The following is a 45,951-nucleotide window of genomic DNA, read 5'->3' as shown; positions in this document are numbered from 1 at the left end:
AGCCAGCCCATCGGCGACTGGACCCTGGGCGCCAACCTCGGCTACTTCATCGGCAAGGAAGACGGCAGCGCCCTGGCCGGCGACCTGGACAACAAAACCGCGTTCGCCATGCTCTCGGCCAAGTACGGCGGCAACACCTTCTACGTCGGCCTGCAGAAAGTCGGCGGTGACGACGCCTGGATGCGCGTCAACGGCACTAGCGGCGGTACCCTGGCCAACGACAGCTACAACTCCAGCTACGACAACGCCAAGGAAAAATCCTGGCAACTGCGCCACGACTTCAACTTCGCCGCGGTCGGCGTGCCGGGCCTGACCCTGATGAACCGCTACATCAGCGGTGACAACGTGCACACCGCCACGGTCGACGATGGCAAGGAATGGGGTCGGGAAAGTGAGCTGGCCTACACCGTGCAGAGCGGTGCGTTGAAAAGCCTCAACGTGAAGTGGCGTAACTCGACGATGCGCCGGGATTACAGCACCAACGAATTCGATGAGAACCGTATTTTCATCAGTTACCCCATCTCGCTGCTATAAAACATCATTTGTTCTCCCCCTCATGAGTAGCGGCGTTCCGGGACGCCGCTATTTTTCCTTTGGTTGCAGTAACTTCCGCGCCAGCGCCAAGGCTTCATCTTCAGTGGTTGCGATGAGCATGGGATAACCCCAGAATTTTTCATACATGATTGCGAACGCTTTGCCTGCCAGCCGTTTGGCGAGATTTGATTCGATATGAATCGAGGCTTTGACATAACGCTTGAGTTCGCTTTTGTGGCGCTTCATCCATAGGGCTATTTGTTTCAGTTCCTCTGGTGAATGTTCCGGTTGCTCCTTGTCCAGACCTTCATTGCTTATCAATACGAAGGACTCATTGCGAGCAAGCAAGGCTTCAAACTCGGCAAGTGACTCTTCCTGGCTATGGCCCAGTGTGGTTTTTTGCAACCAAACGAACGGAAAATGTGTGGCGTCTATACGCATTTCTCTAGTCCTTCGACACGTTGCCAAACCGCTGTGATGTCCTGCGGTTTCAGGATACTCTGCAAGCGATCCGGCTTAATTGCACAGGCTGGCCACAATGTTGTTCAAACCAGCCATTTTTTTGTTTGAGGGCTTAGCGTGGGACGCACACCTGGTATGGCGAACACTGCTAAAAAAGACAGGATTGCCGTATTGGACGTCGATAGCATTTCGCGGCCCGTCGTTGCCCTCAGCGCTTCGATGGTGAGCAAGGATTGGGAGCAAGCCAGCCATCAACATCGTAAAGCACAACTGCTTTATTCCGTGCGCGGCATCCTCAATTGTGAAATAGAAGAGGGCGTCTGGATCGTTCCACCACAATGTGCCGTATGGATACCCGGTGGTTTGTCACATGCGACACGTGGTTCAGGAGAGACAGAATGTTATTGCCTGTTTGTTGAACCTGATGCCGCTCCGGATCTTCCGCGACGCTGCTGTACGATTGGCGTATCACCGCTGTTGCGTGAGTTGCTGCTGAAGGCGGCGGGGTTCTCGGGAGACGCTGTCAATGTCCCGCGCGAAGACCGCCTGATCGCAACGTTATTGGACGAATTGTCGGCAGCCCCCGTGGAGGACCTGCATTTGCCGATGCCTCGCGACACGCGTCTGCGCAGGCTCGCTGAAATGCTCTTGGCCGACCCCGCGGTTAAGGTTTCGGTGCGCGAGTGGTCTTCTCGCATCGGCATGAGTGAGCGCAGCATGAGTCGGCTTTTGCTGCAGGAAATAGGGATGAGTTTTGGACGTTGGCGTCGGCAATTGCATGTGATTGTGTCACTGCAACGCATGACCAAGGGCGAGAGCGTCCAATCGGTTGCGTTGGAACTCGGTTATGAGGGACCCAGCGGCTTCATCACGATGTTCCGCAAAACCGTAGGCAAACCGCCTGTGCAATATCTCTCCGCCCGCTCAGCCAGCGCTCTTATCGCGGGTGAATCATCGCCCGTGCCGTCAATCCTGTTTCCTGACGAGCTGTAAGGGCTCGTAGGCGATCTATCCGAACCTGGCCAATCCTCGTGACGGATGGAAAACGGCCAATCGCTGACATTGGCTGAACTGGAAAATAATCTGGCCATCCTTCGATATCTGGCAACGGCGGCTTATTGCTAGATTGCGCGACAACGAATGCAAATCAATTTCACTTGAGATGATTTGTCACTTCTGTTCTCCGGCCTGGTGCCGGTTGAGTTGTCGGCCCATTCTCAAACCCGTCTCTCGACGGTCGGCCGCTGTCTGTTTTTTTCTTGATAAGGAATGGCTGATGTGGAGTTCGTTGACTTACTGCGGTGAGTGGCGCCCTTGCGTGCCTGAGCGTTTGCTGACAAAGCCAGTGACTGCAGCGCTGTTGGTGTTTTTAGGCAGTTCGAGTTGTGTAATGGCGCAGGACCCTGTCGAAGCCGATGAGAACGCTCAGTCTCAAGGCGCGATGATTCTTCCAGCGGTGACGATAAGCGGAACGAGGACACCCGATACCACCACGACAGAAGGGACGGGGCTTTACACCATCGGCCAGACCACGGCCGCGACTCGCTTGCCGCTGACGTTGCGGGAGACGCCGCAATCCATTTCCGTGGTAACGCGTCAACGCATGGATGATCAAAAGCTGGATTCAGTTCAGGGGATACTGGAGAGCACGACTGGCATCTCGTCTTACCAATCGGATAGCCAACGCACGAGTTTCTATTCCCGAGGCTTTCTGATCGACAACATCCAGTATGACGGCATACCCGCCGTCATTGGCGACGTCATAAACGGCAGCGGCATCAGCGACCTGGAAACGGCATTTTACGACCGTGTCGAAATTGTGCGCGGGGCTAACGGGCTGCTTACCGGCACGGGCAATCCGTCGGCTGCGGTCAACCTGGTGCGCAAAAGACCAACGCCAGAGTTCTCGGCTTCCACCTCTATCAGTGCGGGTTCCTGGGACAGTTTCCGAGAGATGGGAGATGTTTCCGTACCGTTGACAACCGACGGTCGTATCCGTGCACGCATGGTCGGGGTCAATAACGATGGTCACTCCTACATCGATGGTTACCAAACACAAAAGCAAGCGTTCTATGGGGTCATTGAGGCAGATCTCACCGAAGACACCACTTTGGATATTGGGTATGACTATCAGAACAGTTCCCCTGAGCGACCGACATGGGGCGGTGTTCCTCTATGGTTCAGCAACGGCTCAGAGGCAGAATGGTCACGCTCCAAATCCCTGGCCGCGGACTGGAATCGCTGGGACAGCACCCGACAGACTGCTTTTGCCGAACTTGAACACCGGTTCGATAACGGTTGGAAAGTCCGCGGTGTGGTGAACCAGTACCGCACTGAGTATGACTCCCAGTTATTGGGCGGGTTTGGTACACCCGACCAGGATACCGGCTTAGGCGTTTTTCCTAATGGTGCTTATCCGGTTGCGTTGGCCGGCAAAGGGAAAAGCCGGCAAAACACCTTTGATGTGATGGCGAGCGGTCCCTTCGATTTAATGGGGCGCCAACATGACCTGGTAGTGGGCGCTATGAGTTCTCGGTATACCTCGAACAAAGACGATATCAGTCCCTTTTTTGTAGGGTTCACGCCCGGCAATATCTACAATTGGAATAATCATTTCCCCAAGCCCGACTTTGATGCAATGGCGTCTATGCCGACCGATACCGAGGTTAAACAGCGCGGCTTCTACAGCACAGCGAGATTCTCATTGGCCGACCCTTTGAAATTGATTGTCGGAGGGCGGTTCAGTCGGTACGAGATTGATGAGACCGCAGGTGGGACGCCGTTCAATTATAAAAAAAGTAATGAGTTCACGCCTTACGCAGGTCTGATATACGACATTGATAGCACGTATTCTGTCTATATCAGTTATACCGGCATATTTAACCCGCAAACATCGTTCCGAGACAGCAATGGCAATGTCCTCACACCGACGGAAGGCAAGACGAAAGAGATCGGCCTCAAGGCTGAATACCTGGAAGGGCGACTGAGTGCGTCTGTCGCGTTGTTTGACACCGAACTGGACAACGCTGCACAACCGGATGGCAGTCTTCTTACGCCAGGCGGTGCGCAAGCTTACAAAGGGGTTGATGGCACTAAATCCCGCGGGATCGAGTTCGACCTGCAGGGTGAAGTGGCTCCCAATTGGAACTTCTATGCTGGCGTCGCCGCTTTCACAGCCAAGGACGGCAACGACGCCAGGCTGAACCCACAGGTACCGCGCACAACCGCTCAGATGTTCACTACGTACAAGTTACCCGGCCTGTTGGAAAAGTTGACTTTGGGTGGCGGCGTCAGATGGCAAAGCCGCTTCTTGAGCAGTAGTACGAGCACCAGGGTAGCGGAACAAGCCCCCTATGCGCTGACATCACTGATGGCGCGTTATGAGTTGTCAAGGAACGTGGACCTATCAATCAATGTTAATAATGTGTTCGATAAAAAATATGCAACCCAGAAAGGTGATTTCGATACTGTCAGTTATGGAGCGCCGCGTAATGCACTGATGACGTTGAACTATAAATTCTAGTTTGCGCGGCTAACCGAATCACTCCATCACCTTAAACTCCGCGGCTTCGTCAAACTTCGACCGGGCCGCTTCAACCTCGGGCAGTTTGTCGAGCGTCCATTTATGCAATTCGCGAAATGGCTGCTGCAGTGTTCGACCCAGTGGGGTGATCTCGTACTGCACTGCCACGGGCGAGAACGAAATGATCTGGCGCGAGACGAGACCATTGCGTTCCAGCCGCCGCAGACACTGGGTAAGTGCCTTCTGGGTGACGCCCTCCAGGCGACGTTTAATAGCGTTAAAGCGATGCGGCCCGTCATCGAGCACCGCCAGAACCATCATTGACCACTTATCAGCGATTTGGTCGAACAGCGCCCGGCTTGGGCACTCCGACGAAAAACATTGCGGCTTTAATTCCAGCATCGAAGTTTCCTCGCGTATACCTAGGCGATTTTAAGTGCCTAATTGACATCAGGTTTACAAAATATACTTTATGGCCTCCGAAAACAAATGGAGCCCATCCGATGTCGATCCTTGATACCAGCATCTTATTCCGTCCTTTTTCCATCCGGTCGCTTGAACTGAAAAACCGGATTGTCATGGCGCCGATGACGCGTCTGTTCTCACCCGAAGGTATCCCGGGTGAAGCAAGCATGGCCTATTACCGGCGGCGGGCCGAGGGAGGTGTGGGCCTGATTCTGTCGGAAGGCACCGTGATTGATCGCCCGGCATCGCGCAATGATGCCGGCATACCTTTTTTTCACGGCGAAGCGGCGCTGGCTGGATGGAAGAACGTGATCGATGCTGTCCACACGGCTGGCGGGCGCATGGCGCCGCAGATCTGGCACACCGGCTCCACGCGTTACATCAACGACTGGGAGCCGGATGCTCCCGTTGAAAGCCCGTCGGGCCTTGTTTCACCAGGTGACCTGCGTGGCGTGGCGATGAGTGAAGAGGATATTGCCGACACGGTAGCAGCGTTCGCCAAGGCTGCAGCAGATGCCAAGCGACTGGGCTTCGATACCGTCGAAATCCATGGAGCCCATGGTTACTTGATCGATCAGTTTTTCTGGTCTGGTACCAATCTGCGCACCGACCGTTATGGCGGCCCGACAATCAAGGAACGCTCGCGCTTTGCCAGTGAGGTCGTCTCTGCCGTTCGCCAGGCTGTTGGCCCGCAATTCCCGATCATCATGCGCGTCAGCCAGTGGAAGCAACAGGACTACGGGGTGCGCGTCGCTGAAACGCCGACGGTGATGGAGGACTGGTTGTTGCCACTGGTCGAGGCCGGTGTCGACGTCCTGCACTGCTCGCAGCGCCGCTTCTGGGAACCTGAGTTTCCCGAAATTGACGGGGAGAACGGCTTGAACTGCGCAGGCTGGGCGAAGAAAGTCACTGGAGCCACAACCATCAGCGTCGGTTCGGTTGGGCTGGAGAATGATGTCACCAACGCCTTCGCCGGCAAGGGATCGGTCCCTGCGAGCCTGGACCGGCTCATCGAGCGTATGGAGCGCGGAGAGTTCGATCTGATCGCAGTAGGGCGTGTGTTACTGAGTGACAAGGATTGGGTCGCCAAGGTGGAAAGAGGCGATTACGCGGATCTGAAGGGCTTCAATCCGGCATCTTTGGCTGAATTGGTTTGAATTGCAGTGTGGCCCGGGCATTACGCGCAGGCCACACTTTGTAATGAGAATGGATGCCCAGCTTGAACTCAGTACCTCTCGATCATGTCGGCCGCCTGCTGGGTGGCCTGGCTGGTACGGGTGGCCAGCTTGCGGACCTCGTCGGCGACCACTGCGAAACCCCTTCCGGCTTCACCGGCTCTGGCTGCTTCTATCGCCGCGTTCAAGGCCAGCAGATTGGTCTGTTTGGCGATGCTTTGGATGGCGGCGACTATCTGCGTCAGCTTGGCGAGGTTTTCCTGCATCGCTTGATGCTGACGTTCCTGAGTCTGGCGCAACTGGCTTTCTTCGCGATGGGAGTGCACGTCTGTGATCGCTCCCACTGTACGTAAGGGCGTGCCGTCGTTGCTTCGCTGGGTCTGACCTCTGCCTCTGAACCAACGGTACTCGTCGTTGCGGTGCTTGAGGCGGTAGGTCACATCGAAGGGCGTTCGGCCGGAGCGGTCGGCGACATGGTCGACAAACGCTTGCACGGCACGCTGGCTGTCTTCGGGATGCAGGCGGGACAGCCAGCTTTCGAACACATTGGGAAACTCTTCGATGGTTTCGTAGCCGAGCAGGCGACGCATCTGTGACGAGAACCAGATGACGTTATGGGGATTGGCTGGATCGCCTGCGACGATATTGATATCCCAGAGTGCGTCCTGGATGCATTCGCGGGAAATATCGAAGCGGGCCGAGAGCATTGCGAATTCTTCGTCCCGCAAGCGCTGCGTGTGGATGTCGCGCAGCAGACCGACGCTGATCTGTGGCAGCCCCCGTTCGTCACGGAGCGTTTCACCGCGGATCCGGACCCAGCGGTATTCTCCCGAGGGGCTCACGAGGCGCACCTCCACCTGATAGGGAGTGTGCCCGCTGCGATCGGCAAGGTGATGAGCCAAGGCATCCAGGTTGGCCTGGCGGTCGTCAGGGTGAAGGCAATCGTTCCAGGGCCCTAGACAGGCGGGGAGATCCGCTTGGGTGGGCAGGTTGCCGAACCACTGCAGTACTGCATCGCGTGTGGGCTGTTGGCGGCCATCGAGCTGCAATTTCCAGAGCAGATCACCCGACCCGCATGCCGCCAATTGCCAACGTTGTTCTTGATCATGCAACCGCGTTTCGTATTCACCCAGCTGAAGCTTGAGGCGTTGCAGTTCAGCATTAAGCTCGACCACGCTGGCCCGGAGCGCCGTGCGATCGGCGAGCAGGCACTCGATGCCCGCCAATACCCGTCGCAGTGACGGATCCTTCGCCGCTATCGATACTCCCTCGCCGTCGGGCTGTTCCAGCCGGTCGCCGAGCCGCTTCAATTCCTTGCGGGTGCTATTTCTGAAAAACATCAAACACCTCTGGTTCGCTCACGAGGTTTCGGGGCGGTTCTGGCTCTTGATGCCCCCGAGCATCACGGTCTTCGAATGCCCGGGGACAGTCTGGCCTGGACTGGAGTCTGTCGACTCAGGCGGCCTGGTACAGACGGCGCTCGACCAGCGTGCTACCACGCAGGCGATGTGTTGCCTTGGCACCGGCCAGCACGGCCAGATCCAACAGCGGTTCGAGGATGACGACGGTCATGTAGGCACTACCGAAGGTCAGAATTGACAGGGCGTTGTCTGCTGTGAAGCCTCGTCCGTAGAAGGCCCAGAAGGCAACCCAGGCGACAATGCCCCCCTGGAAGGCGGTCGACAGCCCCAGCGCTTGTCTATAGCTCAATTCCACATACGGCGTGTTTGGCGCGATGACGCGTTTCGCCAGGGCGGTCACTGCGAACAGCGGTACCAGGAGGGTGGTGACGTTCATGCCGTATTGCGGCAGGTCGAATGGCGCGAAGAACAGACCCTGGATCAGCAGCCCCAGGGCCAGGCCCACTGCCGCAGGTGCGGCGCCGAACAGCAGAAACAGGGTTGACCCGAGGATGAGATGGACCTCGGAGACGCCGACTGGATGGTGCGGCAGCAGCTCGAAGAAGCTGAATACCAGGGCCGTGGCAGTGACAGTGCGAGCCAGCAGCGAGAAGACACCACGCTCGCCCAAGGCCTGGGCGGCGAGTTTGAGGGTGTAGGCGCCGGCACCTGCGGCAGTGACGTAGCTCAGCCAGAGTTTTCCAGCTTCCACCAGGTTAGGTTCGATATGCATGACGATTGCCCCTTGGCCGCTACGCGACCTCGAAAGTAAAAAAACAGGACGACTCCGGCCTCAACTTATGGCCCGGCTGATTGCCACCGGCTCGTGCCGCGGCAGGTGTTCGTGGCCGTTTCCATGGGCCGGTGGGCAACTCGCATTGAGCAGCGTCACCGGTTGTCCATGGGGAGTATTCAAGTAAGCTTGCTGCCATTGCTCGGTGCGGCGGGTGATGTCTTCCATACCCGTTAAACCGAGTGTGGTGACCATTCTTTCCAACGCTGTGAGCCACTGCCGGTAGTAAGTGTCGTTGACGCTTTCTCCGGGTTGCGCCGGGGCAGCCTTGATCTCGTCGCTGAATACCTGCACCCAGTCCTCCCAGGGGAACAGACCGATCTGGTGCAGGTGTACCAGCAGGGAAAAGGCCTCGGCCTGCCAAGGTTTGTCGAATACCGGGCCTTCATCGTCGAGAGACAGGCCGGCTATTGGGGGGATGTGACGCATGCTGGCGCTCATACGGCCTCCAGATAGTTGTCCCACAGATCAATGCAAACACTGTCCGGTCGCGCCACTCCCCACAGTTCTGTCGCACTGAAGCGAACGGCATAGACCTGTTGGGGTTGTTCGCCCAGACCGTGGGCTAGCGTGTCCGGAGTGGCAAACGCTCCATGTGCAATCTCGATGGTCCCAACCTTGCCGCGCGCGTAGCGCGGCAGCCGGGTGTGGGTGGTTGGGTTGAGGTTCTTCGTCCGCACCCGGTCACCGACCCGGAAGCGGCCAGAGACGGGTTCCTTCGCCCGGGAAGAGGCGCCGCCGAGCACTACGGCCTCGACGATGTCCGGTGTTAAAACCGTGACGGGCTGTGTCGATGGGGTTGGTTTGGCCGTACCCTGCAGTTCGCCAGTGCTGATCACGCCTTTTTCCAGCAGCAGGTTCTCGAAGGCATGCAGCCAATGCTCGTAGTAACTGGACTGCAAGTATTCAGCCGGTTCCATGCGTTCAATGGAATGTCGGAATTCGTCGACATTGAAGTGTCCGCCGACGAAGAGCGAGGCGAACAGCGGAAAGACCCTGCGCTCCCAGTCGTGATGGAAGATGGGTTCATTTTCTTCGGTGAGCACCGGGCCGAAACCGTGCATACCGCCTAAGTCGTGTACACCGTTCATGGTTTTCTCCTTCTCGGGGTCAGGCTTCGTCGCCCGGCGTCTTGGGCAGGCCGGTGCCGATCATGGCGTCACGCGTCACCAGCTCGACCAGTCGTTCCTCGCTCCAGCCGTCAGTACCGGCCGGACGTTCCGGCAATACCAGGTAGCGCAACTCAGCACTGCTGTCCCAGACGCGAACTTCCTTGTCATCGGGAATGATCAAGCCGAATTCGGCCAGCACGCTGCGCGGATCGATGACTATCCGTGACCGATAGGGCGCGGATTTGTACCAGACGGGTGGCAGGCCCAAGGTCGGCCAGGGGTAGCAGGAGCACAGCGTGCAGACCGTCACGTTGTGCACGGTCGCGGTGTTCTCCACCACCACCATGTCTTCGCCCTGCACGCCGGAAAAACCCAGTTCGGCAATGGCCGCGGTCGCATCTTCCAGCAGCCGACGTTTGTAATCGGGATCGAACCAAGCCTTGGCGACCACCTGGGCGCCGTTGCGCGGGCCGACTTTGTGCTGGTAAGTGTCCACCAGAGCATCCATGGCGGCTGGGTCGACCAAGCCTTTTTCGATCAACAGGGATTCGAGTGCCTTGACACGCAAGGCGATAGCCTCGGGAGGCTCGGTGTGTTCGTGATCGTGATGATGTTCGTGGGTATGGCTCATGTATTGGCTCCTCTGAAGTTGATACTCACTTTCAGTGCTACTTGCCGGTGTTTGCTCGCCAATGCGATGCGCAGGTTCACAACGTCCGCCAATCAACAGAAGCCTCGAATGCGGCTGCAGCCTGATAGAGGGTGCCTTCGGCATAATGTTTTGCGACTAACATCAGCCCCACGGGCAGTCCGTCCACTAGGCCACAAGGGATCGACATGGCGGGGTGCCCCGTAATGTCTTGAGCGGCCGTATTGCCAAGCATCTCCAACGCACGTGTGACGGTCTCGGTGATTGAAGAGCCCGGCTCCGGGAGCGGCTGGGCGGTGATTGGCACAGTCGGCATGACGAGCAGGTCATAGGTATTCAGCGCCCGGTCATAGGCGTCTCGGGCAAAGCGCGCTATGTTCTGGGCCTTGGCGTAGTAGCGACCGTTGTAGCGCTCCAGACCGAACTGGCCCACGAACATGCAAAGCTTGAGTGACGGCGACAATGCGTTTGCCTGGTCGCGCCAACCGACCTGTTTGTCCAACAGGCCCACGTCGTACAGCCCCTTCCAGTTAAAACCCGCGCCATTGCCGTGCATCATTTGCATGGTCAGGCCTTCACAGCCGATAGGGCTCCATAACGATCCCGCCAGGTTGTGTTCGGGAACCGATACTTCCTCGACCCGCGCGCCCAAAGCTTCTAGCCGGGCGATAGCGCTGCGCACTTTTTCTGCGATACGTGGATCCTGGTTGGCGAGTTGGAAGCCTTCCTGGAGGATCCCGATCCGGAGTCCGGCCACGCCTCGTTCCAGATAATCGCAATAGGCATCGACCTTGGGGGCGGCCTGGCGGGGGTCGAGCCCGTCTGCGCCGGCCATCACTTCGAGCATGAGCGCGTTATCGCGTACGTTGCTCGTCATGGGGCCGACATGGTCGAAGGTGGACTCGATCGCCATGACCCCGGTGTAAGGCACTAGACCCCAGGTAGGTTTCATTCCATAAATGCCGCACCATGCGGCAGGAATGCGGATGGAACCGCCTTGGTCGCCACCGATAGCCAGGTCGACCGCGCCCGTCGCCACCAGCGCCGCGCTGCCCGAAGACGAACCGCCTGTCGTGAAACCATGGCGAAAGGGGTTGTGCACAGGCGCGGGGTCCGAGGTATGGCTACCGCCGGAGAGGCAGTAATGTTCGCAGGTGGCTTTGCCGAGGATCGTTGCTCCCGCGTCGAGCAGACGCGTCACCACGGTGGCATCAAACGACGGTACGAAACCCTCCAGTGGTGCGGCGCCGTTCATCATCGGGACACCGGCCAGAGAGATATTGTCTTTGAGCGCGACCGTCTTGCCAGCGAGCTTGCCCGAACTGGCGCCCATCACCTCAGTTCTGTAGTACCACGCGTTCAGCGGATTTTCCGTGCTTGAAGGGCGATAACCGGAACTGCGCTCGTAGCGCACTGAAGGGATGAAATCAGGCAACTCATCGACGAGGTCGTAGGCATCGAAACTGGATTGCATGAGCGCCAGGTATTCGCTGGCTTGCTCGGGTGTCAGCTGTATGTGCAGGCGGCTGGCGAGATCCTGCACGTGTTCGAGAGTCGGGCGGATGATGGCCATGGGGTGTCCTGTGTCCTGTGCCAACCCGCAGGGGCTGGCAATGTCTGTTCAAACGTCATCTCGGGGATGCCCGGACACGGTGCGCACGATTGGCGAGCCGTGGCCGGGGCTGGTATCAAGCTATCTCTACAGATTGAGCGGCGCTTGGCTGAGGAGGACAGTCGCTTGGTTGAGCGGGACTCGCTTGCCCCTCCACGGTCGCCCTCCATTGCTGTGGCTCAGGCTTATGCCGGGGTATCAGTCTTCGGATTCAGGCGTGGTCTGTTTCCGAGGTGACTTCCCTGGTTTTGGCCAGATAACCCCAACGCTTCTCATGCCTTTGGCGGGGTCCATTTCCGGGTGCGCGAGTACGACGTCCCGATAGGAGGGGCTCCCGATCACCGCCGGTTTGAATTTGATGAGGAAGTCATTGACCTCTTTGCGCAGGTCCGGGGCCAGGCCGTAGTCGTCGTAGCACGCCTCGAGACAATCGAGCACGGCTTGCCAGTGCACCTCGGTCAGCCCCATTCCGCGATGCGCGGTGACCATGTCTCTACCCCTGTATTTGGCGCTTCCACCCCAGTGCTCGGAAAGGAAATCGACAAAATTGATGTGTTCCTTTTGGAACGTCGATTCCGACATATGGGCCCAGATGTGCCCGATGGCGGGGTGCCCCATCGTTTTTCTTAACACTGCGCCTGCGAACTGATAGATCGCGTCATAGCCGCCAAGACGGGTATAGAGGGAGGGTTGTTGCTCCGTGGTGGGTTGCTGGTCGGTCATTGTCTGGTTACTCCGTTTCGGGTGAGAGGCATCTCATTAGCCAACTGTCGCGTTGTTGGGCACACGCTTGGTTGATAAGGACAACGGGTGGTAGAGACGGGCGGGCCTAAAAGACCCTGACGTAGCGCAGGTTCATGCGAAAGTCCTCTTTGGGGCCGTTCTCCACCGCAAGGTCGCGTCCAAGTTGCACTTGGAGTTGGTCCTTGGCGGTGAAAAACTTTCTGGCCGTGACGCGCAAGTTGGTGGTTTCCATCCTGTCGTCCTGGTTGACACCATCGATCTGGTTTTCCCCACCCCAACTGTGGCCGAAGCCGATAGCCAGCGCAGTGGTCTCGTCGGGCATGTAGCGCCCCATTAACTGAGCGCCGTAGGAAACGTCCTGTTCCCGGCGGGCGGAGCTGGCGCCGAAGTCGTTGTTGTCTGCGTACCAGATGGCGTCACCGACGAGGTCGATGGCCCACTTCTCCGTGAAGTGCTTGACGTAAGCGGCCTGGAGATCAACCTTCCAACGGTTCTCGCCAATGTTGAGCGCGTCGTCTTTGTCATAGTCGCCAGTCGGCACGTATAAGTAGGCGGTCGCACCGAGGGTGTCGTTGGCGTCGTTGAGACGGTACTTGAGCGGCGCGGTGAGAATGAGGTCGCCGATGCCGCTGGCGTCGCCTAGACCAGAAGCGTCACCACCGCCCGAGACATGACCGAAGGGCAGCAGGAATTGAGGCTCGATGGTCAGCCGCTCGCTCAACTGATAGACGTGCAGCAGACGCAGAATGCCGATATCGGAAGTCAGGTTGAAATCGGAGCTGGTCTTGTGCCCCTGGGCATAGGCACTGTCCGTGGTGGCGTGCTGGTAGTAGACCACGCCGATGGTCGCTCCCACGGGGAGCGGCTCGTAATCGCCAGGATCCACCTCGAGGGCATGGGAGGAAAGGCTGGGGAGGAGGGCGGCAAGCGACAGGTAGCGCAACTGTTTCATGATCGATGATCCTTTTTTCGGGCAAAAAGAGCCCCGCAATCGCCAGTCAGGCAATGCGCAGGGCTAAAAGTGGAGTCAGCGATGGAGTCAGGCGGGCGACACTTGCGCGTCGCGCATCATCCCGGTCTGCGGGTGGCAGTTGATGTACTCGAACAGTTGCTGGCTACCGTCCGCTACCGAGACCTCGTGATACAGCCGCAGCTTCGAAAGGCCCCCGATCACTCGGAAGAACGTGGTGAAAATACGTAAATGAGTGGGGTGGGATTCTGCCCAGCGTTCCAGTTTGTCGAGCGATCGCCAGTGACCGATGTCATAGGCGATGTCGAGGAGATTGCCATCCAGGTCGACATTGCGTACGAAGCGGTTGCTGTAGCAGCCCAGCGCCTGCCCCTCGTCACGCAGGAAGTTCATGCCGTCTTGCAGTGGCGGCAGCATCTCGTTGAAGTAGAGCGCACGCTCTTCGTCGCCGGCTTCGACCCAGTCTTGTCCGGAGCGGATCAGCGTCAGGTTGTCGTGGCCGCGTACCACGACCCTGCCGCCCTTGGCGGGGTCGCCTGAAATGACTTGCAGTTCGCTGGTCGGCTGCATCCAGTCGGTCTGCGAGATAGCAAAGCGATCGCGCGCCGAGCCCCAGTAGCCGTGCTCCTCGATCTCGCCGCTGATGCCGTCCATGATCGCACCGACACCTGGCAAATCTTCCTTGAATGCATACAGCGTCTCGAACTGCTCGGCACGTGGTGCGATGACCTCGCGGAAATACCCCAACCCCTCGTTCAGGCGCGCATCGTCGCCCCACCAATCGGCCACGGGCGCTGAAAGTAACCACCGCTGATAGGCGGCGGGATCGCGCCAGTAGCCCACGGCGATGAAGTTTCCATAACCCTGATTGTCGAGGTGGTAGGTCAGGTCGTGATTCCCTGGGCCATCGGCGAGGGCAAAGCTTGCGTCGATGTAGCGCATGGCTTGCAGGGCGGCGGCGCGTTGCTCATCGCGAAATTGCACCCCGAGGTAAGCCATTACAACTTGCTTCACGTTTTCGTCGGCCCGCCCCACGAACATCGGGAAGGGCGGCTGGTAATCGTCGTGAACACGACGGGACAAAGTCCGGGGACATTTGAGATGTTTATCGATTGCAGATTCCATGGGGGGCTCCTTTATTTCCGTCTCAAACGGACGGTTCGCTGTTCTACATCCCGGTGGATGTTGTTGTTTTGCGGTGGGTACCACTCCATCGGCGTTGCAGCACCAAGGTTCCGAGCTGCACCAGATAAGTGGCGAACTCTTCGGGTGCCATGTCCCATCGCTGTAAGAACCAGGATGAATCGGACAGTCGCTGCTGTTCTCGTGGATGCATGAGACACCTCCTCATTCGTGCTCGTAGGGACACGGCGTGGAGTGAAAATTATCCAGGGGGGATGCAACGTGCTTGGCTCGAATGGACAACCGTTTGGTTAAAAAGGACAGGTAAAAAAGGCCGGCATATCAGCGCGCAGCAATGGTGCGGGGTTTGTGAAACAAGGGGGCGAGGTGCTCCGAGAAGGGGCATGGGGAGTGTTGGAAGGATCGGCCTATTTAACGCGCAGGCGGCTATCTTCCAGTGTGTCCGACAGCGGGAATGAGGCGATGGAGATGGCCTGCTAATTGCTTGGCTCGCAAAAACGTTACCCCGCTTTTTTTGTTGAAACGCCGCCGCGAGGTGAATGCAATGAGCCAGACCTGTCAGTATTCGACGCTTGCCGTTACGGCCCCCCTCCGTTTCGATTACTGGAAAGAGGTGGTTTGTCACCACTGCCTGGACGCAGACAGCAAACTACTGGCGCAGAGCGATTTTGACGGGGCGCTGGAGGTGCATAGCATGGGCGCGTTGGACATCTGCACGTTGTCCGCACCCTTGCACTATTGGGAGCGATCCGCCCAGCACCTGCGCAGTGATCCCAATGACGATTTGTGGTTGGGCTTTACCCGGAGCGGTTATGGCGAACTGGAGCAGGCTGACCGACGGACGAAACTGGCGGCGGACGATCTGTTTCTTTATGACGCATCCCAGCCGTTCAGATTCAGCTTCGGTGGTACTGATAACCACCTTGTCCGCATTCCGCGACAATTGCTCAGTCAGCGCTTGCCCTCCATAGCGGACTGCACCGCTGTGGTTCTGGATGATCGTCGCCCTGGGGTGATTCCGTTACGCGAGATGTTACGTCAAGCCGCGAGTATGCCTTCAGGCTTCAATAACACAGCAGTCTCCAGTCGTTACTCCAGCACGTTGCTCGACCTTCTGGTGGTCAGCTTGGAACTCCAGGATTTAAAGCAGACCCATGACGAGTTGGATCTGCATGGCCGGATCATGAAGTACATCCACCAGTATTTGACCGAGGCGGACCTGTCGCTCGAACGCATCGCTCAAGCCCACCATGTCTCCACACGCACGGTGACGCGCGCTTTCGCCCGTCATCAGAAATCGCCGGTCGCTGAAATCTGGAAGGCGCGACTGCTCGCCAGCCGCGACGCGATTGAGCGCGGTCAAGTCCGCAGTATTTCTCAGGCGGCGCTGGATTTCGGTTTCTCCGACTTCTCTCACTTCAGCCACGCTTTTCGCAAGGCCTTTGGCGTCGCCCCCCATACCCTACTGCGACGAGAGTGAAAGGGGTGGTCTTTCTCCACGGCGTTCAGGGGGGGATTTCCCCCCTGCAGTTTTAACCCCCTATAACCAACCCTTGATCTGCGCGCACACAGCCTGGGTGGAAATACCGTAGCGATCGTGCAACGTCGGAAGCGCGCCCGCATCGAGAAACGCGTCCGGCAGCGCTATCTGCCTGAATGTCGGCGTAACACCATTGCGCAACAGCACGGTGGCCACCGCTTCGCCCAATCCGCCGATGATGGAGTGGTTTTCGGCAGTCACGACCAGTCGTCCCGGCTTTCTGGCCTCAGCCAGGATGGTCTGCTCATCCAAAGGCTTGATGGTGGGAACGTGAAGCACCGCGACATCCACACCGTCAGCCTGAAGTTCCTTGGCTGCTTCCAGGGCGCGCATTGTCATCAAACCGGTGGAAATGATTAAAACCTCATTGCCCGTACGCAGGGTCTTGGCTTTGCCGATCTCGAATTCATAGCCATATTCATCGAGCACCAGCGGTACATTGCCGCGCAGTAGCCGCATGTAGACGGGCCCTTGGTGCGCGGCAATGGCAGGCACGGCTTGTTCGATTTCCAGGGCATCGCAGGGGTCGACGATCATCAGGTTCGGCATGGCGCGAAAGATCGCCAGATCATCCGTTGCCTGGTGGCTGGGGCCGTACCCGGTGGTCAGGCCCGGTAGGCCGCAGACAATTTTGACGTTGAGGTTTTCCTCGGCAATCGCCATGCAGATAAAGTCATAGGCCCGGCGCGAAGCAAACACTGCGTAAGTGGTGGCGAAGGGCACGAATCCCTCCCGAGCCATGCCGGCCGCCGCGCTCATCAACAGTTGCTCAGCCATGCCCATCTGGTAGAAGCGCTCTGGATGCGCCTTCGCAAAAATGTGCAGGTCGGTGTATTTGGACAAGTCAGCCGATAAACCCACGATGTCCTGGCGCTGGTCCGCGAGTGCGGCCAGTGCGTGGCCGAATGGCGCTGGTTTTGTGGCCTGTCCTTCAGCGGCAATCGACGCAATCATTGCCGAGGTCGTCAGCTTTTTCTTCGCCGCTGCGGGCACCTGAGCGTCAGCCTTGTGTGCGTTGTTCATACTGTTTTGCCTTCTTCCAGGTTGTTGAGGGCCACATCCCATTCATGCTCGTCTACGCGGATGAAGTGAGTCTTTTCGCGGGTCTCCAGAAAGGGCACGCCTTTGCCCATCTTGGTATCGCAGATGATGACGCGCGGCTGTGCGACGGGATGGCTGCGGGCTGCGTCGAACGCTTTGACCAAGGCGTCCAGGTCGTTACCGTCTACCCGCTGGGTAAACCAGCCAAAGGCTTGCCATCGGTCAACGATGGGTTCAAATGCCAGCACCTCGCTGGAGTGGCCGTCGGCCTGCTGGTTGTTGACGTCGACGATGGCGATCAGGTTGTCGAGTTTCCAGTGCGAAGCTGACATCACCGCTTCCCAGGTAGAGCCCTCATTCAACTCACCATCCGATAGCAGGTTGTAAACGAAAGAGCTGGACTGTTTGCGCTTCAGACCCAGGCAGGCGCCTACCGCGATGCCCAGTCCCTGGCCCAGCGAGCCGCCGGTGATTTCCATGCCGGGGGTGTAGGCGGCCATACCGGACATGGGCAGGCGACTGTCATCCGAACCGTAGGTTTCAAGCTCATCCAGTGGAATGATTTCAGCCTCGATCAGCGCGGCATACAGCGCGATCGCGTAGTGACCGATGGAAAGGTAAAAGCGATCACGCTGTTCCCACTCGGGGTCTTCGGGCTTGTAGTTCAAGGCATGAAAGTACGACACGGCCAGCAAGTCCGCCGCGCCCAACGCCTGACCGACATAGCCCTGGCCCTGGACTTGCCCCATGCGCAAGGCATGGCGGCGAATGTTATGGGCACGCTGCACCAATGTGGTGGACGCCCCGCGAGATAAAGTGGCAGTCATGGAAATTCTCCGTTAACTCAACGATTGACCGAAGCGGCAGGAATGCGCAGTACCAAACAGGCACCGATGCACAGCACACCGGTAATCAGGTACATGCCGATGGCGCTCGAACCGGTCGTGGTGGTGATCCAACCAATCAGGTACGGCGAGCAGAAACCCGCCAGATTGGCAAAACTGTTGATTCCGGCGATCCCCGCAGCGGCGGAGACACCACCAAGCAAGGTGGTAGGCAGCATCCAGAACAGGGAAGACGCCGACAGCACGCCGGCTGCTGCAAGGCACAGGCACAACACCGACAACGTCAGGTTGGCACCGAACACCGCCGCCAACGTGAGGCCCAGCGCGCCGGCAAGCATTGGCCCGACCAGATGCCAGCGCCGCTCCTGGTGCTTGTCGCCGCTGCGCCCCATGAGCACCATCGCAATGATGGCGCACAGGTAGGGGAGACTGGTGAGCAATCCGATGTGCATCGGATCGGCAACACCTGCGTTACGGATAAGCGTTGGCAGCCAAAAGGTGATCGCGTACTGGCCCATGACCACGCAAAAGTAGATGCAGGCGAGAATCCACAGGCGGCGGTCCCGCAGGAATGCCCCGACCGATGCGTGGGTGACTTTGCGGCTGTTGTCCTCGGCCAGTTCTTTGGCGACCAGCGCTTTTTCTTCATCGGTGAGCCAGGTTGCCTGGTGCACGCCGTCCTTGAGGTAAGCCAGCACCATCAGGCCGACGATGACGGTCGGGGCGGCTTCAATCACGAACATCCATTGCCAGCCCGCCCAGCCATGAACGCCTGCGAACTGCGTCATGATCCAGCCTGAGAGCGGTCCGCCGATCATCCCCGAAAGCGGGATGGCGATGAACCACAACACCGTCATTTTGGCGCGACGGTAGGAGGGGAACCAGTAAGTGAGGTAGAGCAGCAAGCCCGGCGCGAGACCCGCTTCGGCGATCCCGAGCAGAAAGCGCAGCGTATAGAACTGCCAGGCCGTTTCTACGAAGGCGAAGAGGGCGGAGATGATGCCCCACGAGATCATGATGCGTGCGATCCAGCGCCGGGCACCGACCTTGTGGAGGATGAGGTTGCTGGGCACTTCGCAAAGGAAATAGCCAAGAAAGAACATGCCGGCGCCAAGGCCGTATACGGTCTCGCTCAGGGCCAGGTCATTCATCATCTGAAGCTTTGCGAACCCGACATTCACCCGGTCCAGGTAAGCGCACAGGTAGCACAACATCAGGAAAGGCATCAATCGCCAGGCAGTCTTGCGATACGCGCTTGAGCGCACTGTGGACACAGTGTCGAGCGTCATGGTGGTCATCATGATGGTCTGATCTCTTGTTTTTATAGAACGCCGGGTCAGGCCCGACGTATCTTCGATCCAGAACTGAAAGGGCCGTGGGTGGCTTGACCTGATCGTCAGTGGATCAACATGCCGCCGTTTACATCGAGCGTGATACCGGTGAGGTAGGAGGACAAGTCGCTGGCGAGGAACAGTGCCGCATTGGCGACGTCCTGCGCGGCGCCGAGCCGGCCCAGCGGAATGCTTTCGATGATGGCGTGGCGACGATCGTCCTGCATCAGGCCGCCAGTGATGTCGGTATGGATCAAACCTGGCGTGATGGAGTTGACGCGAATGTTGTCCGCGCCAAACTCCCGCGCCATGGCCTTGCCCAGTCCGAGTACACCGGCTTTCGCTGCGCTGTAGTGGGGGCCGCCGAAGATGCCGCCGCCGCGCTGGGCCGACACGGATGACATGCAGACGATGCTGCCCGAGGCCTGGGTACGCATGACCGGAATGACCGCCTGGGACATCAACAGCGTGCCGCGCAGGCTCACATCCAGGACTTTGTCGTAATCTCCCGGGCGTATGTCCAGGGTCTTGATCGGCTGCGTGATGCCGGCATTGTTGATGAGTATGTCGATACGGCCGTAGCGCTCGACCACCTTGGCGACGGCGGCTTTGACTTGCGTTTCGTCGGCGACATTGGCAGCCAGGCCCAGATGGCCTTCGCCGAGGGTGGCCGCCGCGTCACGGGCGGCGGATTCGTCGAGATCCAGGATCACGACGCGGGCGCCGTGTTGGGCGAAGGTAACAGCCGTTGCTCGACCGATACCACGTTCGGATGCGGCGCCAGTAATAATCGCGACTTTGCCTTGAAGAAGCATGAGGGGTACCTCTGATTGTTTTTATGGTTCGATTCAGCGATCGATGACCCAGAGTGGTCCCCGTCAACAGGTCGAGCAATAACGCAAACGTCACTGCTACATGAATAAAATTCAGCACTCGTCAATGCAGATCGCAAATGCTTGAATGGCACTCCCTGCTCGTGCCACAAAAACAGGCTGAATACTGATGCGCCAGGACGATATCCCTTCATCCAATCTGCCACCGCTGAGAGCCATTCAAGCCTTCGAGCAAACCGCTCGTTTTGGCAACCTGGCAAGAGCCGCCGAAGTGCTCGACCTCACGCCGTCAGCGATCAGCCATCAACTGGCCAAGCTGGAGGTGATGATTGGTCGACAGTTGTTTGTGCGCGCAGCGCGAGGGGTGACGCTGACACCGGTAGGCGAGCAGTACTTGAAGGATATTTCCGGTCTGTTGCAGAGCCTTGAAGTCGCCACCCAGCGGGCCGCGAGTGACGTGAGCCTGGATTGCCTGCGGCTGCATTCCTCCCCCAGCTTTGGCTTGCTATGGCTGATGCCCAGGTTGGAGTCATTTCGCTTGACCAACCCGGACATCCAAATCAATTTGTCTTGCTCTTATGAATCGCTGCATTTCAGCCAGGACAAGATCGATGTCGATATTCGCCACGGCCGGCCCAATTGGCCTAGCTATGAAGTGCGTACCGTGCGCAACGAGAACTTCGCTGTGCTGGCCTCGCCCAAGCTGATCGCGCGTTGCACGGTAAAAAGCGCCGCTGATCTTCTGGCTGAAGACCTGATCCTTTCCGAAGCGACCTTGCTCAGATGGCCTGAGTGGTTCGCCCAACATGGCCTGGCGCGCCCCGAAAAACCCTACGCCTTGAGTTTTGATCGCTCCTACATGAGCCTGGAAGCGGCGAGCCACGGTTTGGGCTTCGCCCTCGAAAGTACGCTGCTGGCGCAAAAATACCTCGCCAGCGGCTCACTGGTCGAGGTCGCCCCCGAAGCGTTGAGCTCTCCGGTCGCCGCCCACCATCTGGTGTTCCCAAAGGCTCACTCCAGCTTTCCCAGAGTCAGGCGGTTTTTGGGGTGGATGGAAGGGGAGTTGGGGCATAGTTTCGTGTTCTGAAGTGGTGGCCGTCCGAATGGCGATCACCGCGCTTCCAGATATAAATCAGTCATGGAGCGTGAGAACCGCAGCGTCATGGAATATTGCGATAGAGCATCAGCCGCGCCGTTTCGTGCAGCCCCCGTGTCAGCCCGTTCAAGCGCCGAAACTCCTCGGGATGTTGCGCGGCCACATCGTCACGTGGTGTGGGTGATGCCAGGTCGTGCAGGGTCGGCGAACTGCCGTCGTGCTGCATCTGCAGCAGGAAGTCCTTGGTAACACCGCCAATGATCGGGAATGTACCCTCGCGCAGCACCAGCGGCACTACGCGCTCACCCTCGGGTGCCGGCTGCTGGATATCCCGGCCCAGCGCGCCATTTCTGAACGGTATACCCGCCATGCCCGCCACCGTCGGCAACAGGTCCACGAGACCGACGGCCTCTTCGATCACCCGGGGCTGCAGGCCGGGCGCATGGATCAGCAGTGGCACGTTGTTGCTTTCCAGGCCCAGTTGCTCGAACGCCGGAGCCATGTGCGGGATCTGGCTGATACGCGTGTTGTGGTCTCCGAAGAACACAAAAATACTGTTGTCGTAGTAGCCGCCGGCCTTGGCGATTTCCATCAGGCGGCCGATGTTGTAGTCCAGCAGGCGCACGGCGTTATATTGCTCGACGCTACGGGAACCGGCGGCCTGGACTTGCTCCAGTGTCACGTCCTTGACCTGGAAGCCGTCGTTTTGCTCGGGGATGGTGAACGGCCGATGGTTGCCGGAGGTTTGCAGGTAAGCGAAGAATGGCTGGTCCTTGGGCACGGCACGCAGCAGTCGGTCGCTTTCCTTGAACAGGTCCAGATCGGAAATGCCCCACACGTCCACGCGGGGCGAGCGCCAGTGGCTTTCCTCGAACAGTTGCACGCCGTCGATGCTCTGGCGGATCAGCGCATTGATATTCGCCCAGCCGGCGTTGCCGCCGATCATGTAGAACTTCTGGTACCCCTCGAACGCGTTGATCAACGTGTGTTGGCGCGTGATCAGCGGGTTGCGGGTGGCGGTCTCCTGGCGGGTCACATCCGGCACGCCGGTGATACTGGCCCATACGGTCTTGGCGGTACCGGTGACAGGCACATAGAAGTGTTTGAAGAACCAGCTTTGCTTGGCCAGTCTGTCCAGGTTCGGCGTGGGGTCGAGCGGATTGCCATAGGCACCGACGGCGCTGGTGCCGAGGGATTCGAGCATGACGAAAATCACATTCGGCGGGCGCTCACCGGCCAGTCGATAAGGCTGCACGCCTTGTTCGCGGATGAAATCAAGTCGCTGGGCGTCGGGTTGATCGACGCCCAGGTACTGTGCGATCTGCGGGTAGTGCTCGCGCACCTGGGCTTCATCAAATTGTGCTTGACCGACCTTGAGCGTGTCATACAGAAACAGCACCGGGTTCAGGCCCACCGCCGCCACTTGGTTGTTGCCGGAGAAGAACGCATCGCTCCAGCGCAGCGGCACCGGGTTTTCCAGGTTGAGGTTGGCGACGCGGCCAAGCAGGGCCAACAGCACTGCTACGACGCCCATCACGGAAACCGGCACCAGTGCCCACTTGCTGATAGTTTTGCGCTCCTGATCCAGGGTCAATCGTTCAAGGCGTAGCAGCGCCCAAACCCAAAGCGCCACCGCCGTCAGCCAGCCTGAGGCGATCCACAACACCGGGTAGGTTTCCCACAGCATCTGTTGTGAAATCTGTGCGTCTTGCAGGTAGCGCAGCACCGTCGCATTGATGCGCACGCCAAGGTAGGCGTAGTGGCCGAAGTCGATGATGTACACCAGGCCGACCACCGCTAGCGCGATGAGCAGATAACCCCGTGCCAGCCAGCGCAAGATCGGCAGGGTGGTCAGGTTCCAGCGCGGCAGCCAGGCCAGCACGGCCAGCGGCAGCAGAATCAGCACCGTCAGGCGTAGGTCGAAACGCAGGCCGATGCCCAGTGTTTCCAGGAGCGCCGGGGTGTTCAAAGCCAGGCCGGAAAAAACCAGCACAAATACCAGCCGCAACGCCGCCAGCAACACAAATACCAACGCGATCGAGCCTGCGCCGTAACGCAGGCGGCGCGATTGCAACACACCCATCATTGACCTCTGTGCCATTTCAAAAGGGGACGCCACGCGGCGCCGATCAGCAGGCCGAACCCGGCCACCAGGCAGTAGCCGGTCAGCAGCGGGTCGACCAGATAGTCCCAATAGTTTTCCGAAGCCTTGAGCCGCAGCGCGAAGGCCAGGGTGCCGATCGCCAGCATCCACACGGCCAGGGAATTGCGCAGCCACAGCATCAGCAGCGCCAAAGCCCCTACCAGCACAATCATGGGCCGCGGGTTGAACCCCCAACGGTACGGATCGTAATAGGTCAGGCCCAAGGTGGCGGGGTACAGCAACAGGCTCAATACGCCGAACAGCGCCAGCAATTGCACCTGATGTTGACGCCCAAGCGGCTGCACCACGCCCAACCTGCTGAGTGCGACCCACCCCAACAGCACCACGGTGCTGAGCGCCAGGTCATCGGTAAAACTGCGCACATACGCCGCCAGTGGCAGCTCATTGACCGGGATAAAACTCACCGCAGCCAATATCGGCAACCACCACGGGCGCCAGGGCGCGCTGAATCGAAACGAGCTCAACAGCACAAACCCCAACAGTACAAAACTCAAGTGGGCCTGCCATAAAGAAACCATCACAGCCGCTCCGCCAGCCAGGCTTCGTTGAAGCTGACATGTTTGATGAACGTGTTATTCCATGAGTACACCACGTGGTACATGCCGTCCGGGCTGCGGCTGAAGTACGGGTACTCGTATTCGAAGTCGCAGCCCTGGGGTTTGCACACGCGGTAGTCGAGGTTACTGAGGAAGCGTTGTTCCAGCGGCAGGCGCCGTGCGCCGCTGGAGGCACGGAAACCTTCGCCGATGATTTCCTTGTAGACGTCGGGCGAGAAGGGTTGGCCGAGCGGATCGGGTGACTGGTCCAGTTCCACCACCGTACGCCATTGGCTGAGCTGGGCATCGGTGCCGTAGAGACTGAGCCGGAAGCGGCCGTCCTGCAGGTCATTGAGGGCCACCAGCAAACCGTCGTCCACCGTGCCCACTGCTGCCAGCGACGAATTGGGGTTGGCTGGCTCCAGCGGATACGGTTCGCTCCAGGTTTGCCCGGCGTCTTCGGTACGGCTCGCCAGGACGCGGTGATGGGTGTCGCCGGCATAGCGCAACATCGCCACGGCGCGGTTGCCGTCCAGGGGCACAATGGTAGGTTGCAGGGAATTTTTGCCGCGGCTGATGCGGAATTTGTCGATCACCGCACCGTCGGCGCTCAAGTACAGGTACTCGGCAAACTTGCCCATGAATTCGTGGTAGACCGGCAGACCGATAGAACCATCGGCATGGAACACCGGTGCGGCGCGTACCAGCGTGCTGATATTGAAGAATGGTGAGGTCACCAGTTGCCGAGGTGTCGACCAGTTCGCGCCGAGGTCATCGGACACCATCACATTGATTGCACTGGTGGCCCAGCCACCCACCGATACCGAGACATAAAACATCCACAAGCGATTGTCCGGCGCCAGGGCTATGACCGGATTGCCCAGTTTGCGGATGTAGCGCTGGGTGCCGTCACGCGTGCTTTCCCGCGTGGCAAGCACGTGCTCGGCGCCCCATTCGCCGCTACGGGCATCAAAGCGTGCGGTGCGCACCTGTACATCGGCAGCACCTTCGCGCGAGCCGGCAAACCACACGGCCATCAAGTCGCCACCGGGCAGGGCGGTGACCGATGAGGCGTGCACAAAGTCATTGAGCTGCGAAGACACAAAACGGCTGGTGTACTGCGGCGCCGCGGCGGCCTTCGCGGTGGTCGAGCTGATAGGGGCAAACGGCGCCAATACATGGGGGGGATGACTGAACCAGGCGGCGCAGAATACCCCTAGCAGGCTGCAGATCAGGAAGGCGGAGCGCATAGGGAAACCAATCAGGAAAAAGATTAGGGTGCACGCTCATCCGGCAGACGCTTCCTGCGACCGGTGAGCATGGATAACGGCAGGTTGTCCCGCAGCTGGAAACTCTCGAACACCGCTGCCAGCACATGGATGCACACCAGTCCCAGCAACACATTGGCCGCGGTTTCGTGGATTTGCAGTGGCCAATCGGCGCCCCATAAAGCATCGACTTCCTGCATCAGGAAGCCGCTGATACCGAGGATCAACAGCGCCGACAGCATCGCCACCATCACCAGGGCGCCGAGCGGCGAGTGACCCAGGCGATGGTGCGGGCGCCCCCTGAGCAGCGAGCGCAGGTGGGCCGCGAGCCGCTTCGGTGTCGGCCAGAAGTCTGACCAGCGCGCACTGCGCGGCCCGACGAACCCCCACACCGCTCGTACCAGCAGCCAGGCCATGGCGTAGTAGCCCAGCCAGACATGCCAGTCGTCGCCCGCTTCATTGAAGAAGTAATTGGCAACAAAGACCCCGGCGATAGACAGGTGAAACAGCCTCACCAGCGGGTCCCAAAGGTGCAGGGATTCGCCTTGCATCAGCCTTTTATCTCAGTCTTCACGGCCTTGCCGGTCACCGGGTCGTGGTAGATCTCGACTTTGCGCTTGTCCTTGTCGAAACCGTAGATCTCATAGCAATTGCCGTCGGTGACCTTGAACTTGCTGATTTCGTAGCCTTCGGTCTTGAGCTTGTCCTGGAAGGCTTTTTCGTCTTGCCATTGCGAGCGTTCGGCGGTGGTGCATTGCGGGCCGGCGACGGCCAGAGGGCTGGCGATAATCAGGGACAACAGGAGAATTTTGCGCATGGAAAAGCTCTCAGCGTTTGTGGGAGATTACACAGTGCAAAATCAACCTTAGCGAAACCTTAGTTGGTAATGGGTTGTAACATCTTTGCCGGAATAGCCCCGGACAGAACCCGGCATGATGCCGCCGATTCCTAGAGAGATTTTGCGATGCGCCTACTCCTTGTCGAAGATGATCGTGCCCTCGGCCAGGGAATTCGCGTGGCATTGGGTGCCGAAGGCTACACCCTTGACTGGCTGCAGGATGGCCTGGGCGCATTGCATGCCTTGCGCAGCGAAAGCTTCGATCTGCTGCTGCTCGACCTCGGCCTGCCACGCCTGGATGGCCTTGATCTGTTGCAGCAATTGCGTGCCGAGCAACACGACCTGCCAGTGCTTATCCTCACCGCACGCGACGGCACCGCCGAGCGTATCGCCGGGTTGGATGCGGGCGCTGACGATTACCTGGTCAAACCGTTCGACGTGGAAGAACTCAAGGCCCGCGTGCGTGCGTTACTGCGCCGCAGCCAGGGCCGCGCACAACCGCTGTTGGAGCATGCTGGCGTCAGCCTCGACCCAGCCACCCAGCAGGTTCGGTACCAGGACGAGGAGGTCGTCGTCACACCGATGGAATACCAATTGCTGCACCAGTTGATGGTGCGCCCCGGCAAAGTGGTGACTCGCGAGCGGCTATCGCGGGCGTTGTACGGCTGGCAGGACCGCGTCGAGAGCAATACCCTCGAAGTGCTGATCCATAACCTGCGCAAAAAAATTTCCACCGAACTGATCCGTACCGTGCGTGGTGTCGGCTACGTGCTGGCGCTCAAACCATGATTTCCGTCCGCGCGCGCATCCTCGTCCCGGTGCTGGTGCTGATCCTGCTGGGCGACGCCCTGATCAGTTGGCTGGTCTTGCGCGACAGCCACCACGAAATCGAAGAGGTCTACGACGCGCAACTCGCTCAAAGTGCCCGCCTGCTGCAAGGCGTGCTGCACCAACGCGCCCCCGGCGAGGCCGACTGGGACCGTCTCTACCAAGCCTTCGACCAGGCCATGAGCCGTGTCGGCGCAGACGGCGTAGCCCATCCCTACGAAACCCGCCTGACCTTTCAGGTTTGGCGCACCGATGGCCAACTGCTGGTGCGCTCCGCCGAAGCACCGATCCTCGAGGCGCCGCCCGTCACCCTTGGCTCCCACGACCTGGTGTACAACGGCAACGACTGGTGTGCCTTCCTCCTGGCTGACCCACAGCAGGGCCTGTTGATATGGGTGGGCGAGCGCGACGACATTCGCCAGGACCTTATCCAGCGCATCGTTCGCCACACGCTGTGGCCCACACTGATCGGTGTGCCGCTGCTGGCATTATTGATCTGGCTGGTCATCGGCTGGGGCCTCGCCCCCCTGCGTGCCATGGCCCGTTCTATCCGCGGGCGCACCACCGATTCCTTGCAGCCGTTGCACCTCAAGCCGCTGCCGAGCGACCTGGAACCCATGCAAACCGCGCTCAACCGCCTGTTGAAGCAGGTAGATGATCTATTGGAGCGCGAGCGCCGCTTCATCGCCGACGCCGCCCACGAACTGCGTACACCCTTGGCAATCCTGCGCATCCACGCCCAGAACGCGCAAAGCGCCGTCACCGAAGAACAGCGGCGCGAGGCATTGGATTTCCTGGTCAATGGCGTCGACCGCGCCACCCGTATAGGCAGCCAACTGCTCACCATGGCCCGCATCGAACCGCAACTGAACAACCCCCTGTATCAGCGCGTGCAACTCACCGAACTGGTTCGCGAAGAACTGGCCGAACTCACACCACTGGCCATGGAAAAGGGCGTGGAGTTGGTACTGGAATGTGATGAAGAGTGTTGGGTGGAAACCGAGCCGGTAGCGTTAGCCATTGCCATGCAGAACCTGGTGACCAATGCCCTCAACTTTTCTTCCTCAGGCAGCGAGGTGACTGTCGTGGTGCGTAAGGACGAGGGGGGCGTGGCCCGCTTGCGGGTGGAAGACGCCGGGCCGGGAATAGAAGAAGGCGAGCTTGGAAGATTGTTCGAGCGATTTTACAGCCGGGGCAATGCCAATGGCGCGGGGTTGGGATTGGCCATCGTACAGATGATTACTTGTAAAATCGGTTGCACCCTGCACATTTACAATCGAACAAGCGGGGGGGTATGTGCAGAACTCGGCCTGAACCAGGCCAGCCGCCCCTACAACGTTCTCGCAAATTCGAATAACGCATCTGTCACCATGACAACGTAGGTGAACTCCGAACGAAAACCACTTCCCGCTAAAAGCAGCTTGAACTCGGGCACAGCCATCAGCAGAGGAGAGCCGCTTCCCAAAAAACATGGAACGAAATAGGGAAGCGGAGGAACGGCAGTTAAGGGGAAACTTCATCCTCGCCTAACCATACAACCGCTGTTCAATCTCTTCGAGGGTGCTGCCCCGTGTCTCCGGCACCCATACCGCGACGAAGGTCAGAGATAGAAGTCCTGCTCCCACAAACACAAAGAAGGTTTGGCCGATCCCGATCGTCGCAACCAAAGATGGAAAGAACATGCCGATCATCACGTTAGTCAACCAGAACGCTGCGATCGCCATACCCATGCATCCGCCGCGGATGCGCATTGGGAAGATTTCCGCCAAAAGTACCCAAAAAGCGGGCCCGATCAGCCCTTGCATGGAGGCAAGGAACATCGCCATGGCTCCGAGGATGAGCATGGCGCGGGTGACGGAGGGATCGACAAAAACCGAAACCAGGCCAATCAACAATAAAGACAATGTGGTGCCAGTGAAGCCGAGCAACATCATTGGGCGACGGCCCACGCGGTCCAGCAGAGCAATGCCCACGAACGTTGCGCCAATCGAGATAATGCCGTTTACGACATTGGCGATCAGCGCGCTACGTTGCTCCAGGCCTGCTTCTGTGAGGATCTGGGTGCCGAAGTACATGATTGAATTGACTCCGGTCAGCTGCGACGTGACAGCGATACCGATGCCAATCAAAAAGATTCGTCGCGCGCCCTTTTGAGACAGGTCACGCCAGCCGCCTTTTTTGATGAATCGTTCATTGCTGATCTGCTGGGTGATGGCCTCCATCTCAGCCTTGGCGTAGTACTCCTCCCGTACCAGTTTCAGCACCTCCAGGCCCTCTCTGAAGCGCCCTTTGGTGGCCAGCCAGCGCGGGCTTTCCGGCATGTAGAGCATTCCCAACCAGAGTGCCACTGCTGGCAGGGTTGCCAAGGCAAGCATCCATCTCCAAACACCGTCGAGATCACTAAACAAATTGCCCAGTGTGGCGTTGGTGGTGAAGGCCAGGAATTGCCCGGTGACGATCATCAGCTCGTTGCGAGTAATGATGCGACCGCGGATGCTGGATGGCGCCATCTCTGCAAGATACGCCGGCACGACGACCGATGCGCCGCCCACCGCTAACCCCAGGGTGAAGCGGGCGGCCACCATTACGTTGAGGGTGGGCGCCAGCGCACAAGCCAACGCGCCAAGAAAAAACAGTACGGCGAGGAAAAGAATGATACGGCGGCGCCCCTTGAGGTCCGATAAGCGACCGCTGAGCAACGCCCCCATCATTGCGCCGATCAATAGGGCGCTGGCAACCAAACCTTCGGTAAATGGCGTCAGGCCCAGGTCATCTTTCATGTAGAGCAAGGCGCCATTGATGACGCCGGTATCGAAGCCGAATAGCAGGCCGCCAAACGTGGCAATCCAAGTGATTTTTTGCAGGTAGCGCTGTGCCTGGTGTTTTTCAGGGCTTACATAGGCGGCTGAAGTGTCTGCCGTATTTCCGTAGGAATTAATTGTCATTGTGATATTCCTGACTGAAACTCATGGGGATGCTCACTCGCCATCGCGGTGAGCGTTTTTATATGCAATTACATTGGTTTTTCTCGTGGTGCGATTCAGATGGGTTGGGGTTTGAAGTCGCTGGTGGCTACCGGCATGACGCTCTGTAGCAGTCTTACGGACTTTTCCAAACCCTCGAGGCTGTTGAGTAAAACGTCCTCATGCTCGATCGATAGCCAGCCATCGTAGCCAGCCATCTTCAAGCGGTAGCAGAACTGTCGCCACCATTGCTCGCCGTGGCCAAATCCGAGTGTGATGTAGGACCAGCTTCGGGATGAGATGTCCATCAACGAGCCATTTTCCAGGAGTGAATCCACGGCCTGGACTGGCGCATTAAGCAAAGTGTCTTTGGCGTGCACATGGTAAATGGCGTCGCCCAGCGCCTCGGCGGCTACCAGTGGATCAGCGCCCATCCAGAACAGATGAGAGGGATCAAGGTTGGCGCCAATCACCGGGCCGATTGCGTGGCGTAGCTTCAGCAGCGAACGGACGTTGTAGACGCACTGGTTACCGTGCAATTCCAAAGCGATGCGTTCCACACCATTTTCCTTGGCCAGATCAGCTATCTCGCTCCAGAAGGGCAGCAGGCGTTCCTCCCACTGATAGCGCAGCACTGCCTGGGTTTCGGGAGGCCATGAGGCAACCACCCAGTTCGGCATCTTGTCGCCGGCCTGACCTTCAGGTAAGCCAGACATGGTGCAGACGGTCTTGACTCCCAACTCACCGGCTACGCGTATCGTGTCCTTGAGACACTGGCCTTGTGCAGGCTGCGTGGGATGCAAAGGGTTGCCGTTGGCGTTCAAGGAAATGATTTCCAGACTGTGTTCCTGGAAGCTGCGTTTGAGGGCCTTGCGGTCATCGGCGCTGGCGAGCATCTGCGCCAAGTCAAAGTGCGGCGCGGTCGACCATCCGCCGGTGTTGATCTCCAGGCCCGACACACCCAGCCGTTCAGCCTGCTTGAGCATCTCCCGCAGGGGCAGGTTGCCGAGGCTATCGGTGACGAATCCCAGCTTCATGACGTAGCTCCTTCTCGCGATCGGTAGAGGGGCGGGGCCTCCAGCGTCGGCAAAACTACCCGGCGACGCTGATTGAGAGCCTCGATGCCGGCTTGAGCGACAATGGCTGCGCAATAGCCGTCCCAGGCACTTGCGGCATAGACGGGGAAACTGCCTGTGGTGATGAACTCCACGAATGCTTTGTTCTGCAGGCGGTAGGCGTCGGCGAAACGCGGCCGCCAATCGGCAGCGTACCTTTCAAAACCCTGAAGACGGGTGTTGAAACGAGTGTGTACAGGTGTGGCCAGTTGCACGGAACCTAGCTCACCCACCAACTCGCCACGGACGTCGTACCCGTAATGGGCGTTGTTGTTGATTTCAATGTTCACCAGATGGCCTTCCCGGGTTTCCAGCACCATGAATACTGGAGCGCCGACGCCATCCTTAGACGTGTGGGTGGGTTGGAACACCGAGATGGCAACGTATTCAGTGTCGAGCACGTGACGTGCCACATCGAACTCATGAGGCGCGGAGTTACTGATCGCCATTTGCCCGCTGAAGTTGGCGGGGGCTTCTACGTTGCGGTGGAAGTTGTGCATCATCACAGCCCGACCTATCACGCCGTCGCCCAAGGCACTTTTCATTTCCCTGTACGAAGGGTCAAACCGGCGCATGAAGCCCAGTTGCACGAATTGGCGACCCCGGGAGGCCTCTTTGTCGATGACCGCCAGGCACTGGTCCGGGTTTTGAGACAGCGGCTTTTCACACAGTGCGGGTTTCCCTGCATCGATGGCTGCCATGGTCAGGACCGCATGGGTTTCGTCCGGGCTGGCGATGATGACTGCATCGACATCGGATCTTGAAAGGGTGAACAGTGGATCAGTGGAAACGTCAGCGGCTCCATAACGGTCAGCTATCAGCTTCGCTCGCTCTGGCGACGCATCACACACCACATGCAAATTGGCCCCCGGAAGGTCCTGGGCAATGATGCGGGCATGATCCTCCCCCATAATCCCTGCGCCGATAACGGCGATTCGTATGCTCATATTCAACTACCTATCAATGGGCGAAAGTCATCTACGCAGCGTCGAACGCGCGAGCACGTTGACTGAGAAGGGAGGTGCAAGGTGGGCCACGAGCGGCTTGGCCGTGGCGGTCGAAACCAACCGATGAGGCGAGTTATTCATGGGGCTATCCTGGCGGTTTGTTGTGTTTGTTATGCCTCGATTATTAGCGCCGAAAAAGCAAGCATCAAGGAGCACCATAGGCGGTTTATGATGTGAAAAACCTCAAATTCAAGAGTGCAGTACCATTTTCATTGCTCTTGAAGCCGACTATCGGGAATGTTTATATGGTGTAAATAACATCAAAAGAGGGCGTGCCATATGACCACGCAAACATCAGCGCGCTTATGGAAGGGCCCCACCGTTCAACAGGTCGCCAAGGTGGCGAGGGTCGGGCCTGCGACCGTCGATCGCGTGCTGAACAACCGTCCCGGCGTTCGGGAAAACACCCGTCTGAAAGTCCTGGCTGCGCTGGATAAGCTAAGGAAAGATTTGGCTGACGGCATGGCAACGTTGCAGATCAAGCTCTTTTGCGATTCGGGCGAAACCTTCAATGCAACGTTGGCCGACGCCGAGGCATTGGTGAACGCTTCGACACCAGGCGTCGTCGTGCATGGCTACTATGAACCGACTAACCAGGTCGATCCCGCCACTTTTGCTGATCAGGTTCAGGCACAGGGCGCCTCGGCGGATGGTGTGATCGTGGTATCGCGCGAGCATCCGGCGATCAATCGAGCGATTCGCAAACTGTGCAGCCTAGGTGTACCAGTCGTTTGCCTGACCACCGACCTGCCTAATTCCGGGCGAAGCGCTTATGTAGGCAACGATCAATATGCGGCGGGCAGTGTCGCCGGGTTACTGATAGGCAATGCGTTACCCAAGGAACCGGCAAAAATTCTGTTAGTGACCAGTGTGCCGTTTCGCTGTCAGCAAGAGCGGGAGATGGGGTTTCGCAGGGTGCTCCGTTCCGAGTTTCCGTATCTGAAAATCGACGAACGAGTGATGTCCGACGATCGCCCTCAGACTACGACTGAACAATTGACGCGTTATTTTTCCAAGCACGACTACCCGGCAGCCATCTACAACGTGGCCGGTGCCAATCGAGGCGTTGCTCAAGCGATAGATACCATTGCGGCTGAGGATCGGCCTATTTTCGTCGGCCATGAGCTTACAGTTCATACGCGGGCGATGCTTGAGTCCGGCGTCATGGATTATGTTATCTCTCATGATTTCGTTGGCGAGACTGCCGCAGCGGTGCGCTGGATACGAGGAGCGGTTGAGGGAGCCGCGACAACGCCACCTTCCACACAGATCTTGATTCACACTCGATACAACTGTGGTGCGTAGGGCCACGTTGCGTTCTACCCAGCCGTGTCCCTCGGCAAAATCAAGGATGGAGGCCTGTGTCGGAGTCAGTAGCGATCGAGAAACGGTGCTCCTTGCCACATTGATGTTCCCGGTTGCGCCACTGATGTCGCGGAAGATTCCGGCCAAGAAATAAAAAATCTATATAAATCAATATGATGATTTTGATTCGCTACAAGCTTTACGCTTTCGTCGTTTTATTGGCTGATTAATATCAAAGAGCCATATTGACAGATTGTTGGACAATATTTAGTCTTTGCAAGATGTTTCAAGGACTGAACGCGATGACTAATGGATTAGTTGCACATGCCCGCCTGTGCCTCATAGAAAAATTCCTGTTGTGCCCACCGGACCGTCTCACAACGGTTCTTGATCATGATTCTACCGTTTGCCTGACGCAGTTGGACCTCAAGTCGAAGGTTTATCAGGCGCGTCAGGTACTCCGCCAACGTGCCCTTGAACCGGGGCAGGTCGTAGCGATCTGCATGCCTTCGAGCATGGAGGTGCTGACCGTGGTGCTCGCCGCGTGGGCCGAAAGATTGGCAATCGCGCTTCTGCCGCACGATTTAACTCATACGACAATGCGTGATGGCAGCGGGTTGGCCGCAATGCTGGAGTTGATTGAACCTGCGTTGATAATGACCTGCGGGGCGATAGCGACGAAGTTGCCGGGCTCATGGTCAGACGTCGCCCTGACGGATGACGAGTTGCTCAAGCAGATGAGCGCGATAGCCGATTACGTCGATGAGCCAGCCTTGAGCCGCCCTGAAGACTTGGCGATTTTACAGTTCACATCTGGCAGTACCGGAATGCCTAAAGCGGTGTGCATCAGTCAGTCGATGCTCAGTTCTAATTGTCAGGCAATTGCCGAGCGTGTAAACGTCGACACGACCGACCGGATGGTCAGTTGGTTACCGCTTCACCACGACATGGGGCTTTCCGCATTGACGCTGGCCTGGTGGTGTTCTATCGATCTGGTGCTGATGCCGACTCACGAGTTTTCTCGACAGCCCATGGCTTGGCTGCAGGCACTGTCTCGCTTCAAGGGTACCTTGTCTCCAGCGCCAACTTCTGCATTTGCCTTGCTCAGCCGCCTCGCCGGACGCGTGCGCGAAGGTGAACTGGACTTGTCCCATTGGCGCTATGCCTGGGTGGGTGCCGAGCCAGTGTTTTATGACCACCTCCGTCAGTTTGAAATTGCCTTCGCAGTTCATGGCCTGCAAGTGGGTGTACTGCAACCGGCGTACGGTATGGCGGAAGCAGTGGTTGCGGTTTCACTCAACGCACCTGGACAAGGTATGCGCGTTCGCTGGTTGGACACTCAGAGCCTGCACAGCTCAATGCTGGTCAAAGAGCAAGCGCCTGGTGCTCCCGGCTCTGCACCTTATCTAGGAAATGGCACGGCAGTCGGTGAAACCGAATTTCGAGTCGTAGATGAACACCAGATTTGTTTGACGCAGGGCCAGCTTGGCCGGCTGCAGATCAGGGGCGACAGTATCATTCGCCGTTACTTGAAAATGGATCCGGTGCGACCCCAAGCAAAAGATTGGTATGACACGGGTGATCTGGGCTTTCTGCTGAACGATGAAGTGTTCATTACCGGGCGCAGCAAGGACCTGATTACGCGTGCAGGCGTCAACGTCAATCCGCACATTATTGAATGGGCGCTGGAAAGTGCCTTCAATTTAGCTGCCGGTTCTGTCGCTGCCTTTTCCTGCATCGACATTCAGCGTTCAAAGGAATGCGTTGTAGTGGTCATGGCGAGTAATGCTCTTGGCACTCGGGATCCCGCGGAGTTGCGTCGCGAAGTGGCGCAGATCGTTGTACGCCAAGCCGGCGTCCAAGTGGATGAAGTGCTGCTGATCCGCCGCTCGGAATTCCCTAAAACCACAAGTGGGAAAATCCAGCGTCAGGCATTAAGTCGACTGTATTTGAGTAACCGTTTGAGTTCTGCTGCCGTCAATACTGACCGCGTTTCCGCTTAATCATCTTTTACAACAGCACGGATTGCATACGTGCAAGGAGCACTTGTGTTTGATGTTATTTGCCAGACGATAAAAAGCCTTTCAATACAGGGGATTCTACCGGCTCATTTGAGCGGTTCCGCGATAAAGGCTAACGATACGTTGTTGGATTTGGGCTTGGACTCAATGGGGCAACTAACGCTGCTCTCCGAGTTGAAAGGTCGCTTATCGCTGAGCTTGCCTGCCGACCAAGTTGATGCGACGACAACGCTTCATGAGTTGGCGATGATACTTGAGCGTGCTAACACACTCGCGTTTTCCGCGGCGGTATAAAGGGGGCGTCAATGTCCACTAATACGTCTGTAAAAATGCCGTGGTTCGTCAGTGCCAAGGTCGACACGCTGGCTATTCTGGTTGGAGGCCCATTGATTTCGGTCGCGCTGTTACTGGCTATTATGCAGGGGCCGGCGTTTCTGGTGGGCGCGTTATTGTTTGCGCTGTTCCTAGATATTCCCCATGTACTGCATACGCACGTTCGATTGTTCGCTGAGCCGCTGGAGTATCAGCGGCACAAAGTGCAATTCTGGGCGGGATTAGTTGTTATCAGTGTCTTCTGCGTCGCCCTCTACAGCCTGAATGCTCTACCTTGGCTTGTGGCGATCTGGGTTTATTGGCAGCCCTATCATGTGTGTAAACAGCATTTTGGTGTGGCGGCACTTTATGCGAAGAAGGCCGGGTATAAACATTCTACTTTGCCGATTCGCAACATGGTTTTGGCCGGGTTTGCTGCGCCGCTGATTTATCGCATCACTCACGGTGGTTTTCATTTTGGAAACTACGAACTGTTTGAGCAGACGCTGCCGTTTGCGAACATCTCAATTCCAACGCCGGCACTCGCGCCGTTCTGGGCCTGGTTGGCATACGCTGTATTCGCAGGCACGACGCTTCAATTCCTGGTTGCCGAGCGGCGACAGCAGCGTCATCAAGAAGGCTTGCCGCGGTTCGTACTGGTCATGCTGGCGGTTTCGCTGGGGCTGTATAACGCCGCTTACCTGCTGGTGAGCGATCTGTACGCGCTTATTTTGATCGGTACCAGCATCCACGCGCTGCAATACCACTTGGTGTGCACGTCTACCGTAATGGCTGGACTGCGCCGAACTGAAACCCAGCCAGCCGTCACAGGCGCCTTGGGTGTTGCACATGGTTGGGTCAAGCGGATGGGGGCTAAACCGTGGATCTGGTTCAGTACGCTGGGGCTGGCCAGTCTGTTGGTGCTCAGCCTGGAGATGCCTTCCGTAGGGCTGGTACCGCTGATCATCGTTCTGCATCACTTCTACCTGGATGGTGTCATTTGGAAACGTCGGTGAAGCCTGTCGCAAACCTGGACGGGCGTACCTTCGTGGACGAGTTGCGCCCATTGATCGAGGACTTGCGACGCCATCATGCATGGCGCTATCGCTTGGACTTCGGGTTGAGCATCGGATTGTTCTGGGTCGCACTGTCCATGCTGGAAGGCGCCGGTTCTGTGACTTGGCCGTTATGGTATGGCACGGCGGTGTTCACGCTTTACCGGTCGGCCATGTTCATTCATGAGCTGAGCCATATGCCGCGCCGCGCTGTGCCCGGGTTCAACCTGATGTGGAACCTGGCGTGTGGTATCCCACTGCTGTTGCCATCGTTTTTATATTTGAGCCATATCGACCACCATACCCTCGGGCGCTACGGCACTCGCCAGGATCCGGAGTACCTGCCCTTTGAGCAGCAGTTTGGCCGCAGTGTGATCACCTTATTGGTCGGTACGCTTTTTACGCCGCTATTGCTGTTGGTACGTTTTGCAATACTTGGCCCGGCCTCTTGGTGCATTGCGCCGCTGCGTCGGCGGGTCATCGAGCGATACAGTGCGGTCACCTTACATGCCGCCTACCGAAACTCGGCGACGCGTTTTCGCAGCGCGCGCGGCTACAACTACCTGCTGGAGATAGCGACCAGCCTTTATGCGTGGGGGCTGATCGCTGCAGCAGGCTCAGAGATGTTGCCGTGGTCGCGTGTCGGCCTGTTCCTTGCCGTCATTTATGGTGTGTTGTTCATCAACATGTTCCGTACATACCTGGCGCATCGGTATGCCTCCAGCGGTGAACCGGTATCACTTCAATGGCAATTGGCCGATTCGTCGACCCATGATCGCCAGGGAAGTTGGCTGGAACTGCTTGAGCCCCTGAGCCAACGCTATCACGCCATGCATCATCTTTTTCCGGCATTGCCCTATCACTCTTTGAGACCAGCCCATGAACGAATCATGGTGGCCGAGGGTGTGGCGGCGGATCTTTATCGACAGACAGCGGGTCGGCTATCGCCCGTTTCGTCACCCTACAGCACAGAGAATCTTTCATGAGCCGTTGGCAGCAAATCAGTCCATTTGAGCAGCATGTGAATCCTGCGGTCGGCGAATTGATTCGTCGGGTAGGGCTCGACAAAACGTTTGTACGCGGCGAGGGCTGCTACCTCTATGACGCACAAGGACGGGCTTACCTGGATTTTCTCGGTGCGTACGGTGCACTGCCATTCGGCCATAGTCCGGACGCGTTGCTGGCCGAACTGGCCAGCTTTCAACTGAGTCGGGAACCGATCTTTGTGCAGCCATCCTCCCTGGCGGCAAGCGGGTTGCTGGCACAACGTCTATTAGCAATCGCGCCAGGCGATTACCGAAGCGTGACCTTTCAAAACAGTGGCGCCGAAACGGTAGAGGCGGCACTTAAAGCCTGCCTTATCAAGACAGGCCGTAAGCGCATTTTGTCGACCCACCAGAGCTTCCATGGCAAGACGCTCGGAGCGCTCTCAGCGACAGGCTCGGATAAATATCAGGAAGGTTTCCAAGCGCCGTTGCCTGGTTTTGATTTTGTTGACTATGGCGACATTCAGGCCCTTGAAGACCAATTACAGCGCCACCCTGACGCCTACGCTGCAGTAATCATTGAACCCGTACAGGGCGAGGGTGGAATCAATCTGCCGCCGCCCGAGTACCTGCAGCAAATCAGGGCCGCCTGTGATCGCAGCGGCACCCTGTTGATTATCGATGAGGTTCAAACCGGACTGGGACGCACCGGGCAGATGTTCGCCAGTGCGGGGGTGCAAGCGGACTGCCTGCTGCTGGCGAAAGCCCTGGGCGGCGGGGTCATGCCGATCGGTGCCTGCCTGATCAGCAAGAACGCGTACAGCGAAGACTTCCAGAACAAGCACTCATCTACTTTCGGCGGGAACACACTGGCCTGCCGCATCGGGCTGAAAGTGCTGGATCTACTGGACGAACGTCAAGACCTGCTGGACAACGTGCGAGATAACGGACGCTACCTGCTGGAACAGCTCAACGAGCTGGCGGCAAGACACGCCTCGTTCATCAAGGAAGTACGCGGTGCGGGCTACCTGATCGGCATCGAGTTTGATCTTGATCGCAGTCACTATCCGCAATTCTACGGCGGCTTCACCGGCATCATGGGGGAGCAGGAAAGCCTTGTTCCCATTCTCGCAAGCTACCTGCTCAATGTTGAAGGTGTACGCGTTGCACCGACCCTCAACGGCGCGAACGTGATGCGTGTCGAGCCTCCCCTCATTGCCGGGCGAGCTGAGTGTGAAGTGTTTATCCAGGCGTTGGCTCGCACGCTGCAATGGGTGGAGGAGGGGCGTACGGGCACATTACTTGCTCATCTGCTTGATGCTCAGCCCTGCTCGTCGGGACCACCGCCAGCTCCGCTGCATCAGATCAGCTTTACCGAGGCAGTGCCTGATAACCATTTTGCATTTGTTCTGCATCCCCTGGAGCTCTCGAACTATGCCGAATTCGATGAAAGCCTGAGTCATTATTCTCAACAGTCGTTGCGCATGCTTGAAGAGCGCTTGAATCCGTTGATGGACCCATTTTTCGTCTCTACGGTCGAGCTTACATCGCCCGCCACCGGTCGCAGAGTGACCGGTGATCTGATCATGGTGCCACGCTCCGCGGCGCAGTTTGCGGCGATGCCCGTTGAGGAATCCTGTGAACTGATCGGCCAGGCCATCGACATGGCCAAGCAACGCGGTGCAACGTTGGTTGGGCTAGGAGGGCATACCTCAATCGTGACCGGTGGTGGCTTGCGTTTGTTGGATAAAGGCGTGGCCCTGACGACGGGTAACAGTTACACGCTGCTTACAGCGGTCGAGGCATCGTGCCGCGCAGTTGAAATGACAGGGCGCCGTATGCAGGACATGCGCGTTGCGGTTATTGGTGCCACCGGAAGCATAGGCTCGGCCATCGCGCGGTTGATTGCGATGCAGGCCGGACAGGTCACCCTGGTGGGTAACCCGATGAGTGCACGGTTCAACACGCCGCGCTTTGCCTCTGTCATTACTCAGTTGGTGAACTTCTGCACGCAGGGCGTGCCGGCGCCCGGCAGCGTACTTGCCGGAATCGCTGAGCGTTTGAACGAACACGATAGCGCGGATCTCGCAGCCTTGTTGTTGACTGAAAACGGTGAGCGTACCGCGCTGCGCTGGAGTAACGACATCAACCTTTCGTTGGCCGACGCTGACTTGGTACTGATTGCGACTAACAGCGCCGAGCGTTTTATCAGCGCCGATGACATCGCCGAAGGTGCCATCCTGTGTGACATCTCCCGACCTGCCAATGTCAGCCAGGATATCTCAAGTCGCCGGCCGGACGTGCTGGTGCTTGACGGTGGCATTGTCGAAATGCCCGGAGAAGCACGCTTGGGGTCACGTTACGGTATCCCGCAAGACCTCGCATACGCCTGCATGGCCGAAACCATGATGCTCGCCCTCGAAGGTATCTCCTGCCACACGAGCCTTGGTCTGGACCTCAGCAATGATGACCTTGAATTGGTTCAATCGTTGTCCGTGCGCCACGGTTTCATGCTGGCTGGATTTCGCAGTTTTGATAAAGCCCTCGATCCCGATCAGTGGCGCAGATACGCCGAACGATTCAGCACCGCTACCGCTGTCGAAACCATCTAAGAGAGGATCCGAGTATGCCCGTATTGGAAAAAACCACCCTCATCAAGGGGCGTAGCTGTGCCGAGGTATTCGACTTCTGCATGGAAGGTGTGAACTTCCCGAAGATCTTCCCGGAGCGCGTTACCCCACTTGGAAACATAGATATTGCTGACCTGCGGATCGAGCAAGGGCGTCAATTCCGTTTCCGGCATTGGATGTTCGGGTTTATCCCTGCCAATTGGACCGTTGGCATCCGCGAAGTCAAAGACAACGAGTATTTCATTGATGAAATGATCAAGGGGCCCCTGAGTGCGTTCCGGCATGAGCATCGCGTTGAATCCGCTGCCGGGGGGACGCTGTATACGGATCGAGTGACTTATCACGCAATAGGCGGTGCGCTGTTTGAGTGGTTGTTTGTCGACGCCTATATGGACCGGATATTTGAAGCACGTCACCGCAACATGCAACAGCTTTTGGACCTCTCATGATTACTGTCGAAGCAGTGGATACGGCAAAGCGGTTAAGGCAGTTTATCGACCTGCCTTTTCGTCTGTACGCCGACGACCAGCACTGGGTTGCGCCCTTACGCAGCGACATGAAACGGATATTGTCACCACGACATAACCCCTTCTTTCGCGAAGCGCAGATTGAGCATTTTCTGGCGCTGGATGATCAAGGTCAGGCCCAGGGTCGAGTCAGCGTATGTATTCACGCGGCATACAACCTGCGCTTTGGTCATGAGCACGTTTTTTTCGGTTTTTTTGAAGTCGCGCCAGACCCCGCCGTCACGCGGGCATTATTCGATGCGGTAGGTAAATGGGCGAGAGCACGTGGCAAATCCAGGTTACTGGGGCCTTACAGTTATACCTCGACACAGGATGCTGCGTTGTTACTCGAGAACATCGACGGCCGGCCTCCCACGTTGCTGCAAACCTATAACCCGCTTTGGTACGCCGACGCTCTCAAGCAGGCGGGTTTCGATCTGGCTTTCACCTTCAGCACGTATGGGGTTGACGTGGAGCAGTACCGTGCGCGACGCAAGGCCAGCCGCAGTGAAAAAGTATTGCCAGGTAGCCAGTTCAGTGTGCGCAGTGCTACGCGGGCTGACTTGCGTTCGAATCTGGAGGAGATCCGCTGTTTGTTCAACAGTGCATTTGCCGAGAACTATGAGGTCGCGCCGATCTCCAAGGCCAGTTTCAAATTCCAGATCGATAGTGTGAAGACGTTTATCGATCTGGAAGGCATCAAGCTTATTGAGTTGGACGGCCGGGCCGTAGCATTTTTCCTGGTTTTGCCGGACCTCAACCAGATCTTGAGTCGGCTCAAGGGGCATTTCGGTCTGTTCGACCTGTTCAAGCTAAATCGTTACAAGCGCGGCGTCACCGGTGGTGTCATCGCACTTATCGGTGCCGACCCATCCGTCCAGGGAAGTGGTCTAGGCCGGTTGATCGGCGATGAGATCGTGCGTTACGCCGAACCGCGCTTTCAACGTGTTGACACCATGTGGATCGACGACCGCAATCCTTCCAGCTACGTACTTGCACGTAATGTCGGAATGCGTCGGACCAAGCGCTACGGTGTTTTCGGACTCAATCTAGACCAAACCCCGGGTTGAACTGGAGCTGTAATCGAAATGGATAATCCCTTGATTTCTCTTGTGGGGCTGAAAAAATTCTACCCAAGCGGCGACGGGCGCAGTTTAGTACTCAATGACATCAACCTGACGATACCTCGCGCCAGCATGACGGTGATCAGAGGTGTATCAGGCTCGGGCAAAACCACGCTGCTCAACGTGCTGGGCGGTTTGGATCGTGTGGATGAGGGGCTGGTCCAGGTCGCAGACGCACGCCTGAACGCCATGGACTTCAAGGCATTGACGCGTTTCAGGGCAGAGCGGGTAGGGTTCATCTTCCAGTTTCACAACTTGATCCCGACGTTGACGGTGAAGGAAAACGTGCTGACTGGGCTTGAACCGATCCGCTCAGTCACTTTGCAGGATCATGCGCGCGCGCAGGAATATTTGCGCAAAGTTGGTCTGCACGAACACGCCGAAAAATTCCCTTCAAAACTCTCCGGGGGCCAGCAACAGCGGGTCGCTATTGCGCGAGCGCTTATCAAGGAACCTCAGTTGATTCTCGCGGACGAGCCCACCGGCAGTCTTGACGAAGAGACAGGCATGCGTGTTTTCGAACTGCTGCGTCAGATGCAGGAAGAGAAGCAGGTCACGGTGGTCATCGTCACGCACAACCCCGCACTTGGGCAGCACGCCGATGACGTCTACGAGATGCGCTCCGGCAACCTGCACAGGGCCGAACCATGAACATGCTGATGCGGCATGTGCTTCGCTCGGTTCTGGTCATTCGCTATCGCTTGCTGACCATCGCACTGATCTGTGCCTCGACCTTTGGTGTGCTGGTGGGTGCCTATTCGGCGATCGACAGTCTGTTCGATACGGTGGAGGACATTCAGTCCCACGCATCGATGGCCGATCTGGAAGTCATCTTTGCGCCGGACGATCTGATCAACCTCCCGGCATTTGATGACATTGCCGGCGTAACCGCGACCCATCACCGCTTACTGATGCCAGGGTTGGCGCCTTTGGGCGGTAATCAGCCGGTCGCAGGATTGATGGTGAGTGCCGACGCAGCGGATTTCTCGGCGGTCAATCGACTGAAGGTCTTGCAAGGTCGCCTGCCGAATGCAGCGGACGTTGCAGGGATTGCCCTTGAGCGTAACTGTGCGAAATTCCATGGGAAGGGCGTGGGTGACCGTTTTGATTTTATTGCCGGCGCTGCCAGGTATCCGGTGGAGGTTATCGGCATCGTTGAAAGCCCGGAGTATCTGGTCGCGCCGCTGAATCCCAGTGTGTACGTGCCCAGCAACGGCTCCCTGTGTGTGTTGTTTGCTGACCAGGGGCTCATGCGCCAGCAGTTGGGTTTTTCAGCCAGCAACAGCTTATTGTTCAGCGTGTCGCCGCATGCGTCGATGAATGAGGTCAAGCAGCGCATTACCGCGCGAGCGCAGTCGCGTCTGGCCGTCGATTACGTGCTGCCGCGCCAGGAGCAGTTCAGCCAAAAGTTCCTCGAGTTGGACCTCAATACCTTCAAGGTTTTCCTGCCGACGGTTGTGCTGATTTTTGCGCTGTCATCGACCCTGGTGGTGTTTTTCCTCATGTTCCAATGGGCCAAGGAAGAACGCCCATTGATCGCGATGTTTCTCACGCTGGGCTATACGCGTCGACAGGTCGTTTGCGCTTACAGCCTGCCTGCGCTGATGCTGATTGTGCTCGCTTTGGTGCTGGGTTGCGGCCTGGCGCTGTTTGATATGTATGCATTCGGCTGGAACTATGCACGCGCCATCGGCATGCCCGAGCCACAGTTGATGTTCAAGCCAGCTTATCTATGGCGAGCCGGATTATTGCTGTGCTGCACCGTCGCCCTGGGCATGTACTTGCCGATGCGCTCGATCATTCGCATCACGCCGATGGACGCCCTGCGTGACGTTGGCGCAGGTCAGGAGCAAGCGTTTGCGCTGCGCATGGTCGCCTGTCTGCGTCATATCGGAGGACCGTTCTGGTTTCGTTATTCGTTGCGCAACTTGCTGCGCAGCTGGCGCATCAGCCTGGTCACGGTGCTGGCAATGTCGGCGAGTATCGCAATCACCATTGCCTTCTATATTTCCCTGACGTCCATGGAGCGAACCGCGATCAGCAACGTGGAGCGCGACAACTGGAGTCGCGTGGTCGATCTGGATGTGCCCTGGTGGGATGAAGATATCGGCCGTCTCGAAGGCCTGGCGTCAGGCAGTCGCTGGTCGACGTTCGTCAAGGGCGGGGCGCAGGTTCTGGGCGAAGGGCAGCTGGATAACGCCAGTCTCCTGGGTATCGAGCCGGCAGACAGCGTGCGTCACGTAAACCTGATGGAAGGCCGGATGTTGTTGGACGGCGATCTTGACGCGCTGGTTATTGAACGCCGCATCGCCATCGCCCATGACGTCCACCCAGGTGACCGTTTGAATCTAAAAGTGCGAGGAAACGTCTATCCAGCCAAGGTCGTCGGGGTGTTTTCCGGGGCGCTGCCGGGTGAAGTGATTACGACGCGCCGCTTCGCTCAGCAAATGCTGTCACTGGATGAGCAGTTTACCGGCGCGTACCTGGTGGATGCGGGGAGCAGTGGCCTGGACGATGCGAGAATCTATGAGTTGGCAGGCGTGGTACGGGTTACGTCCAAGCAGAACATAGTCGCCTCCATCCTGGAGATCAGTTCGCATATCTGGGTGATCATTCACATCTCGGCGTTGATGAGTATTGCGATTGCACTGCTGTTTGCGGTGACCAGCATGAACTTCAGCATCGTGGGGCGTCGCGGCGAATATGGCGTGTTGAGAATTCTCGGTTTCAGCGACCGAAGTGTGTCGCTCATCATGCTTTGCGAAACCTTCAGCGTTGCGCTGCTTGCTGGCGTGGTGTCCATCCCGCTGGGCTATGGTCTCGGAGGCGTCCTCAATCATCGCCTGACGGACGTCTGGTTCAAGATCAATACCGACCCCGCCTCCAGTGATTTCTGGAGAGTCATCCTGCCCGCCTTGGTGATTATTCCATTCGCAGCAATGCCTGCCATTCGTCATGTATTGCGTATTCCCGCGGTAGACACGCTCAAACTCAGGAATTTTGGATGAACAGCAAACTGCTAACAGCCTTGCCTCTTTTAATGCTTTGCACATGGCCAGCCTTCGCCGACGATGCGCTGGCGGTCATGCAGGATTCTGATCGCCGCATGAAGGCACAGGACGAAAAAGTCGACTATCGCATGGAGCTGTTTGAGGGCGAGCGGCTGACCTTTACACGCCAACTGAGTCGCTTGGACAAGCGTATGAGCGACCGCATGGGCACCCTGGTACGGTTCACCGCGCCCGCGGCCGTCAAGAATGTTGCGCTGTTAATCGAGGACAGTGGAAAAGCCGCGAACGACATCTGGTCTTATACCCCTTCGACCAAAAGCTTGAGACGACTGGCCGGTTCTCAAAAGCAGAACTGGTTCATGGGTACAGACTTCACCTATGAAGACTTTGAGGACTACAAGCTGCTGAACTACACGTTCACTAGCCTCGCGACCTCCCAGCCCTGCCTCAGTTGGCCGGCATGCCGGCAGATTGAAGCGAAGGCGCGTAGCGAAGAGGCAGATATTTCCGGCTATTCACGCAAGGTCTATTACCTGGAAGAGAAGAGCCGTTACCCGGTGCAGGTGGATTACTTTGACCGCCAGGGGGTGCTGGTCAAACAGCTTAAAAGCGACGGCTTGCAAGTCGTTGACGGATTCAGCAGGCCTACGGCCCAGACCATGCACAATCTGGCAGCCAATAAGAGCACGCGGATGATTGTCGAGAAAGTGAGCATCAACCCTGGCATCTCGGATGCTGAATTCACTCAACGTGCCTTGCGCACTGAACACTGATCCCGAGAGTCCCCGTATGTCGACTGAATCGCTGCAAACCCTGGTGCTGGAGCTGCTCGCCAGCACGCTGGAACTGGATATCACTGAGCTGGATACGCAACTGAGCATCGAAGAGCTGGGGCTCGACTCGCTGGACGTACTGAAGCTCACCTACGCAATTGAAAAGCGATTCGCTGTCAATTTATCAGCGTACAGCCATACCGATATCAGCTCCGTGTCTCGCCTGGTGGAAATACTTGCT

At 57.9% G+C, this 45,951-nt stretch carries 42 protein-coding genes and 2 pseudogenes (1 of these 44 only partly in view); 20 read left to right on the top strand and 24 right to left on the bottom strand.

The annotated features are described in order from the left end of the window. Nucleotides 1-534, top strand: a 534-nt coding sequence (locus BLQ55_RS09800) for an OprD family outer membrane porin (protein ID WP_143011714.1), incomplete at its 5' end; no start/stop codon positions are given. Between the two features lie 48 nt (nucleotides 535-582). Here the strand turns inward: BLQ55_RS09800 and BLQ55_RS09795 are convergent. Then, nucleotides 583-975: a hypothetical protein gene (locus tag BLQ55_RS09795; protein ID WP_092253625.1), complete on the bottom strand. Its 393-nt coding sequence runs from the start codon at nucleotides 973-975 to the stop codon at nucleotides 583-585. A gap of 156 nt (nucleotides 976-1,131) precedes the next feature. Here BLQ55_RS09795 and BLQ55_RS09790 point away from each other — a divergent pair, with 156 nt between their 5' ends. After that, a complete protein-coding gene (locus tag BLQ55_RS09790; protein WP_092199986.1) occupies nucleotides 1,132-1,989 on the top strand; it encodes an AraC family transcriptional regulator in 858 nt (285 codons plus the stop codon). 283 nt (nucleotides 1,990-2,272) lie between these two features. After that, the gene (locus tag BLQ55_RS09785; protein ID WP_218130105.1) at nucleotides 2,273-4,519 is read left to right on the top strand and encodes a TonB-dependent siderophore receptor; all 2,247 of its coding nucleotides are present in this window, start codon (nucleotides 2,273-2,275) and stop codon (nucleotides 4,517-4,519) included. 18 nt (nucleotides 4,520-4,537) lie between these two features. Here the strand turns inward: BLQ55_RS09785 and BLQ55_RS09780 are convergent, their stop codons facing one another. After that, the gene (locus BLQ55_RS09780; protein ID WP_092199979.1) at nucleotides 4,538-4,921 is read right to left on the bottom strand and encodes a winged helix-turn-helix transcriptional regulator; all 384 of its coding nucleotides are present in this window, start codon (nucleotides 4,919-4,921) and stop codon (nucleotides 4,538-4,540) included. 101 nt (nucleotides 4,922-5,022) lie between these two features. Here BLQ55_RS09780 and BLQ55_RS09775 point away from each other — a divergent pair, with 101 nt between their 5' ends. Then, nucleotides 5,023-6,141, top strand: a complete 1,119-nt coding sequence (locus BLQ55_RS09775) for an NADH:flavin oxidoreductase (protein WP_092199976.1) — start codon at nucleotides 5,023-5,025, stop codon at nucleotides 6,139-6,141. Nucleotides 6,142-6,215: 74 nt separating this feature from the next. On the opposite strand, the pseudogene BLQ55_RS32780 reads toward BLQ55_RS09775, so the two are convergent. The 10 genes and pseudogenes from BLQ55_RS32780 to BLQ55_RS09730 form a co-directional block, all read right to left on the bottom strand. After that, nucleotides 6,216-6,425, bottom strand: a pseudogene (locus BLQ55_RS32780) (methyl-accepting chemotaxis protein); the annotation flags it as partial. An 81-nt stretch (nucleotides 6,426-6,506) separates the two neighbouring features. Next, nucleotides 6,507-7,499, bottom strand: a pseudogene (locus tag BLQ55_RS09770) (PAS domain-containing protein); the annotation flags it as partial. 115 nt (nucleotides 7,500-7,614) lie between these two features. After that, on the bottom strand, nucleotides 7,615-8,292 hold the full coding sequence (locus tag BLQ55_RS09765) for an energy-coupling factor ABC transporter permease (RefSeq protein ID WP_092253623.1): 678 nt from the start codon (nucleotides 8,290-8,292) through the stop codon (nucleotides 7,615-7,617). 60 nt (nucleotides 8,293-8,352) lie between these two features. Further along, on the bottom strand, nucleotides 8,353-8,793 hold the full coding sequence (locus BLQ55_RS09760) for a nitrile hydratase accessory protein (protein ID WP_092199967.1): 441 nt from the start codon (nucleotides 8,791-8,793) through the stop codon (nucleotides 8,353-8,355). Further along, complete coding sequence (gene nthB / locus BLQ55_RS09755; protein WP_092253621.1) at nucleotides 8,790-9,443, bottom strand: nitrile hydratase subunit beta; 654 nt, start codon at nucleotides 9,441-9,443, stop codon at nucleotides 8,790-8,792. Before nthB ends, BLQ55_RS09760 begins: the two co-directional genes overlap by 4 nt. A gap of 19 nt (nucleotides 9,444-9,462) precedes the next feature. Continuing rightward, entirely contained in the window at nucleotides 9,463-10,095 is a 633-nt protein-coding gene (gene nthA / locus BLQ55_RS09750) for a nitrile hydratase subunit alpha (RefSeq protein WP_092253619.1), read from the bottom strand. 76 nt (nucleotides 10,096-10,171) lie between these two features. Beyond that, nucleotides 10,172-11,686, bottom strand: coding sequence for an amidase (locus BLQ55_RS09745; RefSeq protein ID WP_092199958.1), 1,515 nt, complete (start codon nucleotides 11,684-11,686; stop codon nucleotides 10,172-10,174). Nucleotides 11,687-11,923: 237 nt separating this feature from the next. After that, the gene (locus BLQ55_RS09740) at nucleotides 11,924-12,448 is read right to left on the bottom strand and encodes a group I truncated hemoglobin (protein WP_092199955.1); all 525 of its coding nucleotides are present in this window, start codon (nucleotides 12,446-12,448) and stop codon (nucleotides 11,924-11,926) included. Between the two features lie 106 nt (nucleotides 12,449-12,554). Then, nucleotides 12,555-13,421, bottom strand: a complete 867-nt coding sequence (locus tag BLQ55_RS09735; protein ID WP_092199952.1) for a transporter — start codon at nucleotides 13,419-13,421, stop codon at nucleotides 12,555-12,557. 87 nt (nucleotides 13,422-13,508) lie between these two features. Beyond that, entirely contained in the window at nucleotides 13,509-14,564 is a 1,056-nt protein-coding gene (locus BLQ55_RS09730) for an aliphatic aldoxime dehydratase (RefSeq protein ID WP_092199949.1), read from the bottom strand. Between the two features lie 562 nt (nucleotides 14,565-15,126). Between BLQ55_RS09730 and BLQ55_RS09725 the strand changes: the two genes are divergently transcribed. After that, complete coding sequence (locus BLQ55_RS09725; protein ID WP_092253617.1) at nucleotides 15,127-16,062, top strand: AraC-like ligand-binding domain-containing protein; 936 nt, start codon at nucleotides 15,127-15,129, stop codon at nucleotides 16,060-16,062. A 60-nt stretch (nucleotides 16,063-16,122) separates the two neighbouring features. Here BLQ55_RS09725 and BLQ55_RS09720 read toward each other — a convergent pair whose 3' ends face one another. The 4 genes from BLQ55_RS09720 to BLQ55_RS09705 all read right to left on the bottom strand — a co-directional run bounded on the left by BLQ55_RS09720 (nucleotide 16,123) and on the right by BLQ55_RS09705 (nucleotide 20,154). After that, on the bottom strand, nucleotides 16,123-17,145 hold the full coding sequence (locus BLQ55_RS09720; RefSeq protein WP_092199943.1) for a transketolase family protein: 1,023 nt from the start codon (nucleotides 17,143-17,145) through the stop codon (nucleotides 16,123-16,125). Then, on the bottom strand, nucleotides 17,142-17,990 hold the full coding sequence (locus tag BLQ55_RS09715; RefSeq protein ID WP_092199940.1) for a transketolase: 849 nt from the start codon (nucleotides 17,988-17,990) through the stop codon (nucleotides 17,142-17,144). The genes BLQ55_RS09720 and BLQ55_RS09715 overlap by 4 nt, the downstream gene beginning before the upstream one ends. Nucleotides 17,991-18,007: 17 nt before the next feature. Continuing rightward, a complete protein-coding gene (locus BLQ55_RS09710) occupies nucleotides 18,008-19,309 on the bottom strand; it encodes an MFS transporter (RefSeq protein WP_092199937.1) in 1,302 nt (433 codons plus the stop codon). Nucleotides 19,310-19,404: 95 nt separating this feature from the next. Further along, nucleotides 19,405-20,154, bottom strand: a complete 750-nt coding sequence (locus BLQ55_RS09705) for an SDR family NAD(P)-dependent oxidoreductase (protein ID WP_092253615.1) — start codon at nucleotides 20,152-20,154, stop codon at nucleotides 19,405-19,407. A 187-nt stretch (nucleotides 20,155-20,341) separates the two neighbouring features. On the opposite strand from BLQ55_RS09705, the gene BLQ55_RS09700 reads away from it, so the two are divergent. Next, on the top strand, nucleotides 20,342-21,259 hold the full coding sequence (locus BLQ55_RS09700; protein WP_092199931.1) for a LysR substrate-binding domain-containing protein: 918 nt from the start codon (nucleotides 20,342-20,344) through the stop codon (nucleotides 21,257-21,259). Nucleotides 21,260-21,332: 73 nt separating this feature from the next. Here the strand turns inward: BLQ55_RS09700 and BLQ55_RS09695 are convergent, their stop codons facing one another. Genes BLQ55_RS09695 through BLQ55_RS09675 form a run of 5 tightly spaced genes read right to left on the bottom strand, consistent with a single transcriptional unit; the run spans nucleotide 21,333 to nucleotide 26,053 of the window. Continuing rightward, the gene (locus BLQ55_RS09695) at nucleotides 21,333-23,351 is read right to left on the bottom strand and encodes an LTA synthase family protein (RefSeq protein WP_092253613.1); all 2,019 of its coding nucleotides are present in this window, start codon (nucleotides 23,349-23,351) and stop codon (nucleotides 21,333-21,335) included. After that, nucleotides 23,351-23,950, bottom strand: a complete 600-nt coding sequence (locus BLQ55_RS09690; RefSeq protein ID WP_092199925.1) for a hypothetical protein — start codon at nucleotides 23,948-23,950, stop codon at nucleotides 23,351-23,353. Before BLQ55_RS09690 ends, BLQ55_RS09695 begins: the two co-directional genes overlap by 1 nt. Next, nucleotides 23,950-25,218, bottom strand: coding sequence for a sialidase family protein (locus BLQ55_RS09685; protein ID WP_092199922.1), 1,269 nt, complete (start codon nucleotides 25,216-25,218; stop codon nucleotides 23,950-23,952). The genes BLQ55_RS09690 and BLQ55_RS09685 overlap by 1 nt, the downstream gene beginning before the upstream one ends. 23 nt (nucleotides 25,219-25,241) lie before the next feature. Next, nucleotides 25,242-25,787: a cytochrome b/b6 domain-containing protein gene (locus BLQ55_RS09680; RefSeq protein WP_092253611.1), complete on the bottom strand. Its 546-nt coding sequence runs from the start codon at nucleotides 25,785-25,787 to the stop codon at nucleotides 25,242-25,244. After that, nucleotides 25,787-26,053 (bottom strand): PepSY domain-containing protein, encoded by a 267-nt coding sequence (locus BLQ55_RS09675; RefSeq protein ID WP_092253609.1) that lies wholly within the window; start codon nucleotides 26,051-26,053, stop codon nucleotides 25,787-25,789. The genes BLQ55_RS09680 and BLQ55_RS09675 overlap by 1 nt, the downstream gene beginning before the upstream one ends. Before the next feature lie 147 nt (nucleotides 26,054-26,200). Between BLQ55_RS09675 and BLQ55_RS09670 the strand changes: the two genes are divergently transcribed. Both BLQ55_RS09670 and BLQ55_RS09665 read left to right on the top strand, forming a co-directional pair. Next, nucleotides 26,201-26,863 (top strand): response regulator, encoded by a 663-nt coding sequence (locus tag BLQ55_RS09670; protein ID WP_092199917.1) that lies wholly within the window; start codon nucleotides 26,201-26,203, stop codon nucleotides 26,861-26,863. Beyond that, nucleotides 26,860-28,284: a sensor histidine kinase gene (locus BLQ55_RS09665; protein WP_092199914.1), complete on the top strand. Its 1,425-nt coding sequence runs from the start codon at nucleotides 26,860-26,862 to the stop codon at nucleotides 28,282-28,284. Before BLQ55_RS09670 ends, BLQ55_RS09665 begins: the two co-directional genes overlap by 4 nt. A 144-nt stretch (nucleotides 28,285-28,428) precedes the next feature. Here the strand turns inward: BLQ55_RS09665 and BLQ55_RS09660 are convergent, their stop codons facing one another. From BLQ55_RS09660 to BLQ55_RS09650, 3 genes are all read right to left on the bottom strand, one after another. Further along, complete coding sequence (locus BLQ55_RS09660) at nucleotides 28,429-29,847, bottom strand: sugar porter family MFS transporter (RefSeq protein WP_092253607.1); 1,419 nt, start codon at nucleotides 29,845-29,847, stop codon at nucleotides 28,429-28,431. 95 nt (nucleotides 29,848-29,942) lie between these two features. Continuing rightward, nucleotides 29,943-30,902 carry a sugar phosphate isomerase/epimerase family protein gene (locus BLQ55_RS09655; protein WP_092253605.1) on the bottom strand — a complete coding sequence of 320 codons (960 nt, stop codon included), beginning with the start codon at nucleotides 30,900-30,902 and terminating at the stop codon, nucleotides 29,943-29,945. Then, on the bottom strand, nucleotides 30,899-31,927 hold the full coding sequence (locus BLQ55_RS09650; RefSeq protein ID WP_092253603.1) for a Gfo/Idh/MocA family oxidoreductase: 1,029 nt from the start codon (nucleotides 31,925-31,927) through the stop codon (nucleotides 30,899-30,901). Before BLQ55_RS09650 ends, BLQ55_RS09655 begins: the two co-directional genes overlap by 4 nt. 339 nt (nucleotides 31,928-32,266) lie before the next feature. Between BLQ55_RS09650 and BLQ55_RS09645 the strand changes: the two genes are divergently transcribed. From BLQ55_RS09645 to BLQ55_RS09590, 12 genes are all read left to right on the top strand, one after another. Further along, on the top strand, nucleotides 32,267-33,292 hold the full coding sequence (locus BLQ55_RS09645; protein WP_092253601.1) for a LacI family DNA-binding transcriptional regulator: 1,026 nt from the start codon (nucleotides 32,267-32,269) through the stop codon (nucleotides 33,290-33,292). Nucleotides 33,293-33,594: 302 nt separating this feature from the next. Continuing rightward, nucleotides 33,595-35,295 (top strand): AMP-binding protein, encoded by a 1,701-nt coding sequence (locus BLQ55_RS09640; RefSeq protein WP_176814200.1) that lies wholly within the window; start codon nucleotides 33,595-33,597, stop codon nucleotides 35,293-35,295. A 45-nt stretch (nucleotides 35,296-35,340) separates the two neighbouring features. Continuing rightward, a complete protein-coding gene (locus BLQ55_RS09635; protein ID WP_176814199.1) occupies nucleotides 35,341-35,607 on the top strand; it encodes an acyl carrier protein in 267 nt (88 codons plus the stop codon). A gap of 11 nt (nucleotides 35,608-35,618) precedes the next feature. Beyond that, entirely contained in the window at nucleotides 35,619-36,641 is a 1,023-nt protein-coding gene (locus BLQ55_RS09630) for a hypothetical protein (RefSeq protein WP_092253595.1), read from the top strand. Next, entirely contained in the window at nucleotides 36,638-37,666 is a 1,029-nt protein-coding gene (locus tag BLQ55_RS09625; protein WP_060742446.1) for a fatty acid desaturase family protein, read from the top strand. The genes BLQ55_RS09630 and BLQ55_RS09625 overlap by 4 nt, the downstream gene beginning before the upstream one ends. Continuing rightward, nucleotides 37,663-40,278, top strand: coding sequence for an aminotransferase class III-fold pyridoxal phosphate-dependent enzyme (locus tag BLQ55_RS09620; RefSeq protein WP_092253591.1), 2,616 nt, complete (start codon nucleotides 37,663-37,665; stop codon nucleotides 40,276-40,278). The genes BLQ55_RS09625 and BLQ55_RS09620 overlap by 4 nt, the downstream gene beginning before the upstream one ends. A gap of 14 nt (nucleotides 40,279-40,292) precedes the next feature. Beyond that, nucleotides 40,293-40,745: an SRPBCC family protein gene (locus BLQ55_RS09615; RefSeq protein ID WP_060742444.1), complete on the top strand. Its 453-nt coding sequence runs from the start codon at nucleotides 40,293-40,295 to the stop codon at nucleotides 40,743-40,745. Beyond that, complete coding sequence (locus BLQ55_RS09610) at nucleotides 40,742-41,872, top strand: hypothetical protein (protein ID WP_060742443.1); 1,131 nt, start codon at nucleotides 40,742-40,744, stop codon at nucleotides 41,870-41,872. The genes BLQ55_RS09615 and BLQ55_RS09610 overlap by 4 nt, the downstream gene beginning before the upstream one ends. An 18-nt stretch (nucleotides 41,873-41,890) precedes the next feature. Next, entirely contained in the window at nucleotides 41,891-42,577 is a 687-nt protein-coding gene (locus tag BLQ55_RS09605) for an ABC transporter ATP-binding protein (protein WP_060742442.1), read from the top strand. Continuing rightward, on the top strand, nucleotides 42,574-44,934 hold the full coding sequence (locus BLQ55_RS09600; RefSeq protein ID WP_081015435.1) for an ABC transporter permease: 2,361 nt from the start codon (nucleotides 42,574-42,576) through the stop codon (nucleotides 44,932-44,934). Before BLQ55_RS09605 ends, BLQ55_RS09600 begins: the two co-directional genes overlap by 4 nt. Then, on the top strand, nucleotides 44,931-45,710 hold the full coding sequence (locus BLQ55_RS09595; protein WP_060742440.1) for an outer membrane lipoprotein-sorting protein: 780 nt from the start codon (nucleotides 44,931-44,933) through the stop codon (nucleotides 45,708-45,710). The genes BLQ55_RS09600 and BLQ55_RS09595 overlap by 4 nt, the downstream gene beginning before the upstream one ends. A 16-nt stretch (nucleotides 45,711-45,726) precedes the next feature. Then, on the top strand, nucleotides 45,727-45,951 hold the 5' portion of the coding sequence (locus BLQ55_RS09590) for an acyl carrier protein (RefSeq protein WP_176814198.1). It continues 21 nt past the right edge of the window; 225 of the gene's 246 nt are visible here — the first part of the coding sequence; its start codon is at nucleotides 45,727-45,729; its stop codon lies off the right edge, out of view.

Origin of the sequence: Pseudomonas sp. NFACC13-1, from assembly GCF_900104425.1 — a bacterium.
GTDB classification, from domain to species: Bacteria; Pseudomonadota; Gammaproteobacteria; order Pseudomonadales; family Pseudomonadaceae; genus Aquipseudomonas; species Aquipseudomonas fluorescens_AA.
Note: the sequence above shows the minus strand (reverse complement) of the source record. Positions and strands in the feature narration are given on the sequence as shown.

Bases quoted from the DNA above. Each gene is read 5' to 3' on its own strand.
- BLQ55_RS09795 (WP_092253625.1), bottom strand. From the start codon at position 975: ATGCGTATAGACGCCACACATTTTCCGTTCGTTTGGTTGCAAAAAACC.
- BLQ55_RS09790 (WP_092199986.1), top strand. From the start codon at position 1,132: ATGGCGAACACTGCTAAAAAAGACAGGATTGCCGTATTGGACGTCGAT.
- BLQ55_RS09785 (WP_218130105.1), top strand. From the start codon at position 2,273: ATGTGGAGTTCGTTGACTTACTGCGGTGAGTGGCGCCCTTGCGTGCCT.
- BLQ55_RS09780 (WP_092199979.1), bottom strand. From the start codon at position 4,921: ATGCTGGAATTAAAGCCGCAATGTTTTTCGTCGGAGTGCCCAAGCCGG.
- BLQ55_RS09775 (WP_092199976.1), top strand. From the start codon at position 5,023: ATGTCGATCCTTGATACCAGCATCTTATTCCGTCCTTTTTCCATCCGG.
- BLQ55_RS09765 (WP_092253623.1), bottom strand. From the start codon at position 8,292: ATGCATATCGAACCTAACCTGGTGGAAGCTGGAAAACTCTGGCTGAGC.
- BLQ55_RS09760 (WP_092199967.1), bottom strand. From the start codon at position 8,793: ATGAGCGCCAGCATGCGTCACATCCCCCCAATAGCCGGCCTGTCTCTC.
- nthB (WP_092253621.1), bottom strand. From the start codon at position 9,443: ATGAACGGTGTACACGACTTAGGCGGTATGCACGGTTTCGGCCCGGTG.
- nthA (WP_092253619.1), bottom strand. From the start codon at position 10,095: ATGAGCCATACCCACGAACATCATCACGATCACGAACACACCGAGCCT.
- BLQ55_RS09745 (WP_092199958.1), bottom strand. From the start codon at position 11,686: ATGGCCATCATCCGCCCGACTCTCGAACACGTGCAGGATCTCGCCAGC.
- BLQ55_RS09740 (WP_092199955.1), bottom strand. From the start codon at position 12,448: ATGACCGACCAGCAACCCACCACGGAGCAACAACCCTCCCTCTATACC.
- BLQ55_RS09735 (WP_092199952.1), bottom strand. From the start codon at position 13,421: ATGAAACAGTTGCGCTACCTGTCGCTTGCCGCCCTCCTCCCCAGCCTT.
- BLQ55_RS09730 (WP_092199949.1), bottom strand. From the start codon at position 14,564: ATGGAATCTGCAATCGATAAACATCTCAAATGTCCCCGGACTTTGTCC.
- BLQ55_RS09725 (WP_092253617.1), top strand. From the start codon at position 15,127: ATGAGCCAGACCTGTCAGTATTCGACGCTTGCCGTTACGGCCCCCCTC.
- BLQ55_RS09720 (WP_092199943.1), bottom strand. From the start codon at position 17,145: ATGAACAACGCACACAAGGCTGACGCTCAGGTGCCCGCAGCGGCGAAG.
- BLQ55_RS09715 (WP_092199940.1), bottom strand. From the start codon at position 17,990: ATGACTGCCACTTTATCTCGCGGGGCGTCCACCACATTGGTGCAGCGT.
- BLQ55_RS09710 (WP_092199937.1), bottom strand. From the start codon at position 19,309: ATGATGACCACCATGACGCTCGACACTGTGTCCACAGTGCGCTCAAGC.
- BLQ55_RS09705 (WP_092253615.1), bottom strand. From the start codon at position 20,154: ATGCTTCTTCAAGGCAAAGTCGCGATTATTACTGGCGCCGCATCCGAA.
- BLQ55_RS09700 (WP_092199931.1), top strand. From the start codon at position 20,342: ATGCGCCAGGACGATATCCCTTCATCCAATCTGCCACCGCTGAGAGCC.
- BLQ55_RS09695 (WP_092253613.1), bottom strand. From the start codon at position 23,351: ATGGGTGTGTTGCAATCGCGCCGCCTGCGTTACGGCGCAGGCTCGATC.
- BLQ55_RS09690 (WP_092199925.1), bottom strand. From the start codon at position 23,950: ATGGTTTCTTTATGGCAGGCCCACTTGAGTTTTGTACTGTTGGGGTTT.
- BLQ55_RS09685 (WP_092199922.1), bottom strand. From the start codon at position 25,218: ATGCGCTCCGCCTTCCTGATCTGCAGCCTGCTAGGGGTATTCTGCGCC.
- BLQ55_RS09680 (WP_092253611.1), bottom strand. From the start codon at position 25,787: ATGCAAGGCGAATCCCTGCACCTTTGGGACCCGCTGGTGAGGCTGTTT.
- BLQ55_RS09675 (WP_092253609.1), bottom strand. From the start codon at position 26,053: ATGCGCAAAATTCTCCTGTTGTCCCTGATTATCGCCAGCCCTCTGGCC.
- BLQ55_RS09670 (WP_092199917.1), top strand. From the start codon at position 26,201: ATGCGCCTACTCCTTGTCGAAGATGATCGTGCCCTCGGCCAGGGAATT.
- BLQ55_RS09665 (WP_092199914.1), top strand. From the start codon at position 26,860: ATGATTTCCGTCCGCGCGCGCATCCTCGTCCCGGTGCTGGTGCTGATC.
- BLQ55_RS09660 (WP_092253607.1), bottom strand. From the start codon at position 29,847: ATGACAATTAATTCCTACGGAAATACGGCAGACACTTCAGCCGCCTAT.
- BLQ55_RS09655 (WP_092253605.1), bottom strand. From the start codon at position 30,902: ATGAAGCTGGGATTCGTCACCGATAGCCTCGGCAACCTGCCCCTGCGG.
- BLQ55_RS09650 (WP_092253603.1), bottom strand. From the start codon at position 31,927: ATGAGCATACGAATCGCCGTTATCGGCGCAGGGATTATGGGGGAGGAT.
- BLQ55_RS09645 (WP_092253601.1), top strand. From the start codon at position 32,267: ATGACCACGCAAACATCAGCGCGCTTATGGAAGGGCCCCACCGTTCAA.
- BLQ55_RS09640 (WP_176814200.1), top strand. From the start codon at position 33,595: ATGACTAATGGATTAGTTGCACATGCCCGCCTGTGCCTCATAGAAAAA.
- BLQ55_RS09630 (WP_092253595.1), top strand. From the start codon at position 35,619: ATGTCCACTAATACGTCTGTAAAAATGCCGTGGTTCGTCAGTGCCAAG.
- BLQ55_RS09620 (WP_092253591.1), top strand. From the start codon at position 37,663: ATGAGCCGTTGGCAGCAAATCAGTCCATTTGAGCAGCATGTGAATCCT.
- BLQ55_RS09615 (WP_060742444.1), top strand. From the start codon at position 40,293: ATGCCCGTATTGGAAAAAACCACCCTCATCAAGGGGCGTAGCTGTGCC.
- BLQ55_RS09610 (WP_060742443.1), top strand. From the start codon at position 40,742: ATGATTACTGTCGAAGCAGTGGATACGGCAAAGCGGTTAAGGCAGTTT.
- BLQ55_RS09605 (WP_060742442.1), top strand. From the start codon at position 41,891: ATGGATAATCCCTTGATTTCTCTTGTGGGGCTGAAAAAATTCTACCCA.
- BLQ55_RS09600 (WP_081015435.1), top strand. From the start codon at position 42,574: ATGAACATGCTGATGCGGCATGTGCTTCGCTCGGTTCTGGTCATTCGC.
- BLQ55_RS09595 (WP_060742440.1), top strand. From the start codon at position 44,931: ATGAACAGCAAACTGCTAACAGCCTTGCCTCTTTTAATGCTTTGCACA.